Source organism: Paraburkholderia polaris (assembly GCF_012927345.1).
Lineage (GTDB): Bacteria > Pseudomonadota > Gammaproteobacteria > Burkholderiales > Burkholderiaceae > Paraburkholderia > Paraburkholderia polaris.
This window is the reverse complement of record NZ_JABBGJ010000035.1, coordinates 57,672-115,342: the sequence shown is the minus strand read 5'-3', so window position 1 is coordinate 115,342 and position 57,671 is coordinate 57,672. Positions and strand designations below refer to the sequence as shown.

47 protein-coding genes and 2 pseudogenes (2 of these 49 cut by a window edge) are annotated in these 57,671 nt (G+C 61.0%); 16 read left to right on the top strand and 33 right to left on the bottom strand.

All coding sequences use genetic code 11. From position 1 onward, the window contains the following. From HHL24_RS29400 to HHL24_RS29390, 3 genes are all read right to left on the bottom strand, one after another. Positions 1–153, bottom strand: the 5' portion of a protein-coding gene (locus HHL24_RS29400; RefSeq protein WP_169488851.1) for an NUDIX domain-containing protein. The gene continues 336 nt to the left of window position 1, outside the view; only the first 153 of its 489 coding nucleotides appear in the window; the start codon lies at positions 151–153; its stop codon lies beyond the left edge, outside the window. A gap of 88 nt (positions 154–241) precedes the next feature. Then, positions 242–577 carry a YbjQ family protein gene (locus HHL24_RS29395; RefSeq protein ID WP_169488850.1) on the bottom strand — a complete coding sequence of 112 codons (336 nt, stop codon included), beginning with the start codon at positions 575–577 and terminating at the stop codon, positions 242–244. 26 nt (positions 578–603) lie between these two features. Further along, positions 604–1,629, bottom strand: a complete 1,026-nt coding sequence (locus HHL24_RS29390) for a DNA-binding protein (protein WP_169488849.1) — start codon at positions 1,627–1,629, stop codon at positions 604–606. A 158-nt stretch (positions 1,630–1,787) separates the two neighbouring features. Here HHL24_RS29390 and HHL24_RS29385 point away from each other — a divergent pair, with 158 nt between their 5' ends. Beyond that, entirely contained in the window at positions 1,788–2,966 is a 1,179-nt protein-coding gene (locus HHL24_RS29385) for a tyrosine-type recombinase/integrase (protein ID WP_169488848.1), read from the top strand. A 53-nt stretch (positions 2,967–3,019) separates the two neighbouring features. Here HHL24_RS29385 and HHL24_RS29380 read toward each other — a convergent pair whose 3' ends face one another. From HHL24_RS29380 to betC, 3 genes are all read right to left on the bottom strand, one after another. Beyond that, on the bottom strand, positions 3,020–4,168 hold the full coding sequence (locus HHL24_RS29380; protein ID WP_169488847.1) for a porin: 1,149 nt from the start codon (positions 4,166–4,168) through the stop codon (positions 3,020–3,022). Positions 4,169–4,578: 410 nt separating this feature from the next. Further along, the gene (locus HHL24_RS29375) at positions 4,579–5,532 is read right to left on the bottom strand and encodes a choline ABC transporter substrate-binding protein (protein WP_169488846.1); all 954 of its coding nucleotides are present in this window, start codon (positions 5,530–5,532) and stop codon (positions 4,579–4,581) included. A 39-nt stretch (positions 5,533–5,571) separates the two neighbouring features. Next, positions 5,572–7,137 carry a choline-sulfatase gene (gene betC / locus HHL24_RS29370; RefSeq protein ID WP_169488845.1) on the bottom strand — a complete coding sequence of 522 codons (1,566 nt, stop codon included), beginning with the start codon at positions 7,135–7,137 and terminating at the stop codon, positions 5,572–5,574. Positions 7,138–7,288: 151 nt separating this feature from the next. Here betC and HHL24_RS29365 point away from each other — a divergent pair, with 151 nt between their 5' ends. The 5 genes and pseudogenes from HHL24_RS29365 to HHL24_RS29345 all read left to right on the top strand — a co-directional run bounded on the left by HHL24_RS29365 (position 7,289) and on the right by HHL24_RS29345 (position 10,410). Then, positions 7,289–8,203, top strand: coding sequence for a choline sulfate utilization transcriptional regulator (locus tag HHL24_RS29365; protein WP_169488844.1), 915 nt, complete (start codon positions 7,289–7,291; stop codon positions 8,201–8,203). Positions 8,204–8,278: 75 nt separating this feature from the next. Next, positions 8,279–8,577 (top strand): annotated as a pseudogene (locus HHL24_RS29360) (type II toxin-antitoxin system RelE/ParE family toxin). Between the two features lie 3 nt (positions 8,578–8,580). Next, positions 8,581–8,880, top strand: a complete 300-nt coding sequence (locus tag HHL24_RS29355) for an addiction module antidote protein (RefSeq protein ID WP_169488843.1) — start codon at positions 8,581–8,583, stop codon at positions 8,878–8,880. Between the two features lie 172 nt (positions 8,881–9,052). Beyond that, the gene (gene purU / locus HHL24_RS29350; RefSeq protein WP_169488842.1) at positions 9,053–9,928 is read left to right on the top strand and encodes a formyltetrahydrofolate deformylase; all 876 of its coding nucleotides are present in this window, start codon (positions 9,053–9,055) and stop codon (positions 9,926–9,928) included. Positions 9,929–9,990: 62 nt separating this feature from the next. After that, positions 9,991–10,410, top strand: coding sequence for a type VI secretion system tube protein Hcp (locus tag HHL24_RS29345; RefSeq protein ID WP_329606758.1), 420 nt, complete (start codon positions 9,991–9,993; stop codon positions 10,408–10,410). A 60-nt stretch (positions 10,411–10,470) separates the two neighbouring features. Here the strand turns inward: HHL24_RS29345 and HHL24_RS29340 are convergent, their stop codons facing one another. The 10 genes from HHL24_RS29340 to HHL24_RS29295 form a co-directional block, all read right to left on the bottom strand. Continuing rightward, complete coding sequence (locus HHL24_RS29340) at positions 10,471–11,328, bottom strand: glycine betaine ABC transporter substrate-binding protein (protein WP_169488841.1); 858 nt, start codon at positions 11,326–11,328, stop codon at positions 10,471–10,473. A gap of 143 nt (positions 11,329–11,471) precedes the next feature. Continuing rightward, positions 11,472–12,731 (bottom strand): hybrid-cluster NAD(P)-dependent oxidoreductase, encoded by a 1,260-nt coding sequence (locus HHL24_RS29335; RefSeq protein ID WP_169488840.1) that lies wholly within the window; start codon positions 12,729–12,731, stop codon positions 11,472–11,474. Between the two features lie 33 nt (positions 12,732–12,764). After that, on the bottom strand, positions 12,765–14,075 hold the full coding sequence (locus HHL24_RS29330) for an aromatic ring-hydroxylating oxygenase subunit alpha (RefSeq protein ID WP_169488839.1): 1,311 nt from the start codon (positions 14,073–14,075) through the stop codon (positions 12,765–12,767). 73 nt (positions 14,076–14,148) lie between these two features. Beyond that, positions 14,149–14,940, bottom strand: coding sequence for an electron transfer flavoprotein subunit beta/FixA family protein (locus HHL24_RS29325; protein WP_169488838.1), 792 nt, complete (start codon positions 14,938–14,940; stop codon positions 14,149–14,151). After that, positions 14,937–16,115 carry an electron transfer flavoprotein subunit alpha/FixB family protein gene (locus HHL24_RS29320; protein WP_169488837.1) on the bottom strand — a complete coding sequence of 393 codons (1,179 nt, stop codon included), beginning with the start codon at positions 16,113–16,115 and terminating at the stop codon, positions 14,937–14,939. Before HHL24_RS29320 ends, HHL24_RS29325 begins: the two co-directional genes overlap by 4 nt. Positions 16,116–16,119: 4 nt before the next feature. Continuing rightward, positions 16,120–18,033, bottom strand: coding sequence for a (Fe-S)-binding protein (locus HHL24_RS29315; RefSeq protein ID WP_169488836.1), 1,914 nt, complete (start codon positions 18,031–18,033; stop codon positions 16,120–16,122). A 2-nt stretch (positions 18,034–18,035) separates the two neighbouring features. After that, positions 18,036–20,099 carry an NADH:flavin oxidoreductase gene (locus HHL24_RS29310; protein WP_169488835.1) on the bottom strand — a complete coding sequence of 688 codons (2,064 nt, stop codon included), beginning with the start codon at positions 20,097–20,099 and terminating at the stop codon, positions 18,036–18,038. A 50-nt stretch (positions 20,100–20,149) separates the two neighbouring features. Continuing rightward, positions 20,150–20,686: a DUF5943 domain-containing protein gene (locus HHL24_RS29305; RefSeq protein ID WP_169488834.1), complete on the bottom strand. Its 537-nt coding sequence runs from the start codon at positions 20,684–20,686 to the stop codon at positions 20,150–20,152. 44 nt (positions 20,687–20,730) lie between these two features. Continuing rightward, a complete protein-coding gene (locus HHL24_RS29300) occupies positions 20,731–21,702 on the bottom strand; it encodes a dipeptidase (protein ID WP_169488833.1) in 972 nt (323 codons plus the stop codon). Between the two features lie 18 nt (positions 21,703–21,720). Continuing rightward, positions 21,721–22,995, bottom strand: a complete 1,275-nt coding sequence (locus tag HHL24_RS29295; protein ID WP_169488832.1) for a serine hydroxymethyltransferase — start codon at positions 22,993–22,995, stop codon at positions 21,721–21,723. A 432-nt stretch (positions 22,996–23,427) separates the two neighbouring features. Here HHL24_RS29295 and HHL24_RS29290 point away from each other — a divergent pair, with 432 nt between their 5' ends. Continuing rightward, positions 23,428–24,426: a GlxA family transcriptional regulator gene (locus HHL24_RS29290; protein WP_169488831.1), complete on the top strand. Its 999-nt coding sequence runs from the start codon at positions 23,428–23,430 to the stop codon at positions 24,424–24,426. Positions 24,427–24,567: 141 nt separating this feature from the next. On the opposite strand, the gene fdhA is transcribed toward HHL24_RS29290, so the two are convergent. Beyond that, positions 24,568–25,767 (bottom strand): formaldehyde dehydrogenase, glutathione-independent, encoded by a 1,200-nt coding sequence (gene fdhA / locus HHL24_RS29285; protein ID WP_074287573.1) that lies wholly within the window; start codon positions 25,765–25,767, stop codon positions 24,568–24,570. 252 nt (positions 25,768–26,019) lie between these two features. On the opposite strand from fdhA, the gene betI reads away from it, so the two are divergent. The 5 genes from betI (at position 26,020) to HHL24_RS29260 (ending at position 31,622) form a co-directional block, all read left to right on the top strand. Continuing rightward, entirely contained in the window at positions 26,020–26,607 is a 588-nt protein-coding gene (betI, locus tag HHL24_RS29280; protein ID WP_169488830.1) for a transcriptional regulator BetI, read from the top strand. A 53-nt stretch (positions 26,608–26,660) separates the two neighbouring features. Beyond that, on the top strand, positions 26,661–28,130 hold the full coding sequence (gene betB, locus HHL24_RS29275; RefSeq protein ID WP_169488829.1) for a betaine-aldehyde dehydrogenase: 1,470 nt from the start codon (positions 26,661–26,663) through the stop codon (positions 28,128–28,130). A gap of 12 nt (positions 28,131–28,142) precedes the next feature. Continuing rightward, positions 28,143–29,828 (top strand): choline dehydrogenase, encoded by a 1,686-nt coding sequence (gene betA / locus HHL24_RS29270; RefSeq protein ID WP_169488828.1) that lies wholly within the window; start codon positions 28,143–28,145, stop codon positions 29,826–29,828. A 202-nt stretch (positions 29,829–30,030) separates the two neighbouring features. Next, entirely contained in the window at positions 30,031–31,203 is a 1,173-nt protein-coding gene (gene ampC / locus HHL24_RS29265) for a class C beta-lactamase (RefSeq protein ID WP_169488827.1), read from the top strand. Between the two features lie 14 nt (positions 31,204–31,217). After that, positions 31,218–31,622, top strand: a complete 405-nt coding sequence (locus HHL24_RS29260) for a cupin domain-containing protein (RefSeq protein ID WP_169488826.1) — start codon at positions 31,218–31,220, stop codon at positions 31,620–31,622. A 52-nt stretch (positions 31,623–31,674) separates the two neighbouring features. On the opposite strand, the gene HHL24_RS29255 is transcribed toward HHL24_RS29260, so the two are convergent. The 7 genes from HHL24_RS29255 to HHL24_RS29225 all read right to left on the bottom strand — a co-directional run bounded on the left by HHL24_RS29255 (position 31,675) and on the right by HHL24_RS29225 (position 40,221). Beyond that, a complete protein-coding gene (locus HHL24_RS29255) occupies positions 31,675–33,093 on the bottom strand; it encodes an MFS transporter (RefSeq protein ID WP_169488825.1) in 1,419 nt (472 codons plus the stop codon). 121 nt (positions 33,094–33,214) lie between these two features. Then, on the bottom strand, positions 33,215–33,478 hold the full coding sequence (locus HHL24_RS29250; RefSeq protein WP_169488824.1) for a hypothetical protein: 264 nt from the start codon (positions 33,476–33,478) through the stop codon (positions 33,215–33,217). Between the two features lie 60 nt (positions 33,479–33,538). Then, positions 33,539–34,195, bottom strand: a complete 657-nt coding sequence (locus HHL24_RS29245; RefSeq protein ID WP_169488823.1) for a sarcosine oxidase subunit gamma — start codon at positions 34,193–34,195, stop codon at positions 33,539–33,541. Continuing rightward, a complete protein-coding gene (locus HHL24_RS29240; RefSeq protein ID WP_169488822.1) occupies positions 34,185–37,187 on the bottom strand; it encodes a sarcosine oxidase subunit alpha family protein in 3,003 nt (1,000 codons plus the stop codon). Before HHL24_RS29240 ends, HHL24_RS29245 begins: the two co-directional genes overlap by 11 nt. After that, entirely contained in the window at positions 37,184–37,510 is a 327-nt protein-coding gene (locus tag HHL24_RS29235) for a sarcosine oxidase subunit delta (protein ID WP_169488821.1), read from the bottom strand. Before HHL24_RS29235 ends, HHL24_RS29240 begins: the two co-directional genes overlap by 4 nt. A gap of 16 nt (positions 37,511–37,526) precedes the next feature. Next, positions 37,527–38,771, bottom strand: coding sequence for a sarcosine oxidase subunit beta family protein (locus HHL24_RS29230; RefSeq protein WP_169488820.1), 1,245 nt, complete (start codon positions 38,769–38,771; stop codon positions 37,527–37,529). Positions 38,772–38,826: 55 nt separating this feature from the next. Then, the gene (locus HHL24_RS29225) at positions 38,827–40,221 is read right to left on the bottom strand and encodes an L-serine ammonia-lyase (RefSeq protein ID WP_169488819.1); all 1,395 of its coding nucleotides are present in this window, start codon (positions 40,219–40,221) and stop codon (positions 38,827–38,829) included. Between the two features lie 326 nt (positions 40,222–40,547). Between HHL24_RS29225 and HHL24_RS29220 the strand changes: the two genes are divergently transcribed. Further along, entirely contained in the window at positions 40,548–41,630 is a 1,083-nt protein-coding gene (locus HHL24_RS29220) for a GlxA family transcriptional regulator (protein WP_169488818.1), read from the top strand. Positions 41,631–42,195: 565 nt separating this feature from the next. On the opposite strand, the gene HHL24_RS29215 is transcribed toward HHL24_RS29220, so the two are convergent. After that, a complete protein-coding gene (locus tag HHL24_RS29215; protein WP_169488817.1) occupies positions 42,196–43,170 on the bottom strand; it encodes a hypothetical protein in 975 nt (324 codons plus the stop codon). Then, positions 43,167–45,860 carry a hypothetical protein gene (locus HHL24_RS29210; RefSeq protein WP_169488816.1) on the bottom strand — a complete coding sequence of 898 codons (2,694 nt, stop codon included), beginning with the start codon at positions 45,858–45,860 and terminating at the stop codon, positions 43,167–43,169. Before HHL24_RS29210 ends, HHL24_RS29215 begins: the two co-directional genes overlap by 4 nt. Positions 45,861–46,106: 246 nt before the next feature. On the opposite strand from HHL24_RS29210, the pseudogene HHL24_RS44185 reads away from it, so the two are divergent. After that, positions 46,107–46,365, top strand: a pseudogene (locus HHL24_RS44185) (transposase); the annotation flags it as partial. Positions 46,366–46,668: 303 nt separating this feature from the next. Here the strand turns inward: HHL24_RS44185 and HHL24_RS29200 are convergent. The 7 genes from HHL24_RS29200 to HHL24_RS29170 all read right to left on the bottom strand — a co-directional run bounded on the left by HHL24_RS29200 (position 46,669) and on the right by HHL24_RS29170 (position 55,364). Beyond that, positions 46,669–47,604, bottom strand: a complete 936-nt coding sequence (locus HHL24_RS29200) for a choline ABC transporter substrate-binding protein (RefSeq protein ID WP_169488815.1) — start codon at positions 47,602–47,604, stop codon at positions 46,669–46,671. Between the two features lie 136 nt (positions 47,605–47,740). After that, positions 47,741–48,739 (bottom strand): GlxA family transcriptional regulator, encoded by a 999-nt coding sequence (locus HHL24_RS29195; RefSeq protein ID WP_169488814.1) that lies wholly within the window; start codon positions 48,737–48,739, stop codon positions 47,741–47,743. 7 nt (positions 48,740–48,746) lie between these two features. Then, positions 48,747–49,649 carry a choline ABC transporter permease subunit gene (gene choW / locus HHL24_RS29190; protein WP_169488813.1) on the bottom strand — a complete coding sequence of 301 codons (903 nt, stop codon included), beginning with the start codon at positions 49,647–49,649 and terminating at the stop codon, positions 48,747–48,749. Then, a complete protein-coding gene (locus HHL24_RS29185) occupies positions 49,642–50,820 on the bottom strand; it encodes a quaternary amine ABC transporter ATP-binding protein (RefSeq protein WP_169488812.1) in 1,179 nt (392 codons plus the stop codon). Before HHL24_RS29185 ends, choW begins: the two co-directional genes overlap by 8 nt. A 748-nt stretch (positions 50,821–51,568) precedes the next feature. After that, positions 51,569–52,699: a VIT1/CCC1 transporter family protein gene (locus HHL24_RS29180; RefSeq protein ID WP_169488811.1), complete on the bottom strand. Its 1,131-nt coding sequence runs from the start codon at positions 52,697–52,699 to the stop codon at positions 51,569–51,571. 170 nt (positions 52,700–52,869) lie between these two features. Continuing rightward, positions 52,870–54,165 (bottom strand): MFS transporter, encoded by a 1,296-nt coding sequence (locus HHL24_RS29175; RefSeq protein ID WP_169488810.1) that lies wholly within the window; start codon positions 54,163–54,165, stop codon positions 52,870–52,872. 104 nt (positions 54,166–54,269) lie between these two features. Further along, positions 54,270–55,364, bottom strand: a complete 1,095-nt coding sequence (locus tag HHL24_RS29170) for a tartrate dehydrogenase (RefSeq protein ID WP_169488809.1) — start codon at positions 55,362–55,364, stop codon at positions 54,270–54,272. Positions 55,365–55,537: 173 nt separating this feature from the next. Between HHL24_RS29170 and HHL24_RS29165 the strand changes: the two genes are divergently transcribed. Next, complete coding sequence (locus tag HHL24_RS29165; protein ID WP_169488808.1) at positions 55,538–56,449, top strand: LysR family transcriptional regulator; 912 nt, start codon at positions 55,538–55,540, stop codon at positions 56,447–56,449. Positions 56,450–56,922: 473 nt separating this feature from the next. Beyond that, positions 56,923–57,671: the 5' portion of a porin gene (locus tag HHL24_RS29160; RefSeq protein ID WP_169488807.1), read on the top strand. The gene runs 343 nt beyond the window's last position; the window shows 749 of its 1,092 coding nt (coding positions 1–749); it begins with the start codon at positions 56,923–56,925; the stop codon falls past the right edge of the window.

The following is a 57,671-nucleotide window of genomic DNA, read 5'->3' as shown; positions in this document are numbered from 1 at the left end:
CGCCCGCCCGACGTAGATTGCCACTAGCGCGCCCTCGTGGCGAGGCCGCCGAATGTACCACCAGGCACGAGCGAACCGGAATCCGAGGCGAAGCACCATGCGCCAGACAGAGTCGATAAGCATAGCCGGTCGCACTCGCTCAAGGCTCGGCATGAGGTCTCTCCTTTTCTTTCATGGTCAGAGGATTTTCCGGGTCGCCGCGTCAATGCCCATGTCGTCAGCCTCGGTCAGCATGCTCGCCTCAAACCACCGACGTTGCATGCACCGCCGTCCCGTAGCACAGCACCTCTGTGATGCCTCTGGCTATCTCGGTTGCGTCATACCGCATGCCGATGATGCCGTTTGCGCCCAGCTCTGCAGCCTGCGCAATCATGCGTTCATATGCATCCTGTCGCGCTCGCTCGCACAGCGACGTGTAAAGCGTGATGTTGCCGCCGAAAATCGTCTGCAGCGATGCGCCAAGCGCGCCGACGATGGATCGAGACCGGACGACGATCCCACGCGCGACACCGAATGAGCGCTCTATCCTGTGTCCGGGAAGCTCGAATGCTGTCGTAACCCTATGTCGTTCTATCATCGTCTTCTCAATGTTGAGTTTTCGGATCAGGATGCTGCTCGCTTCCTCGTCACGACTTTGGATGTGGCGCTGCGAGGCTTGCGCGTCCCGACAGAAGATCGCGGACGCTTTTGTGCCGCCGGCTGGTTCGCCATGGCGGTCGCCAACTGCAGCCTCAATGCGTTGAGTTCTGTGACGTACGCCGCGTTCGAATGACGAAGGGCTTCCAGACTGCCCTCCATGACGCCTGCCTGATGACGCGCGTCACCGAGTTGAGCCTGCAGCGCCTGGATTTCCTCCCGATGCCGGGTCTCGCTTTGCTCCGCCCTGCGCGCGGCCGCCTCGACCTCCTTCTGGGACCGTGCGCTCACGACCCGCTCGCGCTCGATTTCAAGCAGCGCCCGCCTCTCGGCCGCGCGTAAGCGCTCTTCCGCGAGCTCAGCGCTGGCCCGCAGTTTGTCGAGCTCACCCGAAAAATCCGCCCTCGCCTGCACCAGTGCCTGGTCACGCGCGCCGATCTCATCCTGCTGTCGCGCGATTTCAGTCTCGAGCGCCTGACGCGTCGCGTCGCCCGCGGCCTGCGCCTGTTCGAGTTCCTGAATTCGCACCTGCGCCGCCAGCAACGCGCCGGTGCGCTGCTCAAGCGCCGTTTCGGTCCGCGCGAGTTCGGCCTGCAGTGTCGTTACCTCGTTGCGCGCGCTGGCCTTCTCCGCCTCGGCGTCAGCTCGCAGTGCCTCGAGCGCCGCCTGCGCAGACGTGGTGGACTTCGTCCACAGCGTCGCGACCAATTCCCCAGCGGCCGCCTGCAACTCCGCCGGCAAATCGGGATGCTCGATCCGCACCCTGCTCTTTTCGCGCAGTTCAACCCAGAATTCCCCGAGCACCTGAGTCGGCGTACTCATGCTGCCGCGCTTCACCAGCTGATATAGCCGGTTCGCGGTCGGCGTGATGCCGAAGCGGAAGAACAGCAGCGCGCAGACCTCGCGATACAGCTCGCGGGTCTTGGGGAATTCGGCCTTCAGGCGATCGATTTCGCCAGCGAGGCGTGTTTCATCGGGCAGGGAATCGGACATAGAAGTCACTCAAGCAATTTACTGAATAATACAACGTAAACCGTTAGATATCCAATGAACGCGAGTTTTAATTTTGACATTACGGCTATAATGTCGATATTCTGCACGCCGTCATCTCCCGCAAACACGCAACAACCCGCCCATCCTCGATACAGCCCATGACCACCCTGCTGCTTCCGCCGCAGCCCATCGAAACGCTGACCATCCCGCCTGAACTGGATGGCAGCGCGGGCAAGAATCGCGCGAAGAACGGCATTGCCCAGATCGCCGCTCACAACGATCTGGATGCGATCCGCGCATGGCTTGCCCGCTTCGTCGATACAAAAACCACTTTCGACAACTATCGCAAGGAAGCCGAGCGGCTGCTGTTGTGGTCCGTCCTCCAGATGGGCAAGCCGCTTTCGTCGCTGACCCACGAGGACCTGCTGGTTTATCGGCACTTCCTCGCCGATCCGCAGCCCAGTGCGCGATGGACTGCCAGTGGCGGACGCAAGCATCCACGGGGCGATCCGCGCTGGCGCCCCTTCTACGGCCCCCTCGCCTCCGCCAGCCAACGCCAGGCCATGGTGATTCTCAACGTCATGTTCGCGTGGCTGGTACAGGCGGGTTATCTGGCCGGCAATCCGTTATCGCTGGCGCGTCAGCGCGCGCGGCACGCCAAGCCGCGTATCACGCGCTATCTGTCGCCCGAGCTATGGCTCGAGGTCAAAACCTATATTCAAGGGATGCCCAACAGCACGGACCGCGAGCGCGAACATTGCGCGCGCGTGCGCTGGCTGTTCACCCTGCTCTATCTGGGCGGCTTGCGGATCACCGAAGTGAGTGAAAACACCATGGGCCGATTCTTCCGCCGGCGGGACGCAAACGGTGAGGATCTCTGGTGGCTGGAGGTGCTGGGCAAAGGCGGCAAGGAGCGGCTGGTGCCGGCCACTTCAGAAATGATGACGGAGCTCTCGGCATACCGTCGCGAACGGGGATTACCTGCGCTTCCGTCACGGGACGAAGACACGCCTCTGGTGCTGCCGATCGGCCAGTCGCGTACACCGCTCACTCGCGCGGCACTGCACCGTATCGTCAAGCAGGTATTTAGCGGCGCGGCGCAAGCGTTGCGCGCCCGCGGCGGCGAATTCACCTCGCGAGCCGACGTGCTCGAGCAGGCTTCGGCGCACTGGCTGCGGCACAGCGCGGGCTCGCATATGGCGGATCAGCAAGTCGATCTGCGTCTGGTGCGCGACAATCTCGGGCACACATCCCTCACCACCACGAGCCAGTACTTGCATGTCGACGATGATCGGCGTCATCGCGAAACCGACGCGAAGCACCGCATAGGATGGTGAAGTGATGAATGCGAGCGGCTCCCGCAACCGTGGGCGCCGCCCGCCTCGATGGGCTAGAACGAATGCCGCATCCCGATCCGCACGTCGGACTGCGTATTCGACGTCGACGGCGCGAAGCTGTAGCCGATCACCGCATTTACACCATCCGATGCACGCAGATAGTCACCGGAAATATACACATCGGTACGTTTGGACAACAGGTAGTGCAGTCCGAGCGAACCCTGGTTCCAGTGATTGCCTTCGAAGCTCGTGTGCTGATAGCCGCCGTATAGCGACAACGCAGGCGTGAAGTTATACGACGCGCCACCTTCATAAACCTGCATGTGCGAGGTCTGCCCGAAGCCCTTGATCGTCGTGTAGGTGAAATCGCCGGTGAGCATCAGGTTACCGATCGTGTAGGCGGCACCGACTGCAAACGCGCCTTGCTTATCCACCGGGAATGCCGAAGAGCTATACAGATCGGTCACCGCGCCGGTGGCCGGATCGACGGAAACGGTCGGCTGACCGAGGAAGGTTCGCGTGCCGATCATCGCGTACGGGTCGAAAGCATAGATGCCGTACGGATCGTTCAACTGCGTATACGCCACGCCCATGTTGAACGGACCGTGGTCGTAATGCGCGCCCACGCTCCATGCGCTCTTCTGATGGAAGTCGCCGGCGGTGTTGCCGAACGAGTACATACCGCCGAACGTGAAGCCGGCAAAATCATTCGACAGGAATTTCACGGAGTTCGGCAGACGGTCGCCGTTCATCCGGTCGAAGTCGCCCTGGTGAATCGCGTAGCCGCTCGCCCATGCGGAGATGTTGTACAGAAAAACAAACTCTTCGGTCATATCGAGCTGGTTACCGAACGAGAAAGTCCCCCACGAGTTCTTGATGCCGACATAAGCCTGGCGCCCGAATTCAGCACCGCCGAATCCCAATTGCCCATTGCCCAGGTGAAAACCCGATTCGAGCACGAAGACCGTTTGCAAGCCGCCGCCGAGATCTTCTACGCCTTTGAAGCCGATCCGGTTGCCGTACGAAATGCCGTCGTCGAATTTGAACTGGTGTGCGCCACCGGCATTGTTCACGTAGGTGATGCCTGCGTCCAGAATCCCGTACAGTGTGACGCTGCTTTGCGCATGGGCCACCGTCGGTGCGCATACAGCGCTTGCCGCGAGAGCGAGTCCCGAAAGAGTAACGGCATTTTTCTTCTTCATCTAATTCTCCCCTGCTCTTTGCCTGCGTATTTCGTTGGATAAAGCGATCCCTGCTGCGCGCTGTCTTCCAACGCGCGGCGCTTCTCGCATGACGGGCAGTTCGAAACCGGCTAAGACTGGTTGAAACGGATTGAAGCTCGCTAAAGCTGAGTAAAGCAACCAAGCAACCAAGCAACCAGGCAACCAGGCAACCAGGCAACCAAGCAACTCAAGCAACTCAAGCGAGTCAAGCAACTCAAGCAACTCAAGCGAGTCAAGCTAACCAGGCTGATTGAATCTATCGGCAATGCATACGATCATCTGGCATGCCTGCATCGACGGATCAAGAATACGGGTCCAGATTTATAAGGATTCGACCGGATGCGACATAAATCTGTCGAGTAGCGACCTCGAAGTCTGGAGCGTAGAGGTTATTTCACACCGAGTGCGGTTTGCACCGCTTGCAAGCCGTTGGCGCCACTGGCGGTGTTCACGCCGTCGAGCCACGACTTCAGCAATTCGGGGTGGCGCTTGAGTGCTTCGGTGGCAGCCGCATCGACGCCGGCCTTCTTCTCCAGAACCTCGGTGATCACGCCGTTCTCCAGATCGACATTGAACGTAAGTTGCCTGAACAGGCGGCCGACATTCGGACACTGTTCGGCGTACCCGCTGCGCGCAACAGTATTGACCGTGGCGCCGCCGTAGTTCGGCCCGAAGTACTTGTCACCGCCGTCAAGGTAGGTCAGCTTGAACTTTGTGTTCATCAGATGCGGCTCCCATGCGAGGAACACGATCCATTTCTTTTCTCGCACGGCGCGGTCGACCTGCGTGAGCATGCCGGTCTCGCTCGATTCGACGAGCTTCCAGTTGCCGAGCCCATACGCCTTGTCGTCGACCATCTTCTTGATGTTCTGATTGGCCGGTGCCCCCGGTTCGATGCCATAGATCTTGCTCTCGAACTTGTCGGCGTTCTTCGCGAGGTCCGCGAATGAATGCACGCCCGCGGCCGCCACGTAGTCGGGCACCGCGAGTGTGAACTTCGCGTTGCTCAGATTCGGATGCACGACCTCGATGGATTTTTCATCTTCGAACGGTTTGACGACCGGCGCTTGCGCCGGCATCCAGTTACCGAGAAACACGTCGACCTGCCCTCTCTTCAGACCTTGATAGGTAATCGGCACCGACAGGTTCGCCACGTTCTGGTGGTAGCCGAGCGCCTTCAACAGCACGCCGGTCATCGCATTGGTCGCGTCGATGTCGGTCCAGCCGGGTCCCGCCATGTTGACCTGCGTACAGGACTGCGGCTCGGCGGCCGCGGCAAAGGTGGCCGCCGCGCACAGCAGCGCAACGCCGGATACAGCCTGTTTGAAGAGCTTTTTCATCATGTCGGCTTCTTTAGGTGGGGTGATTCGTAAGCGGAGACATCAACGCGTCACAGCGGGAAAACGCGCCATCGCTTCGAGGGTGTCGAGGTCGATGTGATTGCGCATATAGCGCTGGCTCGCATCGACATGCGGCTGCCAGTCCCATGACGCGACCGTGCCTTGCGTCGTGGCCTCGAAATGAAAACGGCGGCGGCGCTGGCTTCGCAGTACTTCGTTGTGCAGTGCGGCGAGGTCCCAGCGTCGTGCGATTTCCTCACGAAATGCCGCGACCTGTGATGCATATTCGGCACGCGCTGCGAGGTTCTCGCGTTCGAGCGGGTCTGCCGCCACGTCATAGAGTTGGTCAGGATCGGCTGGCGTGTGAATGAACTTGAAGCGCCCGCGCCGCAGCATCACAATCGGCGCGATAGCGCCTTCCGCCAGGTATTCGCCGATCGCTTCGTCGTGGCCACTGTGGCCGCCGTGGGCGCCCTGGATACTCTGGGCAGCACGCAGATGCGGTACGAGACTCTGACCGTCGAGCGAATCCGGCCAGACCGCCGGTTGTTCCCCACGCGCTATTTCCACCAGCGTGGGCAGCAGGTCGAGATGCGAAACCGACTCATGCACCCGATGCGCGTCGAACTGCTGCGGCGCATGCACGATCAGCGGTACCCGGCAGCCGCCCTCGAAGAACGTCATCTTGTACCAGAGCCCGCGCTCGCCGAGCATCTCACCATGGTCCGACGTCACCACGATGACGGTATCTTTGGCAAGCCCCGACTGTTCGAGCGCCTCGAGGATCGCACCGAACTGGTCGTCGACATAGGAAATCGCGCCGTAATAAGCGCGCCGTGCATTGCGGATCTGCTGGTCGGTCGGCGGCGTGCGGTCGGTTTCGCACACATGCCGCAAACGCTTCGAATGGGGATCGGCTTCATCGAGCGAATCGCGATAAGCGGGCAGCGCGATGTCTTCATCCGCGTACATGTCCCAGTACTTCTGCGGAATCGCGTACGGGTCGTGCGGATGCGTCAGCGAAGCGACCAGGCAAAACGGCCGTGCATCTTTGCCGGCATGTCGCTCACGCGCGATATCGAAGAGCTTCTGGCGCGTGGTGAACGTGACTTCATCGTCGAAGTCCAGTTGGTTCGTGCGCACGCAAGGGCCCGCGTCGATCACCGAACTCATGTTGTGGTACCACGTGGGGCGCGTTTCGAAATCGTCCCAGTTGGGCGTCCAGCCGAAATCGGCGGGATAGATGTCTGTTGTGAGCCGCTCTTCGAAACCATGCAACTGATCGGCGCCGCAGAAATGCATTTTGCCGGACAGGATCGTGCGATACCCTTCGGCGCGAAGATAGTGCGCGAACGTCAGCGTTTGGGAAGGAAATTCTGCTGCATTGTCATAGGCGCCGATCGCGGACGGCAGCTTGCCCGACAAAAAAGAAAAGCGCGACGGCGCACACAACGGACTGGCGCAATACGCCGAGTCGAATACCACGCCCTGTTTCGCGAGGCGATCGAGATTCGGGGTCTTGGTAAGGCGATGTCCGTATGCGGCAAGCGCAAATGGGGTCATCTGATCGGCCATCAGAATAAGGATATTCTGTTTCGTGTCAAGCATTGGAGCGCGCCTCGAATAGAATCGCAAGTGTTGATGCGGGTGTCGTTGCAAGCGAAGTCACCGGCGTGCCGGCCCCGCATGAACATCACTATTGCCGTCCAATTCGCCACTGTGAAGACGGCAAATCGTTATGTGCCTATAAGGGGGACTTATGTCGAGGCGGGATCGCTTGCCGCCAATGCAGGCGTTGACGATGTTCGAATCCGCAGCGCGTCTCGCGAGCTTCACGGCCGCAGCGCGCGAACTGGGCTCGACACAGCCTGCGGTCAGTCAGCGCGTGGTGCAACTCGAAGAGGCATTGGACGCACCGCTTTTCGAACGTGGCCATCGCGGCGTCACGCTGACGGAAGATGGGGTGCGCCTCTTTGAAGCGGTGCGCAACGCCCTCGACACCATCCGCCTCGCCACTGCCGAGATCCGCGCGGGGCGCACGCCGCAAACCCTCACGCTCTACACCGACTTTGGTTTCGCAACCTACTGGCTGATGCCGCGCCTGGCGCAGTTCAAGGCGCTGGTGCCCGACGTCGACGTAAAGATCATCACGTCGCAGAACGTCATCGATCCATCGCACGATCAGGCGGACATTGCGATTGCGTTCGGCGACGAGGACGCGGACTGGAGTGCGCGAGGTGCGCTCAAGCTATTTCCGGAACGTGTCACGCCGGTGTGCAGTCCGGCGTTTCTGGCCGCGCATCCGCAGTTGCGCACGCCCTCCGACTTGACAAGCTTGCCGCTGCTGCATCTCGAACCCACGCAGCCGGCACGCTGGCTGTCGTGGGCCGACTGGTTCACGGCGCACGGTCTGGATGCGCCCGCCGCGCATCGCGGCATCACGTTCAACAGCTTTACGCTCGTAGCCCACGCAGCGATCATGGGCCAGGGCGTCGCGCTCTGCTGGGCGCCTCTGCTCGACGAACTGCTCGCCACGGGACAACTCGTCGAGCTGTTCGACGCCCCAGTGGTCACCGAGCGCGGCTATCTGCTCGTCACGCAGCGTGCGGCGACACCAGCGGTCGGCGCATTCCGTCAATGGTTGATGGATGAGTGCGGGCTTGAGGCTGAGTGAGGGGGCCTCAGAAAAGCGAAAACGGACTGTGAACCACAGCTGACATATGCGTAATCTATGGATTACACTTTCTGAATGTTGAATATCCGCACCACCGAGACATTTGACGCCTGGTTCGACGGCTTGAAAGACCGGATCGCCAAGCGCCGCATTCAGGCCCGCGTCGGCCGTCTGGTGATGGGCACCCCGGCGACACGAATTCCGCAGGCGCGCCGATTACCGAACTGCGGATCGATCACGGTCGTGGCTATCGCGTCTACTACGTGCAGCGCGGCGCAGTGCTGGTGATCCTGCTGTGTGGTGGAGACAAGTCGACTCAACCCGCAGATATCAAAGCCGCACACAAGATGCTGGCGAACCTTGAGTCGGAGTGAACTATGGAAAAGATCAAAACCCGGCAGTGGGATTCGGCCGAACACCTGAAGACCGAAACGGACATGGCTGAATATTTCGAGGCCTGTCTGCTTGAAGGCAGCGACGACCCTGCATTCCTCGCGCATGCGTTGGGCGTGATCGCGCGTGCGCGTGGCATGGCGCAGCTCGCCCGCGACACCGGAATCTCGCGCGAAGGTCTCTACAAGGCGCTGTCCGAAGACGGCAATCCCAGCTTCGCGACGATCATCAAGGTGATCCGCGCCCTCGGTCTGGAGCTGCACGCGGCGCCTGCCCACGCCTGAGATTGATTTATGCTTGGGGCGCGCTGCCCCTTCGCCCGCCCCAGCCTCACCTGACGCTCCCATTCCAGCGCGACGGCGGTTAGCTTCTATCCCCATGACCCGCTGATTTGCTCTACTGCGATGATGCATGCCGCGCCCCGCGGCATTGCCCTATCGCCTAAGTGGAGAGCGCATGTCCGCCGATTCCCGTCCCGATCAACTGGTTCTCACTGTCGCGTGTCCGAGCGCGGCGGGCCAGGTTGCCGCTGTCGTCGGCTTTCTCGACCGGCATCATTGCTATATCGACGAACTGACCGTTTTCGACGACGACCTCAGCGAGCGTTTCTTCGTCCGCTGCGTGTTTCATGGCGTCGACACCAACGAGACCTTGCATATCGCTGCACTCAAGCGCGAATTCGAATCGATCGCCGAGCGCTTTCGGATGACGTGGGCGATGCACGACGTCGGCACGCGGCCGAAGGTGCTGATCATGGTGTCGAAACTCGAGCACTGTCTCGCCGATCTGCTGTTCCGCTGGCGCATGGGCGAGTTGAAGATGGATATCGTCGGCATCGCTTCGAACCATCGCGATCTGGAGCCGCTCGCGCAACAGCACGGTTTGCCGTTCCATCATCTGCCAATCAGCGCCGATACCAAGCCGCAACAAGAAGCACGTTTGCTCGACCTGTTCGAAACGTCAGGCGCTGAATTGATGATCCTTGCGCGCTACATGCAGATTCTCTCCGGCGAAACGAGCCGTGCACTCGCGGCCCGCGCGATCAACATCCACCATTCGTTCCTGCCCGGCTTCAAAGGAGCGAAGCCTTATCACCAGGCGCATGCGCGTGGGGTGAAGCTGATCGGCGCAACCGCGCACTTCGTGACGGACGATCTCGACGAAGGTCCGATCATCGAACAGGTCGTAGAGCGCGTCGATCACTCATACAGCCCGGAGCGGCTGCTTGCGACGGGACGCGATGTCGAATGCATCACGCTTGCGCGGGCTGTGAAGGCGTTTATCGAGCGACGGGTGTTTATCAACGGCGATAGGACCGTCGTGTTGCAATAAACAAAAGCGCCGCTGGAAACGTTGATGCCGCAACTGCAACAAAGTTGGACATTTTGCGCCTAATGCTCACCTATATTGCCATTTTCAATACGGGGTTGGATATGGCAATTCCCTTGTATCTTTGGTTGAAGGATGAAGGCGGCGCGGATATCGTCGGGTCAAGCAATGTAGGCGGTCGAATCGGAAGTATCGAAGTCCTAAGTCTTCCACACGGCATACATACACCAGTTGACAGCTTCTCCGGGCGTTTGATGGGCACACGTTCGCACCGTCCCTTAACGATTGAGAAGGAGATTGACAAATCTAGCCCGATTTCGTTTAGCAATTCGGCGGCGGTCATGGGCGCGGGTCCGCCTTCGGCAAGCGTGACGATCAACGCAAGCACACCGGCCATGCGTTCATCTTCCGCTTCGAGGTGGCGCGCCTTGTGCTCTGAAAAAAGCGTCAGACGGGTCCGGATAACAGGGTTCATGGCTGCATGAACCGACCTCTAAAAGTTGCCGCTGAGAAAAAGCGGCAACTCGCCCACGCGAAGCAGGAAATTATTTCACCCAGCTATCCACACGGTCCCCATGCGCGCTGATCCACGCATCGGCAGCGGCCGTCGGCTTCTCACCGTTTTGTGTCGCCAGCATCACGCTGTCGATCTCGCCCGGCTTCCATTGAAACTTCTTGAGGAACGCCACCACCGGTGGTGCCTTCGTCTCCAGTTCAGGATTCACGACGCTATCCACGTGCTCCGCTTCGCCGAATACCTTCTTGGGATCGTCGAGGAATTTGAGTTTGTACTTCGCGAACATCCAGTGTGGCTTCCAGCCAGTCACGATGATCGGCTTGCTCGCCGCTTCCGAACGCGCCAGTTCCGCGGTCATCGCACTGCCCGAGCTCGGCATCAACGTATAGTCGAGCCCGTACGCCTTGATCGCTTCGCTGGTTTTCTGCATCACGCCCGCGCCGGCATCGATACCGACAATACGCGAGCCGAATTCCGTCTTCTTCGCTTCGAGATCGCCGACGCTCTTCACGTCAGCGCTATCCGGCACGATCAGGCCAATCTTCGCATCGTTGAAGTTGGGCCCCAGATCGACGACCTTATCCTTGAAGTTGTTCCAGTACGCGCCATGCGTGACTGGCAGCCACGCTGAGAGCGTCGCGTCGAGGTCGCCGCGCGCCACACCTTGCCACATCACACCGGCCGCGACCGGCACGAGTTGCACCTGATAGCCCAAACGCTTTTCAATCACACGCGCAGCGACGTTGGAGGTCGCGACACTGTCGTCCCAACCTTCCACATAGCCGATCTTGATGGTCGGCTTGGTATCGGCCGACACACTCACGCTGCTTGCCGCCAGCGCCGCACTCAACGCGCTCAACACAAAAATCTGTTTGATCAGTCTCATCGTCGTTCTCCCGTTAGCCGTCCAAACTACCCATTGAGCATTTAGAATCGCCAGCCAGAATTGCCGGGTAGCGTTGTTTTACGACATCCAGTTGTCCGCAGGCGACTTCGACTTCGACTGCGAGTCCTGGTCTCGTTCTTGTCTTACTTATCGACGACGAGATCGCTCAGCGGCTTGCTGCAGCACAGCAGCACCATGCCCTGATCGATTTCACGCTGACGAATTCCGCCAGCGTGTTTCATAGCGACTTCGCCGGACACCAGCTTCACCTTGCAGGTGCCGCACATGCCCTGTGTGCAGGAGGCCGGGAGCCGCACGCCGGCCTTTTTCGCCGCGTCGAGTACATGCTGGCCGCTATCGCATTCGATCTCGCGATTGCTTTTGGCGAAGCTCACCTTGAACGTCGTTTCCGTCTCGAGCGGCACCTGCGCGGGCGTGAACCCAGCCGCCTGTTCACGCATTTCGACAAAGCTCTCCGCAGCGGTTGTCGGTGCTTGCAACGCGTCGGCGACATGCGAGGTTGTCAATTGCGCGGCGACCTCGCTGATCGTCTCGAACGAGAAGCTTTCCTCGTGGTAATGGCTGCGATCGAAGCCGCCTTCGGCCAGCAAATTTCGGACTGCCTGCATGTACGGCGCAGGGCCGCAGGTGAAAATCTCGCGATCCAGAAAATCCGGCGCGATGAGTTTAAGCAAGGGCAAGGTCAGAAAGCCGGTGACGCCAGGCCAATTGGTGCGCGCGCCAAGCCGTTCACAGACGAACGCTGTGCGGAAATTGGCCTGATTCGACGCAATCAGATCGAGCTCGCGCGCGAAGATGATGTCGTCCGGCGTGCGGGCGCTGTGCACGAATACGATGTCGCTATCCTCGCCGAGTTCATGATGCGCGCGGCTCATCGACATCAGCGGCGTAACCCCCGAACCTGCCGACAAGAACAGAAACTTACGCGCCGGATGCCGAGCGCAGGTGAACTCGCCGGACGGCCCCAGCACACGAACCTGCGTACCCGCGTGCAAATTGTCGTGCAGCCAGTTCGACACCTTGCCACCCGGCACGCGCTTCACGGTGATGGAAATGGTGTGCGGACGCGTGGGCGGCGATGAGATCGTATAGCAGCGATTCACCGCCTCGCCGTCGATCTCCAGCTCCAGCGTAATGAACTGCCCCGGCTCGAACACGAACGCCCGCTCCGAAGGCGCGCGAAAGAAAAAGCTCTTTACGTCGTGAGTTTCCTGACGAACCTGGCAGCACACCAGCGTGTCGTCGGTGTCGCTGTTCCAGCGCGCCGGCAGCGTCTCCCAGAACCGCGGTTGCGTCACCCGGCTTGAAGTCTCACCGCTTGACGTCTCGCGGTTTGGAGCCGGCTCGGGGCTGAGCTGAAGCGTCGCCTGATCGCGCATCATGATTTTCTCCCGCTCCTGGTTGCGGTATCGCGCTCAGCGCATGAAAGACACGACTTTTTCGCCGTGCGAAACCGGCGCATCGCCGGCATCATGGGTTTGGGGCGCATTGCTGTACTCCGCAATACGGCCGATGTACCACTCGCAGAACTTCTCGACGAGGCCTTCGGTGAACGGCGAATACGGCCCCGGCTCGTAGGCGCTGCTGGTTGCGCCGCGTTGCGAATACTCCACAAGCGCGCGGTCCTGATCATTGGTGGCCCGCCACACGGCCGTGAGATTGTTCACGTCGTAATCGATGCCTTCGCGTGCATCCTTGTGGACGAGCCACTTGGTGCGCACCAGCGTTTTGCCTGCCGACAGCGGAATCACCGAAAAGCTGACGATGTGATCGCTCATGAAGTGATGCCACGAATTCGGCTGCGTCCAGAACGAGAGGCCACCGAGATCGGCCTGCTCGAAACCGCCGAGCAGTTTCTTCGAGGCCACCTTCGCGTCCATGGTCTGCGATTCGCCGTCGCGATCGAGCGGCAAGCGCTGCGTACGGAAACCCGTGACGAGATCGGCCAGCCGGTCGATTTCCGCCGACGGCAGGTTCATCGCCTCCCATTGCGCGGTACGGCGCGCCACGGTCTCTTCGAATGCGGCCATGCCTTCTTCGTTGGCGGGCGTGCGTTGATAGCCAAAACCGTATTCGTAAAGCGAAATCGTCAGCTCAGGATGGTTCGCGACGCAGTGGTAGCACTCGCGATTGTTCTCCATCGTGAGCTTCCAGTTGCCCTCTTCGATAATGTCGATCGACGCCGCGACCTTGCAGCCGGCGAGATCGTGCGGCAACAAATACGGTTCCATCGCGGCGCGCAGCACGGCAAAGTCGGCTGGCGGTTCGTCCGCGAGACAGATGAAGATCAGGCCGGCGAGATTCTGGAGGTGTACCGCTTTCAGACTGTGCTTGCAGCGGTCGAACTGGTCGCCCATATGTTCGGCAAACATCAAGTCGCCGTTCAGGTTGTAAGTCCAGCTGTGATACGGGCAGACGATATTGCCGAGCGAACCTTTGTCCGTATTGCACAAACGCGCGCCACGATGGCGGCAAACGTTATGGAATGCCCGCACCTGCATGTCGTCGTCGCGTACGATCAGAATCGAATCGTTGCCGATTTCCACTGTGATGTAGTCGCCCGGCTCCGGCACATCCGGTTCCACCGCGACCTGAATCCAGTGCTTGCGGAAAATCGCCTCCATGTCGAGCGCGAAAATAGCCTCGCTCGTATAGAACGGCGCTTCCAGCGTGTGATTCCTTTTGCGGCGTTCGATCATTGCGCGAACGTCTGCCGAAACTTTCATTGTGTGCTCCGTTGCATGTCACGTCTGGCGCCGCGCCAGGCCCTCCTGGTCGCATGCTGGCCCGAACCGGAAATCAGTAATCCACAAGTTGATGCTCGCGCAAATACGCGAGGATCACTTGTGCTTTTTCGACGGAACTCCCTTCAATTACGACGCTGCCGCCGCGGCTTTCGGTCGTCGTCGCCGAGAGCATGCGGGCATGGCCCGAGCGCTTCTCGGCGGCGGCGAAGCGCACCGGTTTGGCGCTCGCGGGGCGTGTCGTCCAGGCAAGGTCGTCGGGGTTGGCCGTGCCCGGGCTCGCGGGCGTTGCTGTCGCGATCGGACGGATCGTGCCTTCGCGCAGCCTTGCATAGGCGTAGCTCGGCGCCGTGTTGGCCATCGGATGCACCGCGATCAAAGCCGGCAACTGCACTTCGACGCGGCGGCGCAGGCCCTTCGGCATGAATTGCCGGACTTCGGCGCAGCCGTCGCGAAGCGTCAGATCGACGGCTGCGCCGACGAGCGGCATGTCCAGCGCATTGGCGACGCGATACGGCAGCATGCCGCTATCGAATGCGCCTTCGGCGCGGGTGCCGGTCAATACAAGGTCGTAACCGCGCAGACGGGTGGCGAGCGGTGCTATCGCGTCGCCTTGCCATTCAGGCGATTCAGGCACTTCCAGCACCTCGACAGTGCGCGCGCCGAGCGCGAGATATTCCTTCAGCGCCGGATTTGACGGATCGCCCGCGTGCAACACGTCGAGCGTCGCGCCGTGCGTTTTTGCGAGGGAGAGCGCTATCGTCAGCGCGGCGGCGTCGTTACGGCTGTAGCGCGCGGTGCCGCTGACCGGGTGCCGGCCCACGGAAACCAGTACGGCGATCTTCATGCAAGCGCTCCTTCTGCAACAGCCGTTGAATTCAATAGCGCAGCACCGGTGCCGCGTGCCGTGCGCGCAGCCGCCGCGGCTTCGTTCAACGCCGCGATGGTCTCCTGCGCATCGGCGATAACCGTCAGATTCGCGCGTTTGGCGATCGGCGCGCTGGCGTCGAGATTCACGGCGATCACGTGCCGGCAATCCTTGATGCCCTGCAGATGCTGAACCGCGCCGGAAATGCCGAACGCGATATAGACACTGGCTTCCACAGTCTTACCGGTGGCGCCGATCTGCTTGTCGCGGGTGAACTTGCCGTCGTCCACGGCCACGCGGCTTGCGCCGATCGCGGCGCCTAACGTGGCTGCCAGACGCTCGAACGCTGGGACATCGCTGACGCCATTGCCTGCCGAAACGATGAAATCCGCCTCTTCGAGCGCGAGTTGGGCGGCGTCGATTTCCTCGACACCAAGATCGCGCACGATGCTTTTTGACGAAGCCGGTTCGCCATCGAAACGCCACACCACTCGCTCACCCGCGCCGACAAACGGCAACTTCGGATCGACCGCATTCGCTGCAAGCAACACGACCTCGGGCAATGCACGCACGGCGAACGCCGTATTCGTCTGGATATATGCCGCGACATGGGCCGCGTCGATCTCGACGACATGCGTCGCGACGCTCGCATTCGCGGCGGCCGCATAACCGCGGCCGAGGTCGCCGTCGCCGGTGGCGTTGTCGGGCAGGAAAATGTGCGCCGGCGCATAGGCCGCGACGCACGCGGCCAGCGCGTTCAATTCGTCAAGCGGCGCGAAAACGCGGCGGTCGAACATCGGCAACTCGATCAGCTTGTCGGCACCGAGCGCGGCAGCGTCGCCGGTGAACTCGCCGAATACGAGCAGTACGACTTCAGTTGTCGCGTCCGCGATTAGCGCGGCGGCGGCCAAGGTCTGGCGCGCGTGGTCATCCAGTGCGCCGCGGTCTGCGTGAGCGGCCACCAGCAGCACACGCTGCGGCGTGGCCGTCGTGCGGCGCGGTTTCGCGTGCTCGCGATGCGCCGACCCCGTCGAGCCGTGCGCCGCGAATTCCATCGAGCCGGCGACACCCGTCATGCCGAGCGTAATCCGCTTGAGCCCGTCGGCCGTGATCGTGAATGGCCGGCGCGGATCGATTCGTTTGAGATTGTTCATCGCGTTACTCCAGCGCCGCAGCAACCAGTTCGGCGACGTCCAGCACTTCCGGACGCGGGCCGACCACGCCTTCGAGCATCGCCGTGCAATTCGGGCAACCCACCGCAACGATCTCCGCGTTTATCGCGCGGGCGTCGTCGATGCGGATATCGGGAATACGCCGTTTGCCGGGGATATCGGTCAACGGTGCACCGCCGCCGCCTCCGCAGCAACGTCCGCGCATACCGTTGCGTTCCATTTCGACCACCTTGATACCGATGGTTTTCAGCAAACGGCGCGGCGCTTCCGTTTCCCCGTTATAGCGGCCCAGATAGCACGGATCGTGATACGTGATCTTGCGGTCCGCGAACGCGGTGACCGCCTTCGGCGACAGCTTGCCGCTCGATACCAGTTCTTCGATCAGTGCCGTATGGTGCTGCACCTCGTAGAAACCGCCGAGTGCGCGATATTCGTTGCGCAGGCTGTGCAGCACGTGCGGATCGGCGGTGACGATCTTGCGAAACGAGTACTGCGAGAGCGTGCCGATCAGTTTGGTTGCGAGTTGCTGGAAGGTCGCTTCGTCGCCGAGACGTCGTGCCGTATCGCCGGTATCGGTTTCGACGCCGCCGAGCACCGCGTAGTCGATCCCCGCCCGATTCAGCACCTTGATCAGCGCGCGCAGCGTGCGCTGATAGCGCATGTCGAACGCGCCTTCGCCGGCGATCAACAGCACGTCCACCAGGCGTCCCGGTTGCGCGACCTGCACTTGCAGATCGACCGCCCAGTCGTAACGCGCGCCGATGTCATAACCGTTCGAACTGCCGGTCTCACGCAGATTCGCGAGCGTAATCGGACCTTTGCCGGGTACGCTGCCTTCGACCAAGGTCTGGTTCCGGCGCATATCCACGATCGCGTCGACGTGCTCGATCAACATCGGGCATTCCTGCACGCAAGCGCGGCAAGTGGTGCATGACCACAGCGTGTCCGCTTCGATCAGGCTCGACACGAGCGGCTTGCCCGGCGCGCCGCCGTGTTTGCCGATGGGAATGCCAGGCGTCGGGCTGCCCGCATAAGCCTCGTCCGTGCCACCCACCATGCCCGTGACAAGATCCTGAATCAGCTTCTTCGGATTGAGTGGCTGCCCGGCGGCAAACGCGGGGCACGCTGCTTCGCACTTGCCGCACTGCACGCAGGCATCGAAGCTCAACAACTGGTTCCAGCGAAACTCGACCGGTTTGCCGACGCCGTATTCCTTCGCGTCGAGCAGCGGCGCCTTCAGCGCGGTCGGCGGCACGACGTCGTTGTCGTTGCGCTCGGCAAAGCGCTCCTGACGCGGATGAAACGCGAGGTGCAGCAGACCGGCGAGCGCATGCTTCATCGGACCACCGCGAGCCGCACCGAACGTCATCGTGAACGCGCCCACCGCGATCAGCAGGGCGACGATGATGGCCAGCGCACCCGACATCGCCGCAGCCGGCAGCGCGATGAACAGCGCCAAACCGAGCGCAAACGAACCAAGCAATAGCGGCAGATGATCCCAGGGTCCACGCGAGAGCCGTGCCGGCACCGCCTTCGCACCATGCCGCCGACGCCAGACGAACACCGCGCCGACCAGCATCACCAGCGCTGCCAGAAAGATCAGCTTGTCGAGCCACGGCGAGTAGATTGCGAGACCGTAGTTGACGAACACCAGCGCCATCGCAAGGATCGCACCGCCCGCCGTCGCCACGTGCGTCTTCGCGATGTACGGGTCACGCGCAACCACATGGTGCAGGTCGACAAAATAGCGCTTCGGGATCGCCAGCAGGTTGGTCCAGCCATACGCGCCGGCCGCCGTGGCGCGGCCTTCGCGCCAGTAAGCAGCGCGTTTGGCGAGCGCGAACGCGAGACCAGCCACCGACAACCACAGCAGGACGGTGATGACAAACACGGGGCTCATCGTCAGAAATCCTTGCAAAGGCGCAGCGCGTCGTAGATCGCGCCGTGAATGTTGTGCATGGAAATACAGTCGCCGACGCGAAACAGCAGGAAGCGACCGTTACCGAGTTCTTCGCTGAGCGACGGTTGCGGCTCGGACGCGAAGAGCTTGTGCACGTCGATCTGTCCGCGATTCACCGACTCGGGCTTGAGCGTCCAGTAAAGCTGGTCGTTCGGCGTGCTGCCGTTCTCGATCACCACCTGATCGACCGCGCGTTCTTCCTGCTCTTCTGTGTACTCGTTGCGGATCACGGCGATCTTCTTGCCGTCTTCCTCGTACACCTTGTCGAGCCAGTAGTTCGGCGTGTGAATCACGCCTTGTGCGTAGAGGCGGCGGTAGAAGATCGGGAACGTAGTGCCGCCTACATCGTCGGCGACCTTCACGTCAGGCGTCACGATCTCGACGTTCGAACCGCGGCTCGACATGAAATCCGCGACGCCCGCGCCGGCGTGCGTGCTGACGCCGTCATACACCAGCACGTTCTTGCCCGGCTCGACTTTGCCCGACAGCACATCCCATGAACTGACCGCGAGCCCTTCTTCGACGCCCCACGCCGCGACTTGCGACGTGAACGACGAACCGCCCGTGGCCAGCACGACGATGTCCGGCTTCTCGGCCATGATGGTTTTTTCGTCGGCAGCAACGCCAAGACGGCGGTCGACGCCGAGGCGCTTCGTTTCCATATCGAACCAGCGCACGATGCCCGCCATCTGCTCGCGCTGCGGCGCTTTCGCGGCCAGCATGATCTGACCGCCGACGTAGTCGTTCTTCTCGAACAGCACCACGTCATGGCCGCGGGACTTCGCCACGCGCGCCGCTTCCAGTCCTGCGGGACCTGCGCCGACCACGACCACCTTCCGCTTCGGGCCGCGTGTTTTCGCGATCACGTGCGGCATGGTTTCTTCACGCGACGTCGCGGCGTTCTGCACGCACAGCACGTCCAGCCCGTTGTACTGGCGGTCGATGCAATAGTTCGCGCCGACGCATTGCTTGATCTCATCCTCGCGGCCGTCGCGGATCTTGATGACCATATGCGGATCGGCGATCTGCGCACGCGTCATGCCGACCAGATCGACCATGCCACTCGCGAGCAAGCGCTCGGCCTGGCCCGCATCGCGAATGCTTTGCGCATGCATCACCGGGAGCTTCACCACCGACTTGATACCCGCCGCGAGATGCACGAACGGTTCGGGCGGCAGCGCCATCGGCGGCATGCAGTTCGCCAAGGTGTTGTGCGTATCCGCGCCGGAACCGATCACGCCGAGGTAATCGATCAGGCCGGTTTCGCTCATCGCCTGGGCGATCTCTTTCAGCTGTTCGTGATCGAGACCGTCTTCATGGAATTCATCGCCACACATGCGCAGACCGATACAGAAGTCCGCGCCCACCGCTTCGCGCACGGCCTTCAACACTTCCGTACCGAAACGCAGACGGTTTTCGAGCGAGCCGCCCCATTCGTCGGTACGGAAATTCGTGCGCGGGCTCCAGAACTGATCGATCAGATGCTGGTGAGCCGCCGAAATCTCGATGCCGTCCATGCCGGCATCCTTCACGCGCTTCGCCGCCGCGGCAAAGTCCGAGATGATGCGGCGAATCTCTTCCACTTCAATGATCTTCGCGTTGCCGCGGTGCACCGGTTCACGCACGCCCGACGGCGACATCAGATGCGGCCAGTGCTCACCATGAAACGCCGAGCGCCGGCCCATGTGCGTGGCCTGAATCATGATCTTCGCACCGTGCCGATGCATCGCTTCGGCGAGCCGCGCGAGCGGATCGATGATCTTGTCGGTCGAGAGATTCACCGACTTCCACCAGCCTTGCGGGCTGTCGATCGACACCGGGCTCGAGCCGCCGCACACGGCGAGGCCGACGCCGCCCTTGGCCTTCTCTTCGTAGTAACGGATATAACGGCCGCCGGGCAGACCACCCGGCTCCGCATACACCTCCGCGTGCGCGGTGCTGACGATGCGGTTACGCAAGGTCAACTGGTTCAGCGTGAGAGGCTTGAAAAGGTTCGGGTAACGCATCGCGATCGACCTCGGAATGAATAGGCTGTGTGCGGCTGTGTGCGTTGTCGTTACGACGCGAGCGGCGATACTTCGAACACGCAATGATCGTGGCCTTCAGCCGCGCATCGCGCTTCCTTCGAATGGGACGGCGGACCCTTGCGCTGGGCATCCGGCGCGGTGTCGTTGACCCAGTCCATCGCGCCCGCGAACCAGCCGGCGAACATGTAGCAAAGCTTGCCTTCCTTGCCCGGTTGCGCGAGCACGAACGACGAGTGGTGCAATTCAATGCGGGCGTGCGAGCTGGACGGATCGGCTTCCGTGATCGTGAAGATGCCCCAACCGCGTTGCGACAGGCGGTTCAGGTAGTGTTCGAACACCGCCATGCCGGCAATGCCGTGCTGTTTCGCTTCCTTGTCGCACCAGAAATAAGCGGACTTGTAGCCGGCCTTGTAGAGAATCTCGGCATACGTGTCGATGCCGAGCGCTTCTTCGACGGCGGTGTGATTGTTCGTGAAAAAGTGACGCGGCACGTACAGCATCGGCAGCGCGTCGGTCGTCCAGACGCCGGTGTTCGGATCGACATCGATAGGCAGTTGGGGTTGCATGTGGAGACTCCGTTTTTATAGGTTCAGGTTTGGTGAATGGAGAATCAGACCTTCCATACTTCGCCGAACACCCGTACCCAGTTTTCACCCATGATCTTCTTGATGCGGGTTTCGCTCCAACCGGCGCGTTCCATCGCGGCCGTCAGGTTCGGAAACTCGCCGATCGTGCGAATGCCTTCCGGATTCACCACCTTGCCGAAGTTCGTCAGTTGGCGATAACGACCCTTGTCGTGCGTGATCCAGTCGAAGAACTCGGTGCTATAGCCTTGCGTGAAGTCCGTGCCGATGCCGACCTGATCTTCACCGATCAGGTTCACCACGTATTCGATGGCTTCGATATAGTCGTCGACGGTCGCGTCCGGGCCGCGCTTCAGGAACGGCGCGAACATCGTCACGCCGACGAAACCGCCTGCATCGGCGATCTCTTTCAATTGCTCATCGCTCTTGTTGCGCGGATGCTCTTTCAGCCCCGACGGGCAGCAATGCGAGTAGCACACCGGCTTGTTGGACGCCGCGATCGCTTCCGACGACGTCTTGCCGCCCACGTGCGAGAGATCGACCATGATGCCGACGCGGTTCATCTCCTGAATCACTTCGCGGCCATAGCCCGACAGCCCGCCGTCGCGTTCATAGCAGCCCGTGCCGACCAGGTTCTGCGTGTTGTAGCAAAGCTGGACCACGTTCACGCCGAGGTCCTTGAAGGCCTCGATATAGCCAAGGTTGTCTTCGAACGCATGCGCGTTCTGGAAACCGAAAATGATGCCGGTCTTGTTCTCTTTCTTCGCGCGCAAGATGTCGTCGGTGGTGCGCACGAGCGTCAGGATTTCACCGTATTCGCGGATCTGCTGCTTCATCTCGGCGATGTTGTCGACGGTCTTCTGGAAGCTTTCCCAGACCGATACCGTGCAGTTCACCGCGGTCACGCCGCCACGGCGCATGTCTTCGAACACAGAGCGCTCGAACTTCGAAATGTTCAGACCGTCGATGATGATGCTGTTGTCGTGCAGAGTGTTCATCGTTTGCTCCAGGCGTGCTTAGTAGATGGGAAAGCGTTCGCACAGCGCGAAAATCTCGCGGCGCACGCGTTGTTCGGTGGCGGCATGGCCTTCCGGATGATCGCGCAGCGCATCGAGCACCTCGACGATCAGCCGTCCGACCTCGCGGAATTCGCTCACGCCGAAGCCGCGCGTCGTGCCCGCCGGCGTGCCGAGGCGAACGCCGGAGGTGACCGTCGGCTTCTCGGTGTCGAAAGGAATGCCGTTCTTATTGCAGGTGATGCCGGCGCGTTCCAGCGCCTGCTCGACCTGATTACCTTTGAGGCCCTTCGGACGAAGATCGACCAGCAGCAGATGGTTGTCCGTGCCGCCCGTCACCAGATCGACGCCCCCTGCCTTCAGTACTTCGCCCAGTGCCTGCGCGTTGGCCAGCACGTTGTCGATGTAGGTCATGAAGCCCGGTTGCAGCGCCTCGCCGAACGCCACCGCCTTGCCGGCGATCACATGCATCAGCGGGCCGCCCTGCAAGCCGGGAAACACAGCCGAGTTGATCTTCTTGGCGATGTCTTCGTCATTCGTCAGCACAAAGCCGCCGCGCGGACCGCGCAGCGTCTTGTGCGTGGTGGACGTCACCACGTGCGCATGCTCGACCGGATTCTGATGGCGGCCTGCGGCGATGATGCCGGCGATGTGCGCCATATCCACCATCAGCTTCGCGCCCACGCCATCGGCGATCGCGCGCAGCCGTGCGAAGTCCAGCGCGCGCGGATAAGCCGAGAAGCCGGCGATTAGCAGCGCCGGCTTGTGCTGCTGCGCGAGTTCCTCGATCTGCTCGTAATCGATCAGCATCGTGTCGCGATTCACGCCGTATTGGACCGCGTTGAACCACTTACCCGACATCGCCGGCTTGGCGCCATGGGTCAGGTGGCCGCCCGCGTCGAGCGACATGCCCAGCACCGTGTCGCCCGGCTTCACGAGTGCGAGCATCACCGCGCCGTTGGCCTGGGCGCCGGAATGCGGCTGCACGTTGGCGAATTTCGCGTTGAACAGCTGCTTGATCCGATCGAGTGCCAGCGTTTCGATCACGTCGGCGTATTCGCAACCACCGTAATAGCGCTTGCCCGGATACCCTTCCGCATACTTGTTGGTCAGCACCGAGCCCTGCGCTTCGAGCACCGCGCGCGACACGATGTTTTCCGACGCGATCAATTCGACTTGCGACTGCTGGCGCTCCAGCTCTTTCAAAATGGCGCCGCGCACCGCCGCGTCACGCGTGGCGAGCGATTCTTCGAAGAAAGGATTCGGGTTCGACATGGAAGGTCCGTGGGGTGGTTGGCGGAAGGCCGGGAGCGGCTTTGGGGTGGGCTTCGAAGCCCCGCTGCTACCGGTCTGCATTGCGTCTATTCTTGACTCTCGCCCCGCGCGCCAATTTACGAATTCAGACGCGTTCTTTGCCTTTTCCGCCATGGGCGACCTTTTTCGACAAGTCGCGATGACAGGTTGCGAACGATCGTTAGCTGTTCGCGCTCATGCTGCACTGCAGCTGACCGCTGTGCGCAGTTCAGGTGCGTGTGCGCACACGCGCGGCGCCGTTCTGGTGCCGTTTGTTTAGCGATCCAGCTTTTATTGATGGGCAAGTGAGGGTTTAGCCTGATGGCACGTTAGTTGCGCTCGTCCTCAAAATTGCACGAGTCGCCGCTCCCCACGGCAAAGCGACATTACAGATTCGAAGGATTCATTTCCCCCATGTCCACCGATCGCACGGCGTCGCTGTCGCATTTCGCATTCATGCCGGTTCCGAACTTCACGATGATCGCGTTCACCAACGCGATCGAAGTCCTCCGCATGGCGAACTACCTGACAGGACAAACGCTTTACCGCTGGTCGATCGTGAGCCCCGAAGGCGGGCCAGTGACGGCGAGCAACGGTCTCTCGGTCGATACCGGGCCCGTTGAATGTGTCGGCCAGCCAGATATCGTGTTCGTGGTCGGCGGCATCGACGTGCAGCGCGCCACGACTCCCGAACATCTCGTCGCCCTGCGCCGCTTCGCCCGTTTGGGCAGCGTGCTCGGCAGCCTGTGCACGGGCACCTATGCGCTGGCGCGCGCCGGCTTGCTGGCCGGTTACGCGTGCGCAATTCACTGGGAGAACATGTCGGCGCTCAAAGAAGAGTTTCCCGACACGCGCTTTCTGAAAGAACTGTTCGTGATCGATCGCGATCGCGTCACATGCACGGGCGGCGTCGCGCCGCTCGATATGATGCTCAACCTGATCGCGCCGCGTGTCGGCACGGCACGGGTTACGCAAATCGCCGAGCAGTTCATCGTCGAACATGTGCGCGATACGAGCGCACAACAGAAAATGCCGCTGGTGGCGCGGCTCGGGTCGGCCAACAAGTCGCTCTTCGAAGTGATCTCGCTGATGGAGAACAACATCGAAGAGCCGCTTTCACGCGAAGAGCTCGCGCGGCTCGCCGGCATGTCGCAACGGCAATTGCAGCGCCTGTTCCGCGAGCATCTGGGGATGACACCCACGCATTACTATCTGACGCTGCGCTTGCGGCGCGCCCGCGAGTTGCTGCTGCAGACCGACATGTCGATCATGCATATCACCATGGCGTGCGGCTTCCAGTCGGCTTGCCACTTCTCGAAGAGCTATCGCGACGCGTTCGGCACCGCGCCGACGCGCGAGAGGCGCAAGCAGGCGCCGTCGCTGGCTTCTGTCACGCCTGTGATGGCGGCTTGAGTCGATTGCCTCACTGACAACTTCACCGCCTGAAAACACAACGCGTGGAACGGGAACCTGCTCAACGCGTGCGTTGTGATCAGGCTGTTCAGCTTTGCGTGACAGCCTCAGACAGGACCGCGAACGCGGTCCCTTCGTGCCTCAGGCCGCTTTCAACAGCCCGTGGGGGTCGATCACAAACTTCTTCGGCGCGCCGCCATCGAACTGCCGGTAACCGTCCGGGGCCTGATCGAGCGATACAACGGTCACGTTGACGATGTCGGCAATCGGCAAGCGGTCCCACAAAATCGCCTGCATCAGATTGTGGTTGTACTTCATCACCGGCGTCTGTCCGGTGTGGAACGAGTGCGACTTGGCCCAGCCTAGACCGAAGCGGATGCTCAGGCTGCCTTTGCGGGCGGCGGCATCGGTGGCACCCGGATCGTCCGTCACATACAGACCCGGAATCCCGATCGCCCCCGCGGCCCGGGTGATTTCCATCAACGAATTGAGCACCGTGGCCGGCGCTTCCTCATGCGAGCCGCTGCTGCCGTGGCCGTGCGCCTCGAAACCGACGCAGTCCACCGCGCAATCCACTTCAGGCTTGCCGAGAATCTGTTCGATCTGTTCGCCGAGCGTGGCGTCCTTCGACAAATCGATGGTCTGGAAACCCATCTTGCGCGCATGCGCGAGACGCGCCTCATTCATATCGCCGACGATCGTGCAAGCTGCGCCCAACAAGCGTGCGGATGCGGCCGCAGCCATCCCCACCGGCCCCGCGCCTGCGATATAGACGGTAGCGCCGGGCTTCACGCCCGCCATCACCGCGCCGTGATAGCCGGTCGGCAGAATGTCGGACAGGCACGTCAGGTCGCGGATTTTCGACATCGCCTGGGCGTGGTCGGGGAATTTCAGCAGATTGAAGTCCGCATACGGCACCAGCACGTACTCGGCCTGGCCGCCGATCCAGCCGCCCATGTCGACGTAGCCATACGCCCCACCCGCCCGCGACGGATTCACGTTCAGGCACACGCCGGTGTGCTGCGCCTTGCAGGTCGGACAGCGTCCGCACGCGACGTTGAACGGCACCGACACCAGGTCGCCGATCTTTAACGTTTCAACGTCGCGGCCCACCTCGATCACCTCGCCGGTGATCTCGTGGCCGAGTACGAGCCCGACCTCGGCGGTCGTGCGGCCGCGCACCATGTGCTGATCGGAGCCGCAAATATTCGTGCTGACCACCTTCAGGATCACGCCGTGGCCGATTGACCGGCCACGCGGGTCGACCATCTTCGGAAAGTCGATCGACTGCACTTCCACCTTGCCCTGCCCTAGATACACGACGCCGCGATTGCTGCTCATTTGTCTGTCTCCATGTCTTGTGAGCGACGTGCCCGACTCGATGTGGCACGCCGTTCAACGAGCGTAGCGTCCGCTGAAACAAAGGACATGTACCGAACGCGACACCGGTTTGGCAGGAACCGACACGCGAGGTGCAACCCGCGCGCACGCTGATGCCACCCGGTTTTTATTGATTGACCGTTCAATATAAAAAAACTAATATGGCCCATCGAACCACTTGGGTGGCCGCCCTGCGCCCGCCCCCCTAGCACCATGCCCAAACTTGGAATGCGCGAAATCCGCCGCGCCCAGCTGATCGACGCAACCCTGCTGACCATCGACCAGACGGGCCTGGCCGGTGCAACGCTCGCTTCGGTCGCGCAGCGTGCGAGCATTTCCACCGGCATCGTCAGCCACTATTTCGGCGACAAGGACGGTTTGCTCGAAGCCACCATGCGTCACGTGCTGCGCGATCTGTGGCAAGCCACGTCAAGACGGCGCCGTGCGGCGAAGGCGGATCCCCGCTCGAAACTGCGCGCGGTCGTGGCGGCGAATTTCGACGCTGAGCAGACCAGCAGCCCGGTCATGAAAACGTGGCTCGCATTCTGGTCCGAGAGCATGCACAAGCCGCAATTGCGGCGGCTTCAATACGTGAATACGCGGCGCTTGAACTCGAACCTGTGCGCGGATTTTTCGAAAGCACTGCCGCGTGCGGCGGCGCGCCGTGCGGCGAGCGGTCTCGCTGCGTTGATCGACGGGTTATGGCTGCGCGGCGCTTTGTCCGGCGAGCCCTTCGATACCAAGGCCGCACTGCGCGTGGCGAACGAATACATCGATCTGCTGCTGGAAGCACGTAACTAGCACGTAACTAGCACGCAAGCAGACCGGCGACATTTTCAAAAAAGGAGCAACTCATGGCGGTATTCGAAACGCAACGTCTCTATATAGGCGGCGCCTACGTCGACGCGACCAGTGGCGAGACCTTCGACACGCTCGACCCCGCCACGGGCGAAACGCTCGCCACCGTGCAACAGGCCGCGGCGGCCGACGTCGATCGCGCGGTGCAATCCGCACGCGACGGCCAACGCGAGTGGGCCGCGCTGACGGCGATGCAGCGCTCGCGCATCCTGCGCCGCGCGGTCGAGATCCTGCGCGAACGCAACGACGAACTCGCCGCGCTCGAAACACGCGACACCGGCAAGGCGATCGCGGAGACCCGGGCGGTCGATATCGTCACCGGCGCGGACGTGATCGAGTATTACGCAGGGCTGGCGACCGCCATCGAAGGTCAGCAGATTCCGTTGCGGCCCTCCTCGTTTGTCTATACGCGGCGTGAACCGCTGGGCGTGTGCGCAGGCATCGGCGCGTGGAATTACCCGATCCAGATCGCGTGCTGGAAATCGGCGCCCGCGTTGGCGGCCGGCAATGCGATGATCTTCAAGCCGAGCGAGATCACGCCACTGTCCGCTCTGAAACTCGCGGAGATTTATACCGAAGCCGGTGTACCGGCCGGCGTGTTCAACGTCGTACAAGGCGACGGACGCGTGGGTGCGATGCTCGCCGCGCATCCCGACATCGAGAAAATTTCGTTCACCGGCGGCGTTGAAACGGGCAAGAAGGTGATGTCGCTGGCGGGCGCATCGTCGCTGAAAGAAGTGACGATGGAACTGGGCGGCAAATCCCCCCTGCTCGTTTTCGACGATGCCAACCTCGAACGCGCCGCCGACATTGCGATGAGCGCCAACTTCTTCAGCTCAGGGCAGGTTTGTACCAACGGCACACGTGTATTCGTGCAGCGTAGCGTGCTGGAACGGTTCGAAACGCTGGTGCTGGAGCGTGTAAAACGGATTCGCGTCGGCGCGCCCACTGACGCCGACACCAACTTCGGCCCGCTCGTCAGCGCCGCGCAATTGCACAAAGTGCTCGGCTACATCGAAAGCGGGGTGCAGGAAGGCGCGCGGCTGATTGCCGGCGGCAAACGGCTGACGGAAGGCCACTTCGGCAACGGCCAGTACGTCGAGCCGACGGTTTTCACCGGCTGCCATGACGACATGCGTATCGTGCGCGAAGAAATCTTCGGCCCGGTGATGAGCATCCTCGTTTTCGACGACGAAGACGAAGCGATCTCGCGTGCAAATAACACCGCTTACGGTTTGGCTGCAGGCGTCGTGACCGAGAACCTGGCGCGCGCGCATCGTGTGATTCATCGTCTTGAAGCGGGTATCTGCTGGATCAATACGTGGGGCGAGTCGCCCGCGGAAATGCCGGTGGGCGGCTACAAGCAGTCGGGCGTCGGCCGTGAGAACGGCATCACCACGCTCGAACACTACACGCGCATCAAATCCGTGCAGGTCGAACTCGGCCCGTATCAACCGGTGTTCTAAGGAGGGGTGGCGATGGCTTCGAACGAATACGACTACATCATCGTCGGCGCGGGTTCCGCGGGCAACGTGCTCGCTTCGCGCCTGACCGAAGACGCGGACGTGACCGTGCTGCTCCTGGAAGCGGGCGGCCCCGACTACCGTTTCGATTTTCGCACGCAGATGCCCGCGGCTCTCGCCTATCCGCTGCAGGGGCGGCGCTATAACTGGGCGTACGAAACGGATCCCGAGCCGCATATGAACAACCGCCGCATGGAGTGCGGGCGCGGCAAGGGGCTCGGCGGGTCATCGCTGATCAACGGCATGTGCTACATCCGCGGCAATGCGCTCGATTACGACGGCTGGGCAGCACGCGCCGGGCTGGAGAACTGGACCTATCTGGATTGCCTGCCGTACTTCCGCAAAGCCGAAACACGCGATGTGGGCGCGAATGCGTATCACGGCGGCGACGGCCCGGTCCACGTGACGACGAGCAAGCCCGGCAACAATCCTTTGTTCGCCGCGATGGTCGAGGCCGGCGTGCAGGCGGGCTTCCCGCGTACCGACGATCTGAACGGCTATCAGCAGGAAGGCTTTGGCCCGATGGATCGCACGGTCACGGCGAACGGCAGACGGGCCAGCACCGCGCGAGGCTATCTGGATCGCGCGAAGACGCGTCCGAATCTGACCATCGTGACGCATGCCATGACCGATCGCGTGCTGTTCCTGGGCAAACGTGCGATTGGCGTCGCGTATCTGCATCATGGCAACGCTGTCACTGCGCATGCACGCCGCGAAGTGCTGGTCTGCAGCGGCGCGATTGCCTCCCCGCAATTGCTGCAACGCTCAGGCGTCGGCCGCTCGACGTGGCTGCGCGAACTCGACGTGCCGCTCGTGCACGATCTGCCAGGCGTCGGCGAAAACCTGCAGGACCATCTGGAGATGTACATCCAGTACGAATGCAAGGAGCCGGTTTCACTCTATCCCGCGTTGCAATGGTGGAATCAGCCTGCCATCGGACTTGAATGGATGCTTAATGGCACCGGTATTGGCGCGAGCAATCAGTTCGAAGCGGGTGGCTTCATCCGTACCCGCGATGAAGACCTGTGGCCGAACATCCAGTATCACTTCTTGCCCGTCGCGATCAACTACAACGGTTCGAACGCGATCAAAATGCACGGCTTCCAGGCGCATGTCGGTTCGATGCGTTCGCCAAGCCGTGGCCGTGTGAAGCTCACGTCACGCGATCCCGCCGCGCATCCGAGCATCCTGTTCAATTACATGGCCGATCCGCTCGACTGGCGCGAATTCCGCGACGGTATCCGTATCACGCGCGAGATCATGCGGCAGCCGGCGCTCGATCGGTATCGCGGGCGTGAGCTGAATCCGGGCGCCGAACTGACCACCGACGAGCAACTCGACACTTTCGTGCGGATGCGCGCGGAGACAGCGTTTCATCCATCGTGCTCGTGCAAGATGGGTTATGACGACATGGCTGTGGTGGATAACGAAGGCCGCGTGCACGGGCTCGATGCGCTGCGCGTCGTCGATGCGTCGATCATGCCGCAGATCACAACCGGCAATCTGAATGCGCCGACGATCATGCTCGCGGAGAAGATCGCCGATCGGATTCGCGGACGGGAGGCGCTGGCGCGGGTCGAGACGCCTTACTTTATCGCGAACGGCGTAGCGTCGAGGAAGCGGGAGAGCGCGACGGTTTAAGGCCGGCTGATTGCCTTCTTTCCACCCGCATCCCACGATATTCGACCGTAACGTTGGCAGCACTTGCGTGGGCGGGGCACTCCCCCGCCCATAAGATTTTCTTTACCCTCGCGCAACTTATCCTCGATTGTCAGCGATCCGCAAAAGCCGGATAGTGCGGCATCAGCCAACCCGCCGACAGACATTCCAGGAAATACAGGAAATGAAGTTTAAAGCAATGAGCCTCATGGCGACTGTTGTCTTAGCCCTGAGCGCAAGCTCGCTCGTCAGCCACGCAGCCCCTGAGACGCCAGCCGGGATCAAACCCACGGTGGATTCGGCGATCCAGCCCGTCATGGAGAAGTACCATATTCCGGGCATGGCGGTCGGCATCGTCGCCGGCGGACGGTCGTACGTGTTCGACTATGGCGTGGCGTCGACGCAAACCGCGACGCCGGTCACACACAACACCCTGTTCGAGCTCGGTTCGGTGAGCAAGACGTTTACGGCGACGCTCGCGTCTTATGCGCAGCTTGGCGGCGCCCTGTCGCTGTCGGACAAGACTGGCAAGTACCTCACATCACTGCAGGGCAGTCAGTTCGGCAACGTGAGTCTTCTCGAACTGGGTACGCACACTCCCGGCGGGCTTCCATTGCAAGTGCCGGACGAGATTCACAACAACGATCAGTTGCTGCAGTACTTCAAGACTTGGAAGCCGACCTACGCGCCGGGCACCTATCGGACTTACTCCAATCCCGGCATCGGCACGCTCGGCCTGATCACGGCAAAGAGCATGGGGCAAGATTTCGACACGCTGATGGAACAGCGCCTGTTTCCCGCGCTTGGCATGAAGAACAGTTACGTCACGATTCCACAAGCCCGGATGCAGGACTACGCACAAGGTTACAAAAAGGATGGTGCGCCGGTCCGCATGGCGCCCGGCGTGCTGTCCTCGGAAGCGTATGGCATCAGAACCACGGCCGCCGACATGATCCGCTTCGTGGAAGCGAACATGGCTCTGATCGAGCTCGATAGCCAACTCCAGCAAGCCATCACGGATACGCACACGGGTTACTTCAAGGCCGGCGCGCTGACGCAAGACTTGATATGGGAACAGTACCCTTACCCCGTCGCGCTGAAGACACTGCAGGAAGGCAACTCAGCGGCAATGGTTCTGAACGCGACGCCCGCTAGCGAGATCAAGCCGCCGATGGCGCCCCGTCAGGACGTCTGGATCAACAAGACCGGCTCGACCAACGGATTCGGCGCGTATGTCGCCTTCATTCCCGAAAAGCGGCTCGGAATCGTCATCCTCGCGAACAAAAACTTCCCGAACGAGGATCGGGTGAACGCCGCCTATCAGATCCTGACAGCACTCGCAGGCAGCGGACAATGAACCGAGGTGAAACCATGCTGAACAACCTGCGTTGCCTCGCGCTCGTCGCGGCGCCCCTGCTGGGCCTGCAATCCGTCGAAGCGGCAGAAAAGGCGCCCGCCACCAAAGACACCGTGGTATTGCAACGCGTCTCCGTTCAGGGAAACGATCGCGAGATGGGCATGGGAATCGCCGAATTCCCGCCGAATGCCGCCAAGCCGCGTCACAAGGCAACCGGTCCTGAGCTTGCCTACGTACTTGAGGGCGAGGTCACCGTAGCAGTCGACGGGCAACCCTCACGAATCGTTCACGCGGGTGAGAGCTACCGGATGCCGGCGAATGTCGTTCACGTGACGACCGCGGGCCCCGCGGGCGCAAAAGTCCTGGCGAGCTGGGCGTGGAATCCGGGAAAGCCGTTCAACGTCAACGTTCCACAGTAATCGGCAAGGGGGCAACCGGTGGACTGCCCCCAAACTGCGCACGCAATCGTCCTCATTCCCGCGCCGGACTCAACACGCGAGGCTCGTCGGTCTCCAGCGCTTCGGACACGAGCGTCTCCAACGCCAACCCGCGCGTCTCGATGCCCATGATCCACACTGCCGCAGCAGCGATCACAAAACACATTGCGCCAAGCGAGAACACGCCGCCCTGGCCGAATGTCGGCAGCACGACCCCCACGACGTAAGGGCCGATCAGCGAACCCACCCGGCCAATCGCCGATGCAAACCCCGACCCGGTAGCCCGCGCGCCGGTGCCATAAAGCTCAGGCGTATAGGTGTAAAGCACCGCCCACATCGCAAACAGAAAGAACTGCATTGCGAGCCCCGCGCAAATCAGAAGCGTCGGCGTTTGCGCGTGCAGCGCGGTTTGCCCATACACATACGCCATCACCGCACTGCCGGCCAGCGACGCGATACAGGTCGGCTTGCGCCCCCAGCGTTCCACCAGCCACGCCGCACAGATGAACCCGGGAATCCCGCCGAGCGAAATCAGCACCGTGTACAACACCGACTTCGTCACCGCAAAACCCGCCTGCTGCATCAGCGCACCGAGCCACGACGTCAAACCATAAAAACCCAGCAACGCGAAGAACCACAGCGTCCACACCATGATCGTGCGGCGCCGGTAGGCCACGCTCCATATCTCGCGAAACGCGCTCGTACCCTTCGCAGCCGGCGGTTCCTGCAACATCACGGGCGCGCGTAGCTGGCTCAGGCCGGCCGCTTTCATGACCTTCACTTCGACCTCGGCAAGGATCTTGTCCGCTTCCGCGAGGCGTCCGCGATGTTCCAGCCAGCGCGGCGATTCCGGCACCACGCGGCGCACGATCAAAACGAACACGGCAGGAATCGCCAGCAGCGCGAACTCCGTGCGCCAGCCGAACGCCGGCAACACAAAGTACGACACCACGCCCGCCGTGATGAACCCGAGCGGCCAGAAACCATCCATCAGCGCGATCAAACGTCCGCGCGACGCTGCAGGCACGAATTCGGACAAGAGCGTTTGTGCAATGGGAAACTCCATGCCCATGCCGAAGCCAAGCAGCACGCGATAGAAAATCAGCGCCTCGACACTCTGCGCGGTCGAGCACAGATACGACGCGAGTCCCCACAGCACCATGCTCCACTGAAACACGGGGCGCCGTCCAAAGCGATCAGCCAGCAATCCGGCGACGGCCGCGCCGATCACCATGCCGAAGAAGCTCGCACTCGCGACCAGCCCCGCCGTCGCGGTCGACAAATGGAATTCGGACTTGATGGAGCCGAGCACGAAGGTCATCGTGCCGAGATCGACCGAGTCGAAAAAGAACGCGATCGCGATGATGATGAAGATGGTCCGGTGATATCCGGAGAACGGCAGTCGCTCGAGTCTGGCGGCTGCGCTCGCGCGAGGCTGAAAAGCGGTAGACATGTCATTCCCTCGTTGATGCGGCGGCTGCCGCGTGGACGTTCCGATCAGTGCGTTTTCAGTAGACGCCGACATAAATCGGCCACATAGAAGGAATACGTCATTGGGATGGAATGGGAGCGCCTTACGGCCGCAACCGCGCACGCGCAGCACCGGCAATGCGCGCGAGCGCATCCGCGCTCAAACGAGCGGCGATCTTCTCAACGTATTCATGATGCCGCGACTGCAGCGGAGCGCCCAACTGCTGCGCGAGGAGATAGCGGATCAATGCGATGCGCCGGTGCCGCAACACGATGCTCTGATCGAGCAGAGCGAGCGCGGCATGAGCATCGCCTTGATGGCACGCGCGCTCGGTGAGACGCGCGGTGGCTAGACGTGTCGACGTCATGTCAGTCAGCGGCCAGGAGAGCCGCGAGCAGTGCCTCGGCAAGACACTGCCCGCCGCGCTTCACGACATGAGCGGCTCGGCCGCGTCGATCATCATCTTGACAAAGTAGTCCGCAAAACTGCGGCGCACGACGATATCGAAACTGTCCGCCCCAGTGGGCAACAGCGTCATCGATGCCTTGAAATAGTGGCTCTGCGCGCATTGCCCTTCGCCGAACAATTTCGGGTGCAGATCGAGCGGGCAACCGCGCGCCAGCACTTCACGCGTACGCGTGCCGCTGATTTCGAGCACCGTATAGCCGCTGCCGATATCCACCGCCGACGCGAACACGCCCGCAAATGCCGCGCCGAGCTTCGCCTGCAAAGGCGCGGTACGAGTCGCGTCGTGCGCCATTGCCGAGCGCACCAGCCACTCGTCGGGACCGAGCCACAGCATGTCGTAGCCATTGCCGCGCGCAATGGTGTTCGCCTTCTCGGGCGGCCGGCAGCCGATCACGCTTTCCACCGCGCTCACGAATGCTGCGTCGCGCGTGTCACCACGCACGTTCACCAGTTCCAGAAACGGCCGCTCGCTCAAGCGGAACGCCGCCGACGCCGTCGCCTGATGCTTTTTCAGCAGCGCATCCGTACCCACCAGCGGTGACTCCTGCCACACACCGGTTTGCTTGCCGACAGCGCGATCCACCGCCGACACCGTCCCTCTTGTTTCATTCCACATGTTGACGTGCTCCTTCGCTGTCGTAGAACACCGAACTGGTGACCTTGGCTGCAATCTGCTTGCCGCTCGCGAGCGGAATGGTGACCGTTTCGCCGATCTTGTCGAGACCGCCCTTCACCACCGCCATTGCAATCGAACGCTTCAGGATCGGGCTGTAATAGCTCGACGTGACGTGGCCGAGCATCGGTGCAGTATCGCCCTGGAACGGACCGGCGACGATCTGCGAGCCTTCGGGGATCACGAACGACGGATCGTCCGAGAGCAGCCCGACCAATTGCTTACGCCCTGCCTTCGCGGTGTCCGTTCGCGTCAATGAACGCTTGCCGAGAAAGTCCTTCGACTTCGCGACCAGCCCGCCCATGCCAAGGTCATACGGCGTCATCGAACCGTCCGTATCCTGACCGACGATGATGTAGCCCTTCTCAGCACGCAGCACGTGCATGGTTTCCGTACCATACGGCGTGATGTCGAATTCCGTGCCTGCGGCCATCAACGCTTCCCACACCGCGCGTCCTACGTTCGCGGGGACGTTCACTTCATAAGCCAACTCGCCCGAGAAGCTGATCCGCATCACGCGCGACGCCGCACCCGCCACGGTGCCTTCGCGATAACTCATGAACGGGAACGCCGCGTTCGCAAAGTCGATGTCGTGGCACACCTTCTGCAAGACCTTGCGGCTGTTCGGACCGACCACGGCGAAGGTTGCCCAGTGATCCGTCACGGAAGCAAGCCGCACGCGCATGTCCGGCCACTCGGTTTGCAGCCAGCGCTCGAGCCACGTGAGTACGCGCGCTGCGCCGCCTGTGGTGGTGGTCATCATGTAGTGCTGGTCGGCGAGACGCACGGTCACGCCGTCGTCGAAGATCATGCCGTTTTCGTCGAGCATCAGGCCATAGCGGCACTTGCCGACTTCCAGCTTGCTCCACGGATTCGTGTAGACCCAGTTCAACAGCTTCGCCGAATCGGGGCCCTGAATGTCGATCTTGCCGAGCGTCGAGGCGTCGAGGATGCCGACGCTCGTGCGTACCGCCAGCGACTCGCGTGCGACGGCGGCGTGCATGTCTTCGCCCGGCTTCGCGAAGTACCACGGACGCTTCCAGTTGCCGACGTCCTCGAACGCCGCACCGTTTTCCACGTGCCATTCGTGCACCGCTGTCTTGCGTACCGGATCGAGAAACTCACCCAGCTCGCGGCCGGCAAACGTGCCGAACGTAACCGGCGTGTAGTTCGGACGGAACGTCGTCGTGCCGGTTTCGGGAATGGTCTTGCCGAGTGCCTGCGCGAGAATCGCCATGCCGTTGATGTTGCCGAGCTTGCCCTGATCAGTACCGAAACCCATCGCCGTATAGCGCTTTACGTGCTCGACGGATTCGAAGCCTTCGCGCGCTGCCAGGAAAATATCGGCCGCCGACACGTCGTTCTGAAAGTCGACGAACTGCTTCGGCCCGCGCGTCGCGAGTTCGCGGCCGCCGACAAGCCACAGCGGTTGCATCTTCGCTTCGGTAATCTCCGCCACCTGCACTGGATTTGGCCGCGCAACGATGTGTCCAGCCGCACGCGCCGCCTCGACACCAGCATCGACCGCGAAGCGAATGCCCTGCCCCAGTGTGAAGTCACCCGCACACGCGCCGATGCTCGTCTCCGCCTGCATCGCCTTGCCTGGCACAAAACAGGCCTTGCCGTCGTGCCAGTGGGCCTTGCCGCCCGATTGCGCGAACAGATGCAGCACCGGGCTCCAGCCGCCGGACATCGCGAGCAGATCGCAGGGCAGCGCACTCTGTTTCGCACCGACCTGTCCGTTGGAATACGACGCCACATCGACCGATGCGACCCGCAGCTTGCCGTGCGCCGCCGTCACAGCCACGCCATTCATCACCTTGACGCCGTAGCGGCGTGCGAGCGCGGGCAGCGTGCCCTTCGATTCACTCGCGCGCGGGTCGACGACCGTCACCTGGGCGCCGGCCGCTTTCAGATCGAGCGCGCATTGATAACCGTCGTCGTTGTTCGTGAAGACCACGGCATTTCGGCCCGGCAACACCGCATAGCGATGCAGATACGTCGAGACAGCCGAAGCCAGCATCACGCCCGGCAGATCGTTGTTGCCGAACACGATTGGCCGCTCATGCGCGCCCGTTGCGAGAATCACGCGTTTCGCGCGGATCTTCCACATCAGTTCGCGCGTGCCCTTCCTCTGCGACACCGGCAGATGTTCCGTGAGCCGCTGCGTGACAGTAATGAGGTTATGGTCCTGGTAACCGAACGCGGTGCTGCGGCACAGAATCTTCACATCGGGCATCTGCCGCAGCTCGTCCTCGATCTTGTGGACCCATTGCAGCGCCGGTTTACCGTCGATCTCCGCGCGGCACGACAGCAGCGAGCCGCCGAGTTCCGGCTGATCGTCGACCAGGGTCACGCGTGCGCCTGACAATGCCGCCGCATGCGCGGCCGCCAGACCCGTCGGGCCGCCGCCGACCACCAGCACGTCGCAATGCGCAAAACACTTGTCGTAGCGGTCCGCATCGGTTTGCTCGGGCGCCTTGCCGAGACCGGCCGCATCGCGGATCACTTCTTCATACTTCGGCCAGAACTTGCGCGGCCACATGAAGGTCTTGTAGTAGAAGCCCGCCGGAATGAAGCGCGCGAACTTCTGGTTGATCGCCATGCGGTCTTTCTCGATGCTCGGCTTCGCGTTCACGCTGGTCGCGACGAGCCCCTGATACAACTCCACTTCAGTCGCACGCGCGTTCGGCACCGTGTACGCGCCGGTTTCAAGCTGCACGATCGCGTTCGGCTCTTCCACGCCCGCCGTCACGATGCCGCGCGGCCGGTGGTATTTCCAGCTGCGCGCCACGAAGTGCTCACCGTTCGCGAGCAGCGCGGAAGCGAGCGTGTCGCCCTGATAGCCCTGATACTTGCGCCCGTTGAACGTGAAGTTCAGTACGATCGCGCGGTTGATGCGCCCGCCGCTGGGGAGTCGGTCTTTCTGGCTCATGGTGCCTTACCCTCGTGTGCCTTGTCTTGTGCCTTAGCCTCATTACTGTCCATCGTGAGCAGCGGACGTTCGAACGTCTCGTAGCCCTGGATCTCGTAGCTCACCGTGTCACGCTGCGCCTTGAACCAGCGGCGGCATCCTTGCGTGTGCATCCATTGCTCGCGATGCACGCCGCGTGGGTTCTTGCGCATGAACAGGTAGTCGCCCCATTCCTTGTCGGTGAGCTTGTCGGTATCGAGCGGACGTGCAATGTCCGCTTCGCCGCCGCAAGAAAATTCGGTTTCGGCGCGTGGCCCGCACCACGGGCATTCGATCAGCAGCATGTGGTTTACCTAAGTGTTAGTGGGCAACAGCGGCGGCGCCGTGCTCGTCGATCAGGTGACCGGTGTAGAAACGGTCCAGCGAAAACGGCGCGTTCAGCGGATGCGGCTCATCCTTCGCGATCGTGTGCGCATAAGCCCAGCCCGATCCGGGCGTCGCCTTGAAACCGCCGGTGCCCCAGCCGCAGTTGAAATAAAGTCCCTTCACATCGGTCTTGCTGATAATCGGGCACGCATCCGGCGACACGTCGACAATGCCACCCCACTGGCGGTTCATCCGCACGCGCGAGAACACCGGGAACATTTCGACGATTGCTTCGAGCGTGCCTTCGATGATCTGGAAACTGCCGCGCTGACCAAAGCCCGTGTACTGATCGACGCCCGCACCAATCACCAGATCGCCCTTGTCGGACTGGCTGATGTAGGCATGCACCGCGTTCGACATCACGACCGTATTGACGACCGGCTTGATCGGCTCGGACACCAATGCCTGCAACGGATGGCTCTCCAAAGGCAAACGGATGCCAGCCATGTCGGCGAGCGTGGACGTATTGCCTGCGGCAACCACCGCGACTTTCTTCGCCTTGATGAAACCCTTCGTGGTATCCACGCCAACGACCTGGCTGCCGTTGCGGCGAATCCCCGTGACCTGACAGTTCTGCACGATATCGACGCCGGCCTGATCCGCTCCACGCGCGAAACCCCATGCGACTGCATCATGCCGAGCCACGCCGCCGCGACGCTGAATCGACGCGCCGAGCACCGGATAGCGGCTATTCAGATTGATAGTCGGCTCGATTTCCTTGATCTGCTCCGGCGTGAGGAATTCGGCATCCACGCCGTTCAGCCGGTTGGCATTCACGCGACGTTCGGTGTCACGCACGTCCTGCAGCGTGTGCGCGAGGTTCATCACGCCGCGCTGGCTGAACATCACGTTGTAGTTCAGGTCTTGCGAGAGACCTTCCCACAGCTTCATTGCCTTTTCGTAGAGCGCAGCCGATTCGTCCCACAGATAATTCGAGCGCACGATCGTCGTATTGCGCGCGGTATTGCCGCCGCCGACCCAGCCTTTCTCCAGCACGGCGATATTGCGCACGCCATGCTCCTTGGCGAGGTAATAGGCAGTGGCGAGACCATGCCCGCCGCCGCCGACGATCACGACGTCGTATTCACGCTTAGGCTCCGGGCTCTTCCACTGACGCTCCCAGTTCTCGTGATACGACATCCCGTTGCGCAACAGGCTGAATATCGAATAGCGGCTCATTGTTGGTCCTTTGGGTCCTGTTGATACTCTTTACTTCCTGACTCGTTCAGCATTCTCAGCATTCGATGACGTTCACGGCGAGGCCGCCGCGCGACGTCTCCTTGTATTTGGTCTTCATGTCCGCGCCGGTTTCGCGCATTGTCTTGATCACGTTGTCGAGCGACACGTAGTGCTGGCCGTCGCCCTTCATCGCCATGCGCGCGGCGTTCAGCGCCTTGATCGCGCCCATCGCGTTGCGTTCGATGCAGGGAATCTGCACGAGGCCGCCAACCGGGTCGCAGGTCATGCCAAGGTTGTGTTCCATGCCGATTTCGGCGGCGTTTTCCACCTGCGTCGGCGTGCCGCCCATCACGGCGGCGAGCGCCGCTGCGGCCATCGAGCAGGCCACCCCCACCTCGCCCTGGCAGCCCACTTCGGCGCCCGAGATCGAGGCGGTTTCCTTGTAGATGATGCCGATCGCCGCAGCGGTCAGCAGGAAGGTGACGATGCCCTCGTCGTTCGACGCATGCATGAACTTCACGTAGTAATGCAGCACTGCGGGAATCACGCCGGCCGCACCGTTGGTCGGCGCCGTAACGACGCGCCCACCCGCTGCGTTTTCTTCGTTCACGGCCATGGCGTAGAGATTGACCCAGTCGAGCATCGACAGCGGATCGCGCAGCGACTCTTCCGAACGCGAGCGCAATTGCGCGCACAGGTCGGCGGCGCGGCGCTTCACGTGCATCGGGCCGGGCAATTCGCCACGCACCTTGCAGCCGCGTTCGACGCAGGCGGACATGACGCGCCAGATCGCCAGCAGCCCTTCGCGCACGTCCTGTTCGGTACGCGACGCGCATTCGTTACGCAGCGTTATTTCTGCGATCGACAAACCGGTTTCGCGGCACACGCGCATCAGATCGTCGCCGGTGCGAAATGGGTAAGGCACTTCCGCGCCGGCACGCAGGCCGTTGACGCGGTCGCCTTCGCGATTGATCACGAAGCCGCCGCCGATCGAGTAATACTCTTTCTCCACCAACAGTTGGCCGTTTTCGTCGAAAGCCTGAAAACGCATGCCGTTCGGATGCACGATGCTCGAGCCCGGCGCGCCCGGCATCAGCTTGCGGAAGAAGCCGAGTTGTTCGCGCTCGTCGAATTTGACCGGGTGCTTGCCGAGCAGCATCAGTTGCTTTGTTTCGCGAATCGCCTGCAGGCGCGGTTCGATCACGTCCGGGTCGATCAGATCGGGCAGATTGCCTTCGAGGCCGAGCAGTACCGCCTTGTCCGTGCCGTGCCCCTTGCCGGTCGCGCCAAGCGAGCCGAACAGTTCGACTTTGACGCGGCGCACGAAGCCAAGCAGATTGGCGTCTTCGATATGCGAGGCGAAGCGGCACGCAGCGATCATCGGCCCGACGGTGTGCGAACTGGAGGGACCGATGCCGATCTTGAACAGATCGAAGACGCTGACGTTCATGGCGTGCCTTATACGTTGCGATACCAGGATTAGCTGGGTTGCCGGGTGGCTTGAACTAGCCCCTATTGCACCGCACGTCAAATTGGACCGATAGAATAAAAACGGCATGACAGTGGGATAGTGGCGTCAAGCGGGCCGCCGGCCAAGCGCAGCGGCGGATTTGCGATGACTTCTGACGCATTTGCGACAGGCGCGGAGCTTGCGGCTGGCGATGCTGGTGCCACGGCTGAATGGACCCCAATCAATGGGCGATCATTGGCCTGATGAAGCGGCCGCTATCCCCGGTGCTATGCTTGATTTAACCCTTTCCCTTGCTGGCTGCATGTATGAATTCCGCTGAACCGCTTCCCCTTCAATCGATCGACGGCCCCTCGAAGCAGCGCATCCGCTTCGGCATCATCCTGCTGCCGAACTTCACGCTGACGGCGTTCTCGGGGTTCGTCGACCTGTTGCGCCTGTCCGCGGATGAAGGAGACTTCAGCAAGCCCGTGCGCTGTTCGTGGAGCGTGATAGGGGAAACCCTCGCTCCGGTGCGCGCGAGTTGCGGGATCCAGATCACGCCGTGGGAGACGTTCGATAACGCCGAGCCGTTCGATTACGTCGTCGTGGTGGGCGGCCTCCTGCATTCGGGGCCGGCCGCGAACGATGCGACGCTGGCCTTCATCCGCCGCGCCGCCGCCACCGATGCGACGCTGGTCGGCATGTGCACCGGCGTGTTCTCGCTGATGCGCGCAGGCGTGCTGGAAGGCCACCGCATCTGCGTGAGCTGGTTTCACTACTGGGATTTCATCGAGCGCTTTCCGGCGGTCAATGAGGAGGCGCTGGTGGCGGATAGGCTGTTTGTGATCGACCGTCGGCGCATTACGTGTTCGGGTGGGCGGGCGTCGATCGACGTGGCGGCCGCGATTCTGTTGCGCCACTTCGAGACGGCCACAGTGCAGAAGGCGTTGCGGATTCTGCTGGTGGACGATATGCAGAAGGGTAATGCGCCGCAACCGCATCCGCCGGGGTTGGCGCCTGCGGCCCATCCGAAGGTGAAGCGCGCGATTTTGCTAATGGAGCAGCATGTGGGGCGGTCGTTGTCGCTCGACGAACTCGCGCGCAAGCTCGATCTGTCGCCGCGTCAGCTCGAAAGGCTCTTCAAGGCGCAAACTGGTAAGGCGCCGCAGGCGTATGCGAAGCAGGTTCGGTTGCGCACCGCCGCGTGGCTGCTGACGAGTTCGGATAAGACAGTGGCGGATATCGCGTCGAGTTGCGGCTTTTCCGATGCCTCGCATCTGGGACGCGAATTCCGCAAGCAGTTCGGCCTGCCGCCGATGATGTACCGTGAGCAACGTGGTACGGCTGCTGAAGTTGATGACGGCTCAGGCTATGACGAGACCTTTCCGGGGCGGGCTCAGGCGATTTGAGGGTGGTTAGCGCGAGGAGGTCGGAACGTCCCTGTTCGCGGGGACGATAGCCGCCGCCGATATCAGAATGCACGCCCGGCCACACAAGCCCACCGCGTCAACTCTCACGCCATCTAGGATGGTCTTCCGCAACGGTTTTTAAAACATGCTTTCTCACTGAGCCGACTCCCTGAAAATTCGGGTGTTCCATATGGCGTGAAAATTGTCTTTCCGAGCGCCGTAGCTGTCCGTGTAGAGATTAATAACTGCCGTGATCTGATCGACTACGTGGTCACTTCCCCGAATCCAAATAGCAAAAACCCGACGATTCGCACAGTTGATCTCGCGCAAGACCTTGAGTATTGAAATAAACGACGCACTCGTTCATAGCATTGCACCCACCAACCAAATTTCCGCCGCCCGCTCCGTTTTCGGCGAATCCAATGGGCGGTTGCATTAATATTAAAAAATCAGTAAGCGCTTATCGGCACAAAACATAATTTTTCGCATCCTCTGATTCGGATTGGTGAAAATTCTTCCGCCCTGGCTCGCACTATCGCCCTCGCGCGCCATTTTTTGCCATTGCTTACCGTTGCATTATATCCGAGGCGCGAATCCATTTTCTCAGCATATGGCCGCTCGCTTGCTGAAAATCAATTTTCACCCATTCGTCTCCGAGGACATCAACTGCAGTGACCTGGTCGCCTCTCACAATGTACATCTTTGTTTTACTATTGGAGCTCGGCGACTCATATAGCCATGCCTTTTCTACACGAATGCGAAACATCTGCCCGCTCACAGCGCCTGTTGCTGAAAGAAGCGCCACTTTCGATTCGACGAGTGAAGCCTCGGACCGCGCATTTTCTTGTCGGAGTTGTTTTGCCAAGGCCAGGTAACTTTTCCGGTTTTCAAGATTAGGAGGATCACACGCCATCACGTTGGAAACCCCGAGATTTCTTGCGATCACATCTCGAAGTTTCAGTTTTACGCTTGCACGCGAGAACTCATGCCACATGCTATTGGCCCCAGCGGTCGTCTTCGTTGTCATTTCTGAGGACCGGTCGTCGCTTGAATCCAACCATATGTCCCGCTTGGATGCCCATCCGCCACCGCATATTTCGCCTGTTTGCATGGTAATGATGCAACCAGTTGCTGCTTCTATTACCGGGCAATACTCTCTTCCCTCAATTCGCGACTTTTCCCCTGCAACGTCGAGCAGCCCTTGTCTGATGACGGGCACTACGATGTAATGCCCAGTGGGAGAAACATTCTTCTGCTCGATGGCTTCGAAGACGATTCCACCCACCCTAGTCAATTGCTCTTCCTGAAATAGCTGGAGGCGAGCGCCGTTCTTTTCTATATAAAATGCACGGGCCCATCCGTCGCCGAATCGGGATTGCAACTCACCAGTTAAAGGCGCATCAAGTTCGATCGACTCTCCACTTGGAAGTGTCACCTGCGTTGCAAAAACTGGTTGAGAGGTAGCCAGCGTGACTAAATATGACGTCACGACGCAAATGGTTATTTTTCCCATACCAATGAATAACTTAATACGCTTCACGACAATTTACTCCGCAATTTTCCAAAGCGCACGTGGCAATCATTCATGTGCCTGTGCTCACCGTAATAGGCGACGATTTGCGATTCGTACGTAATCCGTGATTGGCCCCACGTGGACGGATCCGCCTGCACTGATGGATGAGTGAGAAAAAAAGCTTTCAGTGCGCTTCCCACGTCCTTCACAACGTTATTAGGGCGATTAACGTGCTGATCAAGCGCGGCGGCTCGGCCAAGGTCCGATTTAAAATACTCACCGACCGAATACGCGTAGCCGTCTGGAATGAGAGCAATCACTTTTCTCAAACGATCGACAAAATCCTTTGCCTGCTTATCCTGAAACTCGTCACTTATGATTGCATTGACAATTGAAGCAAGAGGCTTTTGTTTTATTTTCATACCAAACGTTGCGGCACTACAACCTTCTCTCAATTTGGCGTGTAACTCATCGCCAGTTATCTTTACTGCGCCCGTGACTTCCGTATCTTGATAATACATTTTTGCCGTGCGCGAATCAGCACCCTGAGTTTCAACCGTCCAACCGCATTTTTCGAACAGACGCTGGTAAGCGGCCTCATTGCTAATCTTGAATTCGGCAACCTGCGTTGAGAACTCGCCTTTGCCAGTCGCATTAACCGTCTTCTGACATGCGCCTGCGGTGAATATTTCACTGTCGTACGCTTGAACGCCGTCAATATTTCCTTCATTTGCGGACATCGCAACAAGTATCCTGTGCTCGCTATCTGTCATCTGACCGCTGTCAGAAAGCCGGCGCAGAGCGGGCGAATGTTCCAATGCCAAGTGCCCCATATATAGCGGCCCATAATGAACTACTTGCCCGTTCCAGCGGGTCACATTGAATTGATTAACATAGTTGCATCCGCAGTCACAACCACCTGCCTTTAGGAAATTCCCCGCCAACGCAATCGGATGGATGTGAAAAACGTCCGACCCGGGCAGGTCAGTCAAGTGGACCTTGACGTCGTCCCACCAGACGAGTTTTTCGATCCGCTTCTGCTCCGCCTCGTGCTGAGCTTGCGGGCCCGTCTGCTTTTCTATCTCCGCGATGAGCTGCTTCCACTTGTCTGGATTAGCCCATTCGCTCTCGTGCTTGATGATCAACCTCGACATGCGCAAGGCAGTCCACGGATTATCGGCGGCGGCGCAGAGTTCGTCCGCAGCCTTGCTGCCGTCTCCGGTCTGGTATAACGCTCGATAGATTGACGCCATCAGCGGACTGAGTTTGCCGAGCGCTCCCGGTTCTGGCACGTCCGCGCCGATCGCATAGTCGACAAACGCTTTCGTGGTTGCAAACATTGTGTGCGTCGGGTCGTGCGCATCTTCCAGGGTCTGGAAGTCCACCCACTTCTGCGCAAACTCACGCGTCACCTTGCCACCGGCGAAGCTCTGCTCGCGCACCCATCCGCTGATGTCGTTGCCCAGTGCGTCCGCACTGTCGACTTTCCACCAGTTCAGTTTCTGCCCGTCGCTTTCCGCCGTGGCCTCCTTGGATGGGTTCCCCGGCTGCCGGGCCAGTTCGGCAAGCGAGGCCACCTGAATCACGCCGGTTTGCTTTGGATTCTCGCCAGGCTGGTTGGCCGCCAAGTACAACGTTGTCGACCGATCGACTCGCAGGATCGGGGGATCCTTGGGTAACCCAAGCTGCAGCCACGCCAGTTCGTGTGCCCCGTTATCGGCAATCCACTTTTGCCCCTGCGCGATAAACGACTTGATGCTGTCGTCACAGAACACCTCAATGTGGACCATGCGGTTTGAGGTCTGCTGACTCAACGAGTCGTAGCGGCCCAGATGACCGATCAGGTCACCTGCATTGATGTGAACCGGCGTGGTCGGCACCACCACGCAATCGAGCGACGAGTCCGGCATGATTTCCTCGACAACGGGACCACCGTTTTCCTTGCCCAGGAAAACCCACCCGTTGATCGCCGCATCCGGATTGACATATGCGCCCACCGTAGGCGCAAACATCTGGGCCCCGTGCGTATCCTTTATCTGCCCCCAGTCCTCTTCACGCCTGCTCAGGCTGAACTGTGCCCCCTGCGGCAGGATGCCGAGGATCGTGCCATGCGGCTTTGTCACGCGAACCCTTAGCCCTTGCTGTCCAGCGGGCGCCACCTGACCGTTCGGACTGGCATGAGGCTTGTCCATGGCGAACCCAGTGACCTTGAACTGTGTCGACCAGTACGCGGGCCGCGTCAGCGTCGTATCACTCTCATAGTCCGCCAGATCCTGCAGGTGCATATACAGAGCGAAAAACTTCAGCGTGGTGCCTCGTGGAAACTCCATCGTGTGACGTACCAGCGCAAACCCCGTGCTGTACGGTGCGCTGATCGCCGGCTTGCCGTTCTGGGCAGGAATCTCGCTGACCAGGTAGGTGCGGTTGAGACGCCAGGCAACTAGTTCGCCCTCGGTAATGCTTCGCAAGCCATGTTTCAGGTCCAGAAATTGACCGGCTCCGGCCTCAGTAACATGAATTCCACCATGCCACATGCCCTTGCCGCTGACCGAATAGGAGCCCGACGGTTCCTGTTTCAATGCTTTGTAGAAATCGTGCTCATCGGTAAATTCAATGGATGAGCCCGCATTGCCTTGCCCCTTCTTGCGAAACGGAAACGCGAAGCCAAGCTGCTTCAACCGAGCGCTGGGCGAATTCGGCGGTGTCGTATTTGCCATGATTGCGCCTATTCAGAAAACCCGAAGTTCATATCTCCCTTCACATCCTTGAGGGGAGCCGTCGCGTTATACCTGAAGCACGAATCCATTTGCGTAACGTATGCCCGTTCGCTTGATGAAAATCAATTTTTACCCGTTCGTCTCCAACGACATCAATTGCAGTGACCCGGTCGCCACTCACAATGTAAATTTTTGTCTTGCTGGAGCACCTTATGCACATTTCGTGAGACGGGCTATCCTGGCGGGATGACGAAACGCAAGCCATACCCGAGTGGTGTCTCGGACCAAGAATGGCGGCTTTGTTATTCCTTATCTGGCGTTGATGAATAAGGAAGCGCCCCAGCGCAAGCATGAGTTGCGAGAGGGGTTTAACGCACTGCGCTGAATAGCGCAGGCTGAAGCTGCATGGCGGATGCTGCCGACCAGTTTTCCGCCATGGGGAGCAGTGTTCCAGCAGACGCAACGCTGGCCCAAGGCCGGATGTTTCGAAGCGATGGTGAACGACTATGAGCGGCTACCCAAAACTCCGGCACTCTGGCTGGTTTGCATTTCGTTGTCTTCGCCATGCTGATGCTCGACTATGCCGTTCCGATACTGCAACGTTCATAACAAGCTCTAAGCTCGGTCCGTGACTTTGCGTCACGGTCCCTCAGGTATCGCCCGGTGTATTGAAATATCGTGTCGGCACGTGCGTCCGGCCGAGCCAAACCGTGCGGTTTAGCGGCCGGAGCACACGCATGTGTCAAACGCAATGGTTGCCTATGCTGAGCTTGAGTTTCGGACAGTGTGTCCGGCGTTTAGTCAAACCTCACTGCCCCGCAATATAAGCCTTCACCGCCGGCAACCCATCCTTCCCATCAAAGGTCTTCACGCCCGCCAGCCACTTGTCGAGCACCGCCGGATTCGCCTTCAGCCAATCCTTCGCCGCCTTGTTCGGATCCGTCTTGTTCATGATCGGCAGCATCACGTGATTCTCGATGTCGGTCGTGAAGTGCAGGTTCGACACCAGCTTCGCGACGTTCGGGCAACGTGTCGAATAGTCGTTCGGCGTGACCGTCAGCACTTTGGCTTCGCCGTAGTTCGGACCGAATACGTCATCGCCACCGGACAAATAATCGATCTTCATCTGCACGTTCATCGGATGTGGTTCCCACCCGAGAAACACGATCGGCTTCTTGTCGCGAACCGCGCGATTCACTTCGACCAGCATGCCCGCCTCGCTCGACTCCACCAACTTGAACTTGCCAAGGCCGTACTGGTTGCTGTCGATCATCTTCTTGATCAACGCATTGCCGTCGTTACCCGGTTCGATGCCATAGATCTTGCCGTCGAGCTTGTCGTAGTTCTTCGCGATATCGGCGAAGGTTTTGATGCCCGCCTGATACGCGTAATCCGGCACGGCCAGCGTGTATTTCGCCCCGGTCAGGTTTGGCGTGGGCAGCACGGTGAGCTGGCCGGCCTTTTTGAACGGATCGATCATCGGATCCATGGTCGGCGACCAGTAGCCGAGGAACACGTCGATCTGCTTGCTCTTCACACCCGCGAAGGTGATCGGCACCGAGGCGATGGTTTTGGTCGGCTTGTAGCCGAGCCCTTCGAGCACCGTCGAGGCTAGACCGGTAGTCGCCGCGATATCGGTCCAGCCGACGTCGGCGAACCGGACGTCCCGGCAAGTAGCAGGTTCCGTGGCAAAGACAGACGACACCGACAGCGCGCACAACGACGCAGCCCACAAACGTTTCATGGCGTTCCCTCAGGGTGATTGATGCTTGACTGGTTTTACTAATCAGATTTTCCAGGCGCAATTGCTTGCACCGACTTAATTGATGCCAACTCATTCACGCAGACTCAACTACGCCGACTCATTTACGCAGACTCATTTACGCCGACAGCCGTCGCTCGACACTCGGTGCGTGGCCAAACTGCGCGCGATAGGCCTTGCTGAAATGGCACGGCGAGTGAAAGCCACAAACGGCCGTTACCCGCGCGATCGACGCATCCGTATTGCGCAACAGTTCACGCGCCCGACGCAAACGCAGCGTCAGGTAATAGTGCGTCGGCGACACGCTCAGAAACATCTTGAACATCCGCTGCAAATGACGTTGCGACAGATGCACGAGCCGCGCGAGTTCATCGAGCGACAAGGGCTCTTCGATATTCGCTTCCATCAACCGCACGACTTCGATCAACTCCGCGCGCGAGAAACCAACCCGCGCGTCGACGGGAATATGCTGATAATCGGTCGAACCGCGAATCCGCTCGACAATGAACTGCTCGGACACTTGCGCCGCGACCGCATGGCCGAGGCGCATGCCGACCAGGTTCAGCATCAGATCGAGCGGCGCGGTGCCACCGGTGCAGGTCATCCGGTCACGGTCGATCACGAACAGTTCATCCGCGAAACGCACGTGCGGGTAGCTCCTGTGCAGTGGCGACATGTCTTCCCAATGCACGGTGCAGCGATAACCGTCGAGCAGGTTCGCAGCCAGCAGCGCGAACGGTCCCGTGCAAATGCCGCCAAGCGGAATGCCTTTCGACGCCACGTCCTGCAGCAAGGCGATGACCGTATCGTCCACGTAATCACGCACATGCCAGCCGGCGCAGACGATCAGCACATCCGGCATACCCGCTTCAGCCAGCGTCGTGGTCGGCTTCACGGTGATGCCGTTGCTCGCTCGCGCCGGCTCGCCGTCCGGCGTAATCACCGACCACGTGTAGTGCTGCGCGCGGCCCACGTAGTTGGCCATGCGCAGCACCTCGACCGCGCTCGTGAAAGCAATCATCGAAAAGTTCGGCAGCGTCAGAAAGCCGAAGTGCGCGAGCCCGGACAGCGGCGAATCGGATTGGGCCTCGACAGGGGAGATCGCGTCGCGCTTCATAGGCGGCTCAGCCGTGCTGCGCCGCCGGCGCCCGGCGCACCTTCATGACGTTGCGCAAGCCCGACAGCAGCGGCGCCCGTGCCATGCCAGGCGACCGGCCGAAACTTTCCGTGATGCGGTCGAGAATGATCGCAAGCATCACCACGGAGAGGCCGCTTTCGAAGCCGAGGCCGATATCGAGCCGCTGAATACTCGCCAGCACGTCGTTGCCGAGGCCGCCCGCGCCCACCATCGAGGCGATGATCACCATCGACAAAGCCATCATGATCGTCTGGTTCACGCCGGTCATGATCGACGGCAGCGCGTTCGGAAACTGCACCTTGTAGAGCAATTGCCAGGGCGTGCAGCCGAACGCCTGCCCTGCTTCGACGATTTCGCGATTCACATGCTTGATGCCGAGCGACGTAAGACGCACAGCAGGCGGCATCGCGAAGATCACCGTGGAAAGAATCCCCGGCACGCGGCCGAGACCGAACAGCATCGCCGCCGGAATCAGGTAGACGAAAGCGGGCATGGTCTGCATCAGATCGAGCACGGGGCGCACCATCATTTCAATGGTGCGGCTCTTCGCGGTCCAGATGCCGAGCGGCACGCCGAGCAGCAGGCTGATCAAGGTCGACGAAAGCGTGAGACCGAGCGTGATCACCATCTGATCCCAGAAGCCGGTGCCGTAGATCAGCAGCATCGCCAGCAACGTGAACAGCGCGAAACGCCAGCCCACCCGCCACAAGCCAATACCGACGAAAAACGCCATCAGTGCCCACATCGGCACCGCTTGCAGGCCGTGCTCGATCAGCGCGGCAAAACTCTCGATGACCTTGCCGATGGAATCGAAGGTTTTTGCGTCATGGTCGAGCAGGTAGTGAACGCCGTGGTCGACCCAGGCGCCAAGTGGAATGACTTCAGACATGGGAACCTCGATGGCGCGTGAGAACATTCAGCACGTTCGTCTTGTTGACCGAACCGCAGTAGGAGCCGTCTGCTTCGACGACTGGCAGCGGTGCACGGCTCGCTACCACGCGTTCGACGACGTCGTCCAAAGGCGTAGTACGGCGGATGCACTCGATGTGGTTGAGCTGCGGCGATGCGCTGCCCATCGCGTCGCGGCACACGAAGCCGCGGAACTTGCGCTCGCTGTCGAGCACGAACGCGTATTCGGCGCTGCCGTTGAGCGTCGCGGCTACGCTCGAGGCGTCGATCTGTGGCGAATGCTGCATGAGCGGCACCGCGTCCGTCTGCATCAGGTCGCCGGCCGTCAGATAGCGGCTGGTGTCGATGCCTTCGAAGAACGCGCGCACATAATCGTCGGCGGGATTGGTGATGATTTGCTGCGGCGTGCCGATCTGCACCACCTTGCCGCCTTCCATGATCGCGATCCGGGTGCCGATGCGCATCGCCTCTTCCAGATCGTGCGAGACGAACAGGATGGTGCGCTGTTGCTCGCGTTGCAGATCGAGCAGCACGTTCTGCATTTCCTTGCGCTTGAGCGGATCGAGCGCGGAGAACGCCTCGTCCATGATCATGAGCGACGGGTTGACTGCCAGCGCCCGCGCAAGACCCACGCGTTGCTGCATGCCGCCGGACAACTGGGCCGGCAACTTTTCCGCGAACGGCGCGAGGCCGACCTGTTCGAGCACGGTCATGGCGCGCTTCTCGCGGTCCTTCCTGCCGACACCTGCCACTTCCAGCCCGAAGGCCGCGTTGGACAGCACCGTGCGCTGCGGCATCAACGCGAAGGACTGGAACACCATGCTCATGTCCTTGCGGCGCAGTGCCGTGAGCTCGGAGCGCGGCACGCTGGCCACGTCGCGGCCGTCGATCAGTACTTTGCCGGCCGTCGGCTCGACCAGACGATTGATCAGGCGAATCAGCGTCGACTTGCCGGAGCCGGACAGGCCCATCAGCACGAAGATCTCGCCTTCCTTGACTTCGAACGATACGTTGTGGACGCCGACAATCTGACCGGTGCGCGCGAAGACTTCTTCTTTCGTTGCGCCGCCTGCCAGCATGCCGATCGCCTGTTTCGGGTTAGTGCCGAACACCTTGCACAGCCCTTCGACCACGACCTTGGGGGAATTCATTGAATGCTCTCCTATGTCGACCCGCGTTTGCGCTTTAAGGGTTACTCGGGTCCCATGCAAGTTACTTGCTGCGTGGCGGATGTCCGTCCGCGCTGTGCATACATAGTTGCCAGAAAAAAGTACGCCTAGCCGACTATTTGCGACAACCACATGTGGAAATGCGACACCGCCGCCGCGCAAGCGTCGGCAGGCGTCAGCCAAAGCCCTGCTGGACAAGGGTTTGCGGGGTGTTGGGGTGGTCAGTGGAGTGTGTCGCGCCAGAGCAAGTCGGCGGGGCGCTGCAGGAAAAACTGCGGGTTGGAACAACTCGGCGGCGGTTGCCGCAATGCAGCAAGCCCGACTGCGATCGTCGAGCGACGCTGTAAGCCCGCCACGTCGGATCCGTGAGCGAGGCTCAGCTGCGTGACCGGACCTTGTGGACCAGCCGGTCTGCCCGCGAAAAATACCAGATCGCAATCCCGCCCAACACCGGATACATGCAGCACAGACGCACGAGCGCCCAAATCTCTGCAGAAAAGCTCATTGCATTCCCCGGCCAACGTGGAGGTTCGTCGGCAAATATTCAAAATGGCACGACCTGGCTATTGGTTGCCGGTTCGGGCCGAAAAAGGCGTTGCTGGTTGCTCGCGACAGGGGGACAACGGGACGTATAACCGACGGATAATGCACGACAATTATTACGGGAACCTTAAGGTCGCCCGCCGTCACTCCGGGCTTGCCAGATCGGCTCCTGGCGGGACCTTTGCGGTCACGAGATCGACACGCCCAGTAGCCTCCCAACCCCGAACGTGAACCCCGCGGCAATGAGACCGATGACGATCTGTCGCATGGCCGAGAAGCTCGCGCTACGTCCGTTGAATAGCGAGGTAAAGACGCCAATGGACGCGAGCGCAAGCGTACTAAGCACGATGCATTGCACGATCGCGCTAAACCCATGGGTCCACAGGAACGGCATCACCGGAAAAATCGCGCCGACCGAGAACAGGCAAAACGAGACACCCGCAGCAGACCACGGATTGCCGCCCAACTCGGCGGGATCGAGCCCGAGCTCCTCGCGCGTCAAGGTATCGAGCGCCTTGTCCTTGTCGCGCATCATTTGCGAAGCCACCCGTTTGGCCTCGGCCGCGTCAAGACCCTTCGCGCGATAAATCAGCGCCAGCTCGTGTTCCTCGGCTTCCGGCGACACTTCCAGCTCTTCCGCTTCTTTGGCAATCTGGGTGCTGGCTAACTCGCGCGCATTGGTCACCGACAGCCATTCTCCCAGCGCCATCGAGCACGCGCCGGCGATCAGGCCAGCGAGCCCCGTGAGCAGGATCGCCTTGTTGCCGGTTCCCGCACCAGCCACGCCCATGATCAGGCAGAAGTTCGAAACGAGGCCGTCGTTCGCACCGAGGACGGCCGCGCGCAGATCGTTACCCGAGGAAACGCCCTTATGCCACGACTCCGCTGCGGCGATGCGCGCCCCTTGCGACAGGTCCGGGTCGCCGCCGCCGTGAGCCAGGGTCTGGACCACCGCCGCGTGGTGATGCTCGTCGGCCGACATGCGGCCCGCGTCCGGCTGCCCCTGGTATTTGTTGCGGTCGGCGTATTCGGCCGCGGCGAGCGTGGATAGCACGAAGCCCGCGCCGAACAGGCGTACCAGTGTTTTCATCAGCCGCGTTTTCACGGCCTGGCCGGTGCCCTTCGGCTGGATGCCGTTAGCTCTCAGCTTATCGGCCCACACCTGTGCATGATCGCGCTCCGACTTCGCGAGGTCGCTGTAGACCTGCTTGCGGGTGTCGTCCTTCTCGACCTTCGCAAGTGTTTCATAGAGCGCGGCACTATGAAGCTCATCGGAGAGGTTGGCTCTGTACCGCTTGACTTCATGTTTGGATGCCATAGTGACGTGCCTGCGTATCGGGTCGCTAACAACGAAGCGTAATCGATTCAGGCAGGGAAATCAGAAAGGCCTTAAAGCACATCTTTAGCGAGAACGCCAACGGTTCTCATCCCCATTCGGTTCTGCACGACTCGCCGAACAATCAGCAAGCCGACCAGAAACCAGCGAGATCATTGCGGCGCGGGCGCCGCCCGATATCCTCGCCGGCCGATAGCCAAAGTGAGCATGGCTGATACCGCGAGACTCGCGGCCACCACGTAAAGTCCGGCAGCGTATCCCCCCGTCACACTCTTCAGCCAGCCGATTGCAAACGGGCCGACGAAACCGCCGAGATTACCGATCGAGTTGATCATGGCGATACCGGCCGCTGCGCCAGCGCCCGAGAGAAAGGCACTCGGCATGGCCCACAGCGGCGCCTTGGCCGCGCTAATGCCGACGTTCACGAGGATCAGGGCGAGCACGACAGCAACAATGGTATCCGCGAAGCCCGCCCACGCGAGCCCAACGCCTGCTGCAACACACGGAATCACCACATGCCACGTGCGCTCGCCAGTACGATCCGAATGGCGAGCCCACATCACCATGCCGATCACAGCCAGCACGCTGGGAATCGCATTCAACGCGCCCGTGCCGAGTGCGCTAAAACCGAATTGACGAATAATCAGTGGCGCCCATAGGCCGAGCGTATAAAGGCCCGCCGACGTACCGAAGTAAATCATCGACATGATCCACACGCGCGGATCGCGCAGCGCGGCGAGCGCACCTGCCGCGTGGCCTGCCTGCGATTCACGTCCCGCGCGTTCTTCGCGCAAGGTCGCGACGAGCCACGCCTTCTCATCCGCGGCGAGCCACTTCGCCTTTTCTGGCGAATCGGTGAGTGCTTTCAGAACCACGAACCCGAGCACGACAGCAGGAATTGCTTCGATGAGGAAAAGCCATTGCCAGTCTTTCAATCCGAACAGGGCCGGCATCTGCATGAGGGCGCCTGAAATGGGCGAGCCGATTGCCGTCGACAAAGGCGCGGCCGCCATGAACGCCGCGGCGGCGACTGCCCGCTGTCGCGCGGGAAACCACTGGCTGAGATAGAGAATGATGCCGGGAAAGAAACCGGCTTCGGCCACACCAAGCAAAAAGCGCAGCGTATAGAACGAGTTCGGCCCAACGACAAACGCGGACGCCGCCGACACCAGGCCCCACGTCACCATCACGCGTGCAATCCAGATACGCGCACCGACCTTGTTCAGAATGAGGTTCGAGGGCACTTCGAACAGAAAGTACCCAAGAAAGAAGATGCCGCCGCCGAGCCCGAACATGGTCGGCGAGAGTCCGAGGTCCTTGTTCATCGTGAGCGCGGCGAAGCCAACGTTCACACGATCGAGAAAGCTCACAAAATAAAGCAGCATGACGAAGGGCAAAATGCGCCACGTCAGCTTGCGAACCACGCGGGCTTGCAATTCATTGGCCATGCCAGTCTCCATTCTTTAAAACGCCCGTGACGTGTTCGTCCGGGCGTTATGTTTTTGTCTAATGCGTGTTGCGTGTTGCGTGTTGCGTGTTGCGTGTTGCGTGTTCAGGCTGCCTTGGACTGCGCCGCCGGTTCCGCGGCGAGGATCGCGCAAACCGCGTCAGTCACCTGCGCTGTTGTAGCCGTGCCGCCGAGGTCACCGGTATGCAGCGCCGGGTCAGCCGTGATGCGTTCGATCGCGTTCATCAATTGCTGGGCAGCGCCCGTCTCACCAAGATGCTCGAGCATCATCACGACCGACCAGAACGTGCCGACCGGATTGGCGAGACCCTTGCCCATGATGTCGAAAGCGGAGCCGTGGATCGGCTCGAACATCGAGGGATAGCGGCGCTCGGGGTCGAGATTCGCGGTCGGCGCGATGCCGAGGCTGCCGGCTAGTGCCGCTGCCAAATCGCTGAGAATGTCCGCGTGCAGGTTCGTCGCGACGATCGTGTCGAGCGTGGCGGGACGGTTGACCATGCGCGCGGTGGCAGCGTCGACGAGTTCCTTGTCCCATTTGACGTCGGGAAATTCCTTCGAGACTTCGAGAGCAATCTCGTCCCACATCACCATGGCGTGGCGTTGCGCATTGCTCTTGGTGATCACCGTCAGCAGCTTGCGCGGCCGCGACTGTGCGAGGCGGAACGCGAACCGAAGAATGCGTTCGACGCCCGCGCGGGTCATCATCGAAACGTCCGTTGCCACTTCGATCGGATGGCCCTGGTGTGCGCGTCCGCCCACGCCGGAGTATTCACCTTCAGAGTTCTCGCGAACGATGACCCAGTCGAGATCCTTCGGCCCGCAGCGCTTTAATGGCGCGTCAATGCCGGGAAGAATGCGGGTGGGACGCACGTTCGCGTACTGATCGAAGCCCTGACAGATCTTCAGGCGCAAACCCCAAAGCGTCACGTGATCAGGAATATGCGGGTCGCCCGCTGAACCGAACAGAATCGCATCCTTGTTGCGGATGGCGTCCAGCCCATCGGCCGGCATCATCACACCGTGCTGGCGGTAGAAATCGCCGCCCCAATCGAAATTCTCGAACTCAAACTGGAAGGCATCGCTTCGCGCAGCGATGGCTTCGAGAACCCGTTGGCCCGCGGGCACGACTTCCTTGCCGATGCCGTCGCCGGGAATGGTTGCGATGCGGTAGGTCTTCACTAGCGTCTCCTTGGTGTTGAACGTATGGCTGCATCCTAGAGCGGAGACTGCTCGCGAAAACGCTGCTAGACTCAAAGCATCCTTAACCTGAAGTTAATAATGAGCGGCTCGTCAGTCTCCTCGTTGGCCCCTTCGTTGGCCCCCTCATTGGCCGCTTCGTTGGCCTGCTCAACATGACCTCCTCAATACAACCGGACGACCTCGCCTTCTTCTCCACGCTCGCCGCAAGCGGCAGCCTGACGGCGGCTGCGCGCGAACTCGGGTTGAGTACCGCGGCCGTGAGCAAGCATCTGGCGCAAATGGAATCGCGCGCGGGCGTGTCGCTCGTCAATCGCACAACGCGGCGCATGAGCCTTACGCCGGAGGGCGAGCTCTATCTCACCCGGGCACGGCGCATCCTGAGCGAAATGGACGACCTGGCCCAATTGCTCGGCGGCTCGCAAGCGGCGCCGAAAGGCCTGCTACGCGTGAACGCGACCCTCGGCTTCGGCCGCAGTCACGTGGCGCCGCTGATTTCCCGGTTTGTGCGGCGCTTTCCCGAGGTGGACGTGCAGTTGCAGCTCTCCGTCGATCCGCCGCCGATCAGCGACGACGCCTTCGACGTGTGCGTGCGCTTCGGCGAACCGCCGGATGCTCGCGTGATTGCGCGCCGGGTCGCGTCGAACCGGCGGCTGCTTTGCGCATCGCCTGCGTACTTCGCCAAACGGCGCGCGCCACGCAGTCCGGCCGAGCTATCGCAACACAACTGCATTGGCATCCGTCAGGGCGACGATGGCTACGGGCTATGGCGTCTGACCAGCGGACGCGGTTCATCCGAAAAGACCGAGACAGTTCGCGTGCGCGGCAACCTCACCACCAATGACGGCGAGATCGCGGTGAAGTGGGCGCTGGACGGCCACGGCATTCTGATGCGGGCGGAATGGGATATCGCGGAGTATCTCGCCGACGGCCGCCTGATCCATGTACTGCCGGAATACCGCACGCCGGGTGCCGATATTTACGCGGTGTACCCGCAACAGTTGCAAATGACGGCGCGGGTCAAGGCATTCGTCGACATGCTGATAGAGACGCTTGGGGCGCGTTGAGTCAGCCCCTCAGTTCTGCAATGCAGAACATCAACACCAAGCAACCGACCGGTAATTCAAACCGGATAATTCCGCCCACTCCCTTGAATTACATAGCCTTACGGCTCAAATCAAGCCCGCCCACAACCCCAGGTGTTTTCCCTATTTAGGCCTGCATTGCAGTCCAAACGAGCGATTCCCCCCGTTGACACAGAGCGAACGGTCGTGCCAAATTGTGCCTGCATCCTGTGCGCAAGCACGCGATCAATGAGTTCATAGCAGCGCCGAGCCGTCCCAGCGACCCAGGAGACAACCAGCAGGCAACCGGACCCAAGGCGCTCACCAGCAGACCCATTATTTCGCATCCCTTACCAGATCGCGAAGGCCCGTTATCGCCCATTGAAATCGCATCACGCAACAGATCGCCAGAACCTTGCAGCACACGCATTACTTCGCCAGTTCAATCGATTCCAATAAACAAGGAGACACGAAGCATGCCGGCAAGTTATCGCAATCGGTTTGGAGCCATTCTTGGATTAGCAGGTGCGTGCGCACTAGGCGCCGCCCCGAGCGCCCATGCGCAAAGCAGCGTCACGTTGTACGGTATCGTCGACGGCTCCCTCCTCTACACCAGCAAAACGCTTGACCCGACGACCGGTCAGAGCGCCGGCCATCAATACTCGTTCACCGACAGCGGGCTCTCGGGTTCGCGCTTCGGCATGCGCGGCGCCGAAGATCTCGGCGGCAGCATGCGCGCGATCTTCGAACTCGAAAGTGGCATCAGCATTGCCAACGGCTCGCTCAGCAATTCGAACGGCAACGAATTCGGACGGCAGGCGTGGGTTGGCGTGGACAGCCGCTACGGTACGGTCAAGGCCGGCTTGCAGTTCTCACCGTTCTTCCTCGCGGTGTACGACTTCGACCCGCGCGAGATGTCGTACTTCGGCAGCGGCCTCATCACCTACCTCAACAATGTCTATGTGACCGGCCTGTTCAACCCGAACGGCATTTCGTACACGTCGCCGGAAATCGCCGGCTTGCAAGCCAGCGCGATGATGGCATTGGGCGGCACGGCTGGGGATTTTCAGGCGGGCCGTCAGTACTCGGCGAGCCTGCGTTACCACCTCGGCGGGCTGACGGTCGATGCCGCGCTCTACAGCGGCAACGCCGGTGGCAGCGCTGCATCGATCGCGATTCCAAGCGTGGTCGAATTCGATGGCCGTGCAATCGGCGCCAGCTACGT

What these genes read in the sequence shown, in the direction of transcription:
- HHL24_RS29395 (WP_169488850.1), bottom strand. Translation starts at nt 577, where the DNA reads ATGATAGAACGACATAGGGTTACGACAGCATTCGAGCTTCCCGGACAC.
- HHL24_RS29390 (WP_169488849.1), bottom strand. Translation starts at nt 1,629, where the DNA reads ATGTCCGATTCCCTGCCCGATGAAACACGCCTCGCTGGCGAAATCGAT.
- HHL24_RS29385 (WP_169488848.1), top strand. Translation starts at nt 1,788, where the DNA reads ATGACCACCCTGCTGCTTCCGCCGCAGCCCATCGAAACGCTGACCATC.
- HHL24_RS29380 (WP_169488847.1), bottom strand. Translation starts at nt 4,168, where the DNA reads ATGAAGAAGAAAAATGCCGTTACTCTTTCGGGACTCGCTCTCGCGGCA.
- HHL24_RS29375 (WP_169488846.1), bottom strand. Translation starts at nt 5,532, where the DNA reads ATGATGAAAAAGCTCTTCAAACAGGCTGTATCCGGCGTTGCGCTGCTG.
- betC (WP_169488845.1), bottom strand. Translation starts at nt 7,137, where the DNA reads ATGCTTGACACGAAACAGAATATCCTTATTCTGATGGCCGATCAGATG.
- HHL24_RS29365 (WP_169488844.1), top strand. Translation starts at nt 7,289, where the DNA reads ATGTCGAGGCGGGATCGCTTGCCGCCAATGCAGGCGTTGACGATGTTC.
- HHL24_RS29355 (WP_169488843.1), top strand. Translation starts at nt 8,581, where the DNA reads ATGGAAAAGATCAAAACCCGGCAGTGGGATTCGGCCGAACACCTGAAG.
- purU (WP_169488842.1), top strand. Translation starts at nt 9,053, where the DNA reads ATGTCCGCCGATTCCCGTCCCGATCAACTGGTTCTCACTGTCGCGTGT.
- HHL24_RS29345 (WP_329606758.1), top strand. Translation starts at nt 9,991, where the DNA reads ATGCTCACCTATATTGCCATTTTCAATACGGGGTTGGATATGGCAATT.
- HHL24_RS29340 (WP_169488841.1), bottom strand. Translation starts at nt 11,328, where the DNA reads ATGAGACTGATCAAACAGATTTTTGTGTTGAGCGCGTTGAGTGCGGCG.
- HHL24_RS29335 (WP_169488840.1), bottom strand. Translation starts at nt 12,731, where the DNA reads ATGATGCGCGATCAGGCGACGCTTCAGCTCAGCCCCGAGCCGGCTCCA.
- HHL24_RS29330 (WP_169488839.1), bottom strand. Translation starts at nt 14,075, where the DNA reads ATGAAAGTTTCGGCAGACGTTCGCGCAATGATCGAACGCCGCAAAAGG.
- HHL24_RS29325 (WP_169488838.1), bottom strand. Translation starts at nt 14,940, where the DNA reads ATGAAGATCGCCGTACTGGTTTCCGTGGGCCGGCACCCGGTCAGCGGC.
- HHL24_RS29320 (WP_169488837.1), bottom strand. Translation starts at nt 16,115, where the DNA reads ATGAACAATCTCAAACGAATCGATCCGCGCCGGCCATTCACGATCACG.
- HHL24_RS29315 (WP_169488836.1), bottom strand. Translation starts at nt 18,033, where the DNA reads ATGAGCCCCGTGTTTGTCATCACCGTCCTGCTGTGGTTGTCGGTGGCT.
- HHL24_RS29310 (WP_169488835.1), bottom strand. Translation starts at nt 20,099, where the DNA reads ATGCGTTACCCGAACCTTTTCAAGCCTCTCACGCTGAACCAGTTGACC.
- HHL24_RS29305 (WP_169488834.1), bottom strand. Translation starts at nt 20,686, where the DNA reads ATGCAACCCCAACTGCCTATCGATGTCGATCCGAACACCGGCGTCTGG.
- HHL24_RS29300 (WP_169488833.1), bottom strand. Translation starts at nt 21,702, where the DNA reads ATGAACACTCTGCACGACAACAGCATCATCATCGACGGTCTGAACATT.
- HHL24_RS29295 (WP_169488832.1), bottom strand. Translation starts at nt 22,995, where the DNA reads ATGTCGAACCCGAATCCTTTCTTCGAAGAATCGCTCGCCACGCGTGAC.
- HHL24_RS29290 (WP_169488831.1), top strand. Translation starts at nt 23,428, where the DNA reads ATGTCCACCGATCGCACGGCGTCGCTGTCGCATTTCGCATTCATGCCG.
- fdhA (WP_074287573.1), bottom strand. Translation starts at nt 25,767, where the DNA reads ATGAGCAGCAATCGCGGCGTCGTGTATCTAGGGCAGGGCAAGGTGGAA.
- betI (WP_169488830.1), top strand. Translation starts at nt 26,020, where the DNA reads ATGCCCAAACTTGGAATGCGCGAAATCCGCCGCGCCCAGCTGATCGAC.
- betB (WP_169488829.1), top strand. Translation starts at nt 26,661, where the DNA reads ATGGCGGTATTCGAAACGCAACGTCTCTATATAGGCGGCGCCTACGTC.
- betA (WP_169488828.1), top strand. Translation starts at nt 28,143, where the DNA reads ATGGCTTCGAACGAATACGACTACATCATCGTCGGCGCGGGTTCCGCG.
- ampC (WP_169488827.1), top strand. Translation starts at nt 30,031, where the DNA reads ATGAAGTTTAAAGCAATGAGCCTCATGGCGACTGTTGTCTTAGCCCTG.
- HHL24_RS29260 (WP_169488826.1), top strand. Translation starts at nt 31,218, where the DNA reads ATGCTGAACAACCTGCGTTGCCTCGCGCTCGTCGCGGCGCCCCTGCTG.
- HHL24_RS29255 (WP_169488825.1), bottom strand. Translation starts at nt 33,093, where the DNA reads ATGTCTACCGCTTTTCAGCCTCGCGCGAGCGCAGCCGCCAGACTCGAG.
- HHL24_RS29250 (WP_169488824.1), bottom strand. Translation starts at nt 33,478, where the DNA reads ATGACGTCGACACGTCTAGCCACCGCGCGTCTCACCGAGCGCGCGTGC.
- HHL24_RS29245 (WP_169488823.1), bottom strand. Translation starts at nt 34,195, where the DNA reads ATGTGGAATGAAACAAGAGGGACGGTGTCGGCGGTGGATCGCGCTGTC.
- HHL24_RS29240 (WP_169488822.1), bottom strand. Translation starts at nt 37,187, where the DNA reads ATGAGCCAGAAAGACCGACTCCCCAGCGGCGGGCGCATCAACCGCGCG.
- HHL24_RS29235 (WP_169488821.1), bottom strand. Translation starts at nt 37,510, where the DNA reads ATGCTGCTGATCGAATGCCCGTGGTGCGGGCCACGCGCCGAAACCGAA.
- HHL24_RS29230 (WP_169488820.1), bottom strand. Translation starts at nt 38,771, where the DNA reads ATGAGCCGCTATTCGATATTCAGCCTGTTGCGCAACGGGATGTCGTAT.
- HHL24_RS29225 (WP_169488819.1), bottom strand. Translation starts at nt 40,221, where the DNA reads ATGAACGTCAGCGTCTTCGATCTGTTCAAGATCGGCATCGGTCCCTCC.
- HHL24_RS29220 (WP_169488818.1), top strand. Translation starts at nt 40,548, where the DNA reads ATGAATTCCGCTGAACCGCTTCCCCTTCAATCGATCGACGGCCCCTCG.
- HHL24_RS29210 (WP_169488816.1), bottom strand. Translation starts at nt 45,860, where the DNA reads ATGGCAAATACGACACCGCCGAATTCGCCCAGCGCTCGGTTGAAGCAG.
- HHL24_RS29200 (WP_169488815.1), bottom strand. Translation starts at nt 47,604, where the DNA reads ATGAAACGTTTGTGGGCTGCGTCGTTGTGCGCGCTGTCGGTGTCGTCT.
- HHL24_RS29195 (WP_169488814.1), bottom strand. Translation starts at nt 48,739, where the DNA reads ATGAAGCGCGACGCGATCTCCCCTGTCGAGGCCCAATCCGATTCGCCG.
- choW (WP_169488813.1), bottom strand. Translation starts at nt 49,649, where the DNA reads ATGTCTGAAGTCATTCCACTTGGCGCCTGGGTCGACCACGGCGTTCAC.
- HHL24_RS29185 (WP_169488812.1), bottom strand. Translation starts at nt 50,820, where the DNA reads ATGAATTCCCCCAAGGTCGTGGTCGAAGGGCTGTGCAAGGTGTTCGGC.
- HHL24_RS29180 (WP_169488811.1), bottom strand. Translation starts at nt 52,699, where the DNA reads ATGGCATCCAAACATGAAGTCAAGCGGTACAGAGCCAACCTCTCCGAT.
- HHL24_RS29175 (WP_169488810.1), bottom strand. Translation starts at nt 54,165, where the DNA reads ATGGCCAATGAATTGCAAGCCCGCGTGGTTCGCAAGCTGACGTGGCGC.
- HHL24_RS29165 (WP_169488808.1), top strand. Translation starts at nt 55,538, where the DNA reads ATGACCTCCTCAATACAACCGGACGACCTCGCCTTCTTCTCCACGCTC.